The sequence below is a fragment of the Desulfonatronospira sp. MSAO_Bac3 genome, from assembly GCF_003838035.1.
Lineage (GTDB): Bacteria > Desulfobacterota > Desulfovibrionia > Desulfovibrionales > Desulfonatronovibrionaceae > Desulfonatronospira > Desulfonatronospira thiodismutans.
The window spans coordinates 1-51,117 of record NZ_QYZY01000234.1 but is presented as its reverse complement, the minus strand read 5'-3'; the positions used below and the strand labels follow the sequence as shown (position 1 = coordinate 51,117).

The 51,117-nt window shown below is 51.6% G+C and carries 50 protein-coding genes and 1 tRNA gene; 24 read left to right on the top strand and 27 right to left on the bottom strand.

Going from position 1 to position 51,117, the window contains the following annotated elements; all coding sequences use genetic code 11:
- A partial coding sequence (locus tag D5S03_RS08165) for a hypothetical protein (protein WP_287043400.1) occupies positions 1-208 on the top strand: 208 nt, incomplete at its 5' end.
- A 45-nt stretch (positions 209-253) separates the two neighbouring features.
- On the opposite strand, the gene D5S03_RS08160 is transcribed toward D5S03_RS08165, so the two are convergent.
- From D5S03_RS08160 to D5S03_RS08125, 8 genes are all read right to left on the bottom strand, one after another.
- Positions 254-1,687 carry a cobyrinic acid a,c-diamide synthase CobB gene (locus tag D5S03_RS08160; protein ID WP_287043399.1) on the bottom strand — a complete coding sequence of 478 codons (1,434 nt, stop codon included), beginning with the start codon at positions 1,685-1,687 and terminating at the stop codon, positions 254-256.
- A 42-nt stretch (positions 1,688-1,729) separates the two neighbouring features.
- Positions 1,730-1,960 (bottom strand): dissimilatory sulfite reductase D family protein, encoded by a 231-nt coding sequence (locus D5S03_RS08155; RefSeq protein WP_008871011.1) that lies wholly within the window; start codon positions 1,958-1,960, stop codon positions 1,730-1,732.
- A 66-nt stretch (positions 1,961-2,026) separates the two neighbouring features.
- On the bottom strand, positions 2,027-3,190 hold the full coding sequence (gene dsrB, locus D5S03_RS08150) for a dissimilatory-type sulfite reductase subunit beta (RefSeq protein WP_008871012.1): 1,164 nt from the start codon (positions 3,188-3,190) through the stop codon (positions 2,027-2,029).
- An 11-nt stretch (positions 3,191-3,201) separates the two neighbouring features.
- Entirely contained in the window at positions 3,202-4,515 is a 1,314-nt protein-coding gene (gene dsrA, locus D5S03_RS08145; RefSeq protein WP_287043398.1) for a dissimilatory-type sulfite reductase subunit alpha, read from the bottom strand.
- A gap of 252 nt (positions 4,516-4,767) precedes the next feature.
- Positions 4,768-5,385, bottom strand: a complete 618-nt coding sequence (locus D5S03_RS08140) for a tetratricopeptide repeat protein (protein WP_008871014.1) — start codon at positions 5,383-5,385, stop codon at positions 4,768-4,770.
- Positions 5,386-5,415: 30 nt separating this feature from the next.
- Complete coding sequence (locus tag D5S03_RS08135) at positions 5,416-5,775, bottom strand: hypothetical protein (protein ID WP_008871015.1); 360 nt, start codon at positions 5,773-5,775, stop codon at positions 5,416-5,418.
- A gap of 3 nt (positions 5,776-5,778) precedes the next feature.
- On the bottom strand, positions 5,779-6,504 hold the full coding sequence (locus D5S03_RS08130) for a YkgJ family cysteine cluster protein (protein WP_008871016.1): 726 nt from the start codon (positions 6,502-6,504) through the stop codon (positions 5,779-5,781).
- 197 nt (positions 6,505-6,701) lie between these two features.
- Positions 6,702-6,890: a ferredoxin gene (locus D5S03_RS08125; RefSeq protein ID WP_008871017.1), complete on the bottom strand. Its 189-nt coding sequence runs from the start codon at positions 6,888-6,890 to the stop codon at positions 6,702-6,704.
- A gap of 133 nt (positions 6,891-7,023) precedes the next feature.
- Between D5S03_RS08125 and D5S03_RS08120 the strand changes: the two genes are divergently transcribed.
- The gene (locus tag D5S03_RS08120) at positions 7,024-7,608 is read left to right on the top strand and encodes a VOC family protein (protein ID WP_287043397.1); all 585 of its coding nucleotides are present in this window, start codon (positions 7,024-7,026) and stop codon (positions 7,606-7,608) included.
- Between the two features lie 218 nt (positions 7,609-7,826).
- On the opposite strand, the gene dsrP is transcribed toward D5S03_RS08120, so the two are convergent.
- The 7 genes from dsrP to D5S03_RS08085 form a co-directional block, all read right to left on the bottom strand.
- Positions 7,827-8,987 (bottom strand): sulfate reduction electron transfer complex DsrMKJOP subunit DsrP, encoded by a 1,161-nt coding sequence (gene dsrP / locus D5S03_RS08115; RefSeq protein WP_008871019.1) that lies wholly within the window; start codon positions 8,985-8,987, stop codon positions 7,827-7,829.
- 10 nt (positions 8,988-8,997) lie between these two features.
- The gene (gene dsrO / locus D5S03_RS08110; protein WP_008871020.1) at positions 8,998-9,753 is read right to left on the bottom strand and encodes a sulfate reduction electron transfer complex DsrMKJOP subunit DsrO; all 756 of its coding nucleotides are present in this window, start codon (positions 9,751-9,753) and stop codon (positions 8,998-9,000) included.
- A 12-nt stretch (positions 9,754-9,765) separates the two neighbouring features.
- A complete protein-coding gene (gene dsrJ / locus D5S03_RS08105; RefSeq protein WP_008871021.1) occupies positions 9,766-10,137 on the bottom strand; it encodes a sulfate reduction electron transfer complex DsrMKJOP subunit DsrJ in 372 nt (123 codons plus the stop codon).
- On the bottom strand, positions 10,137-11,753 hold the full coding sequence (dsrK, locus tag D5S03_RS08100; protein ID WP_008871022.1) for a sulfate reduction electron transfer complex DsrMKJOP subunit DsrK: 1,617 nt from the start codon (positions 11,751-11,753) through the stop codon (positions 10,137-10,139). The genes dsrJ and dsrK overlap by 1 nt, the downstream gene beginning before the upstream one ends.
- Positions 11,754-11,759: 6 nt before the next feature.
- Positions 11,760-12,833, bottom strand: a complete 1,074-nt coding sequence (dsrM, locus tag D5S03_RS08095; protein ID WP_287043396.1) for a sulfate reduction electron transfer complex DsrMKJOP subunit DsrM — start codon at positions 12,831-12,833, stop codon at positions 11,760-11,762.
- A 47-nt stretch (positions 12,834-12,880) separates the two neighbouring features.
- Entirely contained in the window at positions 12,881-13,390 is a 510-nt protein-coding gene (locus tag D5S03_RS08090) for an RsbRD N-terminal domain-containing protein (protein WP_008871024.1), read from the bottom strand.
- Positions 13,391-13,853: 463 nt separating this feature from the next.
- Entirely contained in the window at positions 13,854-14,300 is a 447-nt protein-coding gene (locus tag D5S03_RS08085; protein ID WP_008871025.1) for an Hsp20/alpha crystallin family protein, read from the bottom strand.
- Positions 14,301-14,673: 373 nt separating this feature from the next.
- Between D5S03_RS08085 and D5S03_RS08080 the strand changes: the two genes are divergently transcribed.
- From D5S03_RS08080 to D5S03_RS08060, 5 genes are all read left to right on the top strand, one after another.
- A complete protein-coding gene (locus D5S03_RS08080) occupies positions 14,674-15,987 on the top strand; it encodes an ATP-dependent 6-phosphofructokinase (RefSeq protein WP_008871026.1) in 1,314 nt (437 codons plus the stop codon).
- A 23-nt stretch (positions 15,988-16,010) separates the two neighbouring features.
- Entirely contained in the window at positions 16,011-17,456 is a 1,446-nt protein-coding gene (locus D5S03_RS08075) for a UTP--glucose-1-phosphate uridylyltransferase (protein WP_287043395.1), read from the top strand.
- A gap of 100 nt (positions 17,457-17,556) precedes the next feature.
- Positions 17,557-17,787, top strand: a complete 231-nt coding sequence (locus D5S03_RS08070) for a hypothetical protein (RefSeq protein WP_008871028.1) — start codon at positions 17,557-17,559, stop codon at positions 17,785-17,787.
- Positions 17,788-17,940: 153 nt separating this feature from the next.
- Positions 17,941-18,822 carry a universal stress protein gene (locus tag D5S03_RS08065; RefSeq protein ID WP_287043394.1) on the top strand — a complete coding sequence of 294 codons (882 nt, stop codon included), beginning with the start codon at positions 17,941-17,943 and terminating at the stop codon, positions 18,820-18,822.
- Positions 18,823-18,990: 168 nt separating this feature from the next.
- A tRNA-Met gene (locus tag D5S03_RS08060) sits at positions 18,991-19,067 on the top strand.
- A 164-nt stretch (positions 19,068-19,231) separates the two neighbouring features.
- On the opposite strand, the gene D5S03_RS08055 is transcribed toward D5S03_RS08060, so the two are convergent.
- The 5 genes from D5S03_RS08055 to D5S03_RS08040 all read right to left on the bottom strand — a co-directional run bounded on the left by D5S03_RS08055 (position 19,232) and on the right by D5S03_RS08040 (position 21,836).
- Positions 19,232-19,699, bottom strand: coding sequence for a DUF2442 domain-containing protein (locus D5S03_RS08055; RefSeq protein ID WP_287043393.1), 468 nt, complete (start codon positions 19,697-19,699; stop codon positions 19,232-19,234).
- Positions 19,678-19,824, bottom strand: coding sequence for a hypothetical protein (locus D5S03_RS13785; protein WP_353745151.1), 147 nt, complete (start codon positions 19,822-19,824; stop codon positions 19,678-19,680). Before D5S03_RS13785 ends, D5S03_RS08055 begins: the two co-directional genes overlap by 22 nt.
- Positions 19,825-20,535: 711 nt before the next feature.
- A complete protein-coding gene (locus tag D5S03_RS08050) occupies positions 20,536-20,799 on the bottom strand; it encodes a helix-turn-helix domain-containing protein (RefSeq protein ID WP_287043392.1) in 264 nt (87 codons plus the stop codon).
- A 427-nt stretch (positions 20,800-21,226) separates the two neighbouring features.
- Positions 21,227-21,601 carry a PIN domain-containing protein gene (locus tag D5S03_RS08045; RefSeq protein WP_287043391.1) on the bottom strand — a complete coding sequence of 125 codons (375 nt, stop codon included), beginning with the start codon at positions 21,599-21,601 and terminating at the stop codon, positions 21,227-21,229.
- Positions 21,594-21,836 carry a ribbon-helix-helix domain-containing protein gene (locus D5S03_RS08040; RefSeq protein ID WP_287043390.1) on the bottom strand — a complete coding sequence of 81 codons (243 nt, stop codon included), beginning with the start codon at positions 21,834-21,836 and terminating at the stop codon, positions 21,594-21,596. The genes D5S03_RS08045 and D5S03_RS08040 overlap by 8 nt, the downstream gene beginning before the upstream one ends.
- Before the next feature lie 132 nt (positions 21,837-21,968).
- Here D5S03_RS08040 and D5S03_RS08035 point away from each other — a divergent pair, with 132 nt between their 5' ends.
- The 14 genes from D5S03_RS08035 (at position 21,969) to D5S03_RS07965 (ending at position 39,177) form a co-directional block, all read left to right on the top strand.
- The gene (locus D5S03_RS08035; protein WP_287043389.1) at positions 21,969-23,420 is read left to right on the top strand and encodes a dihydrolipoyl dehydrogenase family protein; all 1,452 of its coding nucleotides are present in this window, start codon (positions 21,969-21,971) and stop codon (positions 23,418-23,420) included.
- Positions 23,421-23,454: 34 nt separating this feature from the next.
- Positions 23,455-23,943 (top strand): response regulator, encoded by a 489-nt coding sequence (locus tag D5S03_RS08030; protein WP_353745150.1) that lies wholly within the window; start codon positions 23,455-23,457, stop codon positions 23,941-23,943.
- A 351-nt stretch (positions 23,944-24,294) separates the two neighbouring features.
- Positions 24,295-25,137, top strand: a complete 843-nt coding sequence (locus tag D5S03_RS08025; RefSeq protein ID WP_008871032.1) for a 4Fe-4S binding protein — start codon at positions 24,295-24,297, stop codon at positions 25,135-25,137.
- 12 nt (positions 25,138-25,149) lie between these two features.
- Positions 25,150-25,821, top strand: coding sequence for a formate dehydrogenase subunit gamma (locus tag D5S03_RS08020; RefSeq protein WP_008871033.1), 672 nt, complete (start codon positions 25,150-25,152; stop codon positions 25,819-25,821).
- Positions 25,822-25,913: 92 nt separating this feature from the next.
- A complete protein-coding gene (locus D5S03_RS08015) occupies positions 25,914-28,376 on the top strand; it encodes a multiheme c-type cytochrome (protein WP_287043388.1) in 2,463 nt (820 codons plus the stop codon).
- Between the two features lie 619 nt (positions 28,377-28,995).
- Positions 28,996-29,226, top strand: a complete 231-nt coding sequence (locus D5S03_RS08010; protein ID WP_083804010.1) for a tyrosine-type recombinase/integrase — start codon at positions 28,996-28,998, stop codon at positions 29,224-29,226.
- Positions 29,227-29,996: 770 nt separating this feature from the next.
- Positions 29,997-32,564: a molybdopterin-dependent oxidoreductase gene (locus D5S03_RS08005; RefSeq protein ID WP_008871035.1), complete on the top strand. Its 2,568-nt coding sequence runs from the start codon at positions 29,997-29,999 to the stop codon at positions 32,562-32,564.
- A gap of 14 nt (positions 32,565-32,578) precedes the next feature.
- Positions 32,579-33,304: a 4Fe-4S dicluster domain-containing protein gene (locus tag D5S03_RS08000; protein ID WP_008871036.1), complete on the top strand. Its 726-nt coding sequence runs from the start codon at positions 32,579-32,581 to the stop codon at positions 33,302-33,304.
- Between the two features lie 113 nt (positions 33,305-33,417).
- Positions 33,418-34,536, top strand: coding sequence for an NrfD/PsrC family molybdoenzyme membrane anchor subunit (gene nrfD / locus D5S03_RS07995; protein ID WP_008871037.1), 1,119 nt, complete (start codon positions 33,418-33,420; stop codon positions 34,534-34,536).
- Between the two features lie 72 nt (positions 34,537-34,608).
- Positions 34,609-35,226 carry a TorD/DmsD family molecular chaperone gene (locus D5S03_RS07990; RefSeq protein WP_161598685.1) on the top strand — a complete coding sequence of 206 codons (618 nt, stop codon included), beginning with the start codon at positions 34,609-34,611 and terminating at the stop codon, positions 35,224-35,226.
- 88 nt (positions 35,227-35,314) lie between these two features.
- Complete coding sequence (locus D5S03_RS07985) at positions 35,315-36,487, top strand: thioredoxin fold domain-containing protein (protein ID WP_008871039.1); 1,173 nt, start codon at positions 35,315-35,317, stop codon at positions 36,485-36,487.
- 184 nt (positions 36,488-36,671) lie between these two features.
- Positions 36,672-37,337, top strand: coding sequence for a hypothetical protein (locus D5S03_RS07980; protein WP_008871040.1), 666 nt, complete (start codon positions 36,672-36,674; stop codon positions 37,335-37,337).
- A gap of 71 nt (positions 37,338-37,408) precedes the next feature.
- Positions 37,409-38,734 carry a (Fe-S)-binding protein gene (locus D5S03_RS13780; protein ID WP_008871041.1) on the top strand — a complete coding sequence of 442 codons (1,326 nt, stop codon included), beginning with the start codon at positions 37,409-37,411 and terminating at the stop codon, positions 38,732-38,734.
- Positions 38,735-38,736: 2 nt separating this feature from the next.
- Positions 38,737-39,177 carry a cytochrome c3 family protein gene (locus D5S03_RS07965; RefSeq protein WP_008871042.1) on the top strand — a complete coding sequence of 147 codons (441 nt, stop codon included), beginning with the start codon at positions 38,737-38,739 and terminating at the stop codon, positions 39,175-39,177.
- 261 nt (positions 39,178-39,438) lie between these two features.
- Here D5S03_RS07965 and D5S03_RS07960 read toward each other — a convergent pair whose 3' ends face one another.
- The 7 genes from D5S03_RS07960 to D5S03_RS07930 all read right to left on the bottom strand — a co-directional run bounded on the left by D5S03_RS07960 (position 39,439) and on the right by D5S03_RS07930 (position 48,176).
- Complete coding sequence (locus D5S03_RS07960) at positions 39,439-41,631, bottom strand: sigma 54-interacting transcriptional regulator (protein ID WP_287043385.1); 2,193 nt, start codon at positions 41,629-41,631, stop codon at positions 39,439-39,441.
- The gene (locus D5S03_RS07955; protein WP_008871044.1) at positions 41,615-42,571 is read right to left on the bottom strand and encodes a substrate-binding domain-containing protein; all 957 of its coding nucleotides are present in this window, start codon (positions 42,569-42,571) and stop codon (positions 41,615-41,617) included. Before D5S03_RS07955 ends, D5S03_RS07960 begins: the two co-directional genes overlap by 17 nt.
- 296 nt (positions 42,572-42,867) lie before the next feature.
- Complete coding sequence (locus D5S03_RS07950) at positions 42,868-43,359, bottom strand: hypothetical protein (RefSeq protein ID WP_008871045.1); 492 nt, start codon at positions 43,357-43,359, stop codon at positions 42,868-42,870.
- Between the two features lie 95 nt (positions 43,360-43,454).
- Positions 43,455-44,315, bottom strand: coding sequence for a phosphate ABC transporter substrate-binding protein (locus D5S03_RS07945; RefSeq protein ID WP_008871046.1), 861 nt, complete (start codon positions 44,313-44,315; stop codon positions 43,455-43,457).
- Between the two features lie 383 nt (positions 44,316-44,698).
- A complete protein-coding gene (locus D5S03_RS07940; protein ID WP_287043384.1) occupies positions 44,699-45,067 on the bottom strand; it encodes a response regulator in 369 nt (122 codons plus the stop codon).
- A gap of 545 nt (positions 45,068-45,612) precedes the next feature.
- On the bottom strand, positions 45,613-46,440 hold the full coding sequence (locus D5S03_RS07935; protein ID WP_287043382.1) for a CoB--CoM heterodisulfide reductase iron-sulfur subunit B family protein: 828 nt from the start codon (positions 46,438-46,440) through the stop codon (positions 45,613-45,615).
- Complete coding sequence (locus tag D5S03_RS07930) at positions 46,440-48,176, bottom strand: 4Fe-4S dicluster domain-containing protein (protein WP_287043381.1); 1,737 nt, start codon at positions 48,174-48,176, stop codon at positions 46,440-46,442. Before D5S03_RS07930 ends, D5S03_RS07935 begins: the two co-directional genes overlap by 1 nt.
- Before the next feature lie 396 nt (positions 48,177-48,572).
- On the opposite strand from D5S03_RS07930, the gene D5S03_RS07925 reads away from it, so the two are divergent.
- From D5S03_RS07925 to D5S03_RS07915, 3 genes are read left to right on the top strand one after another with little or no spacing between them, the layout of a single operon-like run.
- On the top strand, positions 48,573-49,406 hold the full coding sequence (locus D5S03_RS07925; RefSeq protein WP_008871048.1) for a universal stress protein: 834 nt from the start codon (positions 48,573-48,575) through the stop codon (positions 49,404-49,406).
- 12 nt (positions 49,407-49,418) lie between these two features.
- The gene (locus tag D5S03_RS07920) at positions 49,419-49,556 is read left to right on the top strand and encodes a hypothetical protein (RefSeq protein WP_287043380.1); all 138 of its coding nucleotides are present in this window, start codon (positions 49,419-49,421) and stop codon (positions 49,554-49,556) included.
- Between the two features lie 35 nt (positions 49,557-49,591).
- On the top strand, positions 49,592-50,902 hold the full coding sequence (locus tag D5S03_RS07915) for a BCCT family transporter (protein WP_287043379.1): 1,311 nt from the start codon (positions 49,592-49,594) through the stop codon (positions 50,900-50,902).
- The last annotated feature ends 215 nt before the right edge of the window (positions 50,903-51,117 follow it).

The window sequence follows — 51,117 nt, the reverse complement described above, 5'->3', positions numbered from 1 at the left end:
CATGTCACAAAAAACAAGAAACTTAGACAGGATTAACAGGATTGACAGGATAACCTTTTGGCCTGGCTTCCGGCCAGGACAAAATGATTTTTCTCTTAATCCATCTCTTAATCCTGTCAATCCTGTCAAAAAACTCTTTTATTTATTGGGTTGCGGGCAATGCCCGCCTTATGAGTTTGTTCTTCAACAATTAACAATTAACTATTAACTGATACCAATTTCTTGTTTTTTATGACATGGTTTCAGGAGTAAGTCACTTGCAGACAATATCCGGACAGGGACCGGTGCTCTTGTCGACATGCTCCCTGAATATCCCGGCCGCACGGACGAAGTTGACCGCCCAGTTCTCAACACTGAAGGCATGCACGTGGGCATATCCTGCCAGGACATTTCTGTACAGAAGGCCGTCCTTGTAGCCGGCCATGCCGGTGCCGCGCTCCATGCGCATGCAGAACCTGGCCTCAGGAGACAGAGAGAGGCACCTGGAATAATGAAACTCGTGGCCTACAATGGTATCGCCGGTGGTATAGAAAGGATTGGGCTCAATGATGCCTGCGCGGATATACCCGTGCCCCTGGGGTTTTTTATACACCCTGGTCTGGACATTGAACACCCCGGCCATGTCGAAATCCTCCCCTTCATAGTGAAGACTTTCGGCCAGGTACATGAAGCCGCCGCATTCGGCATAGATGGGCAGGCCCTGGTCAGCCAGATCCTTTACTTTTTGCCTGGCAACTACATTGACTGAAAGCTCCCGGGCGGATGTCTCGGGAAAACCTCCTCCCAGATAAAGCCCGTGTATCCGGGGCCAGTCTTCAGGGGTGAGCAGGCTCAGTTCCACCAGTTTCGCCCCCTGCTGCCTGAGGGCATCCAGGTTTTCCTGATAGTAGAACCACAGCGCCCTGTCCCGGACCACTCCGATGACGGCTTCTTCCTTGAGTGGATCTGATGAAATCTCCTGGACATGATTCTGTGTCTTGGTGCAGGCTGGTGCAGAACCGGCGATGTTCAGGACCAGTTCAACATCGATATTGTCCTGGACCACTTTGCCCAGGGCCCTGAATATCTCGTCCTGTCCCTGGTACTCCTGGCTGGAGATAAGCCCCATATGTCTTTCCGGAATGGGAGTGTCTTTAAGCTTGGGCAGTGCGCCCAGAACAGGTACATCAGTATACTTTTCTATACTTCGCCGGGTAATGTCTCTGTGCCTGGCCCCTGCAGTCTGGTTAAGGATTACTCCTGCCAGATCCAGGTTCTCCTCGAACATGGCGCAGCCCTGGACAATGGCCGCAGTGGTCCTGGTGACCTTGGTGCAGTCCAGAACCAGAAGCACCGGTGACTCAAGAATCCTGGCCAGCTCGGAAGTAGAGCACGACCCCCGGGTGTCCATGCCGTCAAAGAGGCCGCGGTTGCCCTCAATAACAGCCAGGTCATGGGTGCCGGCAAAGGAGGAAAAAAAGAATTTTATGCGCGAGGTGGAAAAGAGAAAAGGGTCCAGATTGGACGCATGCTGACCTGAGGCCAGTGAAAGCCACTTAGCGTCTATATAATCCGGGCCCTTCTTGAAAGCTTTAACTTTAAAGCCCTGCTGTGTAAACAACCAGGTCAGGGCCAAGCTGATTATGGTTTTTCCGGAGCCTCCCCTGAGGCCGGATATGGTTATTCTGGGAAAACTCTGCTGGTGCAAAAGGCCATTAATCACTGTAAGACATGAACAAAAAACTCTGAATTAGCCTTCTGCGGTCTTGCCGGCTCCCTTCATGCCGTACATGGTGGTACTGCCGCTGGACCAGTAAACCAGCTTTTCTTCCTGAACCAGTTCGCTCAGGAGCTTCTTTACTTCTCTGGCCTTCATATCCGGAAAAATCTTGGTAAAGTCATTGAAATAGAACTTGGTCTTTGATCCTGACTTGGACTCCAGAAAATTGATAATTTCCTGTTTTGCAGCTTCTTTGTCCATTTCGCCTCCTATTGGTTTAAGACGCCGCCCTTAATCGGGCGGCGTCTGGCATTGCTGTAATTCAAGTTAGAACTTGAAGTTGGTGGTCTGTCTCCAGGTGTAGTAAGCCGGATCACGGAAATCATCAATGAGATGATGGGTGAATTCCAGACCGGTAACTTCAAAGAAGCGCTCCCAGCCGATGCGCTCGGCCCAGTCGCCGAACCTCTCGTACTTTTTGGCACCCTTGACGTAGGCGTCCACCAGTTGGCGCATGCACTTGGCCAATGAAGGCCAGCGCGGGGTCTCGTTGGGAATGAAGGCCACAACCACCTTGGAGAACTTGGGCTCACTGATACGGTTGGATACCTTTCCACCGGCCATGATCACCAGTCCGTCGCCTTCGGCGTCGGTCAGGGGCAGAGCCGGGCACATGGTGTAGCAGTTGCCGCAGAACATGCAGCGCTCGTTCTTGATGGCCACGGTCTTGACTGTCTTTTCCTCACCGGTGCGGTCATCGGTGATGGTGGTCTTGGCGGGGCGGATAGCCGCTGTAGGACATGCAGCTACTGCCAGGGGAATCTCGCAGAGGTTTTCCACCTCTTTGTGGTCGATGATGGGCGGCTTGCGGTGATAGCCCAGGATAGCGATATCCGAGCAGTGCACAGCACCGCACATGTTCAGGCAGCAGGCCATGGAGATGCGCAGCTGAGCCGGGAACCTCATCTGCTGAAATTCCTCGAACAGCTCGTCCATGACTACCTTGACTGTGCCGGAGGCGTCCGAGGCCGGAGTGTGACAGTGAATCCATCCCTGAGTATGAACGATATTGGTCAAGCCGGCACCAGTTCCGCCCACGGGGAACTTGTAGCTGCCGCCTTCATGCTTGCGGCTTTGCAGGTCGTCCTTGAGGGGCTGGACCTTGTCCTTGCTGTCCACCATGAACTCGATATTGTTGCGGGTAGTGAAGCGCAGGTAGCCGTCACAGTGCTTGTCTGCGATCTCCAGGGCCTCGCGCAGGGTTTCTGTACCCATAAGGCGGGGAGAGCCGCAGCGCACGGTGTAAACCTCGTCACCACTTTCAGCCTTGTGCATGAGTACGCCTGGCTCCAGGATCTCATGCCACAGCCATTTGCCTTTGTTGTTTTTGATTACCGGAGGCAAAAACTCTGAATAATGCCTGGGGCCGATGTCGGTAATGCGATCTTCCATCGGCTTGTCTGGATTGTATCCGGATGAAATAAAAGCCATTTCTTACCTCCTTATTTCGGATGACGTGATCTGTAATCGTTGATGTCGCGCTCAAAACCGCCGGGCACTTCTTCTTCTTTCCAGAAGATGTAGGGATTGTGCCTGGGCTCGGAGACATGCCTGGGATCGGGATCAATGCCGGTGACTTCAAGCAGCTTCTGGAAGCCTTGGCGCTTCATGGTCTCGCCCAGCCTTTCGCGGTTCTTGCCTTCTTCCATCCACCAATCCCAGATATTCTCGATTACTTCCTTGACTCCGTCATAGGATTCATCAACCTTCATGAAGGGCACCAGCAGAGAGCCGAGCTGTGCTCCATCCAGGATGGGGGCTTTGGCGCCGCAGAGGATGCTCAGGCCGCGGTCATTGCCGATGCGCAGTGCCCGGGGCATGACGTTGATGCAGTGCATGCAGCGGGTGCATTCCCGGTCGTTGATGTTCAGCTTGCCGCCTTCCATCCACATGCACTTTGTGGGGCAAAGATCAATGACTTCCTTCTGGATGTCGAAGGGACCCCAGTCCTTGCCGGCGTGAGCGCCGCCGTTGGGCTTGATCTCGCCGCCCACGTAAGCAGCCACGGCCTCCTGATCGATGCGGATATCATCCCGCCAGGTGCCGATAAAAGACATATCAGCGCGGGCTATGGAGGCCACGCAGCCATTGGGGCATCCGTCGAACTTGAATTTGAACTTGTAGGGAAAGGCGGGCCTGTGCAGCTCGTCCTGGTACTCCATGGTCATCTGGTAGCACAGCTCCTGGGTGTCGTAACAGGCCCATTCGCAGCGGGACTCGCCCAGACAGGCGGCCGGGGTGCGCAGGTTGGAGCCGGAACCGCCCAGATCCTGATCCATCTTGTGGGTGAGCTCGTAAAAGATCTCTTCAAGCTGCGGAGTGGTGGTTCCCAGAAGAACAATGTCCCCGGTGGAGCCGTGCATGTTGGTCAGGCCGCTGCCGCGGAAATCCCACAGATCGCAGAGCTGGCGGAGATAATCGGTTTTGTAGTACTTGCCTGCAGGCTGGTTGACGCGCATGGTATGAAAATGCGCAACACCGGGAAATTTTTCCGGCTGATCGCAGTAGCGCCCGATGACTCCGCCGCCGTACCCGAAGACACCGACAATGCCGCCGTGCTTCCAGTGCACTTCCTTTTCCACATAGGAAAGCTCCAAAAGCCCCAGGAGATCGTCCACCACATCCACCGGGATCTGGAATTCAATCTCGTTTTGCTTTTGTTGCCTGGCCCCTGCCTGCCTTTTCAGATCAGCCACGAAACTCGGCCATGCGCCGCTTTCGAGTTGATCCAGCAAAGGAGTTTCATGTTTAGGCATTGCAAATCCTCCTTAAGATTATGTTTACTACCCTGTTTATAAAAACCGCCCCACCTCGTTAGCCGGTACGGTGACGGCTTAACCACTGGACTGACGTTGCGTGCAGCCGAATTTCGTGATTTTTCCCACAATGAAGGTCTGATGTCAATAGTAATTTCCAAACTGAGCCATGGATTCGGCATTTCAGCAATTTCTTCCATTTAGCCGGTTATACCCCCCATCCCTGACCCCCATGAGGGCTCTCCTGGAGAATCAGCCCGTCTGTTCCAGCTCCTGCCAGATTTCGGGAGCTACTTCATAGCCGGTTTCCTGGGCCTTCTTGAAGTACTTACTGGCCGCTTCAAAATCCTGCCTGTCCATGCAGGCAAGGCCCATGGTATTGTAGGCCGGGCCGAAATTGGGCTCGAGATCAACAGCCTTCTGGCACTGCTGCAGGCAACCTTCCAGATCCCCCTGCATATAATAGGCATTGCCCAGGGTTGCATGGGCCTGCACAAACTGGGGATCAAAGGAAATGGCCCGCTTCAGGGAGGCAATGGCCTTGTCCACGTCGCCGCGCTGCAGGTGGACAAACCCCATGTTGCCGTGCGGCACAGCAAAGCGGTGCCTGATTTTGCTGGCCATTTCATTGTAACTGAAACAACCATCCAGGTCACCTTCGTTCATGGCTATACCGCCAAGCTGTACATAAGCCTCGGCCAGGTCGGGAGATTTGCGGATGGCCTCCTGCAGATACTGCCTGGCGGTCTCAAAGTCACGCAGGGCCATGTAATGCACTCCTAAATTGTAGTTGGTCACCCCGCACTCGGGATTCTTGGCCAGTCTGGCTTTTAGTTCCTGGATCTTTTCTTCAATGCTGCTTTGAGTCATATATGCTCCTGGTAAAATATTTTTGCAGGACTACCTTTCCTTGTATTCCTTGTTTTCCCTCTTGAGAAGCTCGCTGTACCACAGGGAAAACTCGTACATGGCCCGGATCCTGTCCTCGTCATTAATGATGCCCATGCACATTTCCAGAACACCCTGACCATAGGAATTGCTGTACTCCCTGGGCGGGCGTTCATGCAGAAACATGCGCATAAGTTCCTTGCTGGTCCTCTGGGTCCCGTCACGCCTGATCTCGATGGGATTTTTGGGTTCCTGAAAAGGATCCCAGCGATCATAGCCTATCCTGTCGATGAATTTTTTCCTGCGCGGGGCCAGTGAATCGTATATGGCTTTTTTGTGCCTGTCCTGTTCCTGTCTGTTTTCCTCGCTCATGAACTACTCTCCGGATCCCAGCACCCATTCCCGGGTGGGTCCTTTCTGATCTTTGGAAGTTGTTTCGCATGAATTCTGTGCAGCCTCAACCCCCAGGTATTCCCGGTCATACTCGGTAAGCAGGGCCATGGAAACAGGCACCAGGACAGTATGCAGTTCAACATACTTAGTCCCTATGCCTTTGGCCAGTTCCTGGCTCAAGTGCAATAACTGCTCATGCAGCTTGTGCATATCCACTGTAGGATACTGTACTCCCGGCTCAAACCTGGACATGGAGCAGGAGACAGTATTTTCTCCTATTTTCATGGGCAGCCCGTAAAGACGACAGGTCAGCGGCCTGGATTCGTAAAGAATGCACTTGCCTTCCATCAGAAGAGGGCACTGAACTCTTTCTTTACCCGCCTTTTTCAGAATCTCTTCCTCAGAGGCCCCGCCTTCATGTTCCTTGAAGAGCTGCTTTTTTATCTTGTGGGTCCTGCGGTCAGCCTTGTCTGCTTCCACCAGGACCATGTTCCTCAAGCTGGTGTCCAGCTCCTGAAACCTGTGGTTCAGATACAGGGCCTCCACCAGGGACAGGTCAAAAAGGGCATAACAGCAATCCGTGCAGCCGTCATCGCAGCGCACCTCGCCCGGGAAATCCCCCTTCATCTTGTGAAATATACTGTCAACGCCCTGCATCAATTGCTCATATCTTGAAAAATAAGGGCTTAAATCTATGCCTGAATTCATGGTTCCTCCTGATACCAGTTCTCTACAGATACAGGACCTTTATAGTATCTTTTTTTTCTGTTCACAACTGTCAATCTTAATCAAATTTTAATCACCTCACGGGTGTAAAAAAAACTTCAGCACCCTGCCGGACACAGGACAAAAAAGAAGGGGAGGGCCAAGGCCCTCCCCTTCTTATCATCTGCGCAAAAGCAAGATTACTGCTCTGTTACGGTAATAGCGCCCTCTTCACAGACTTCCACACAGGACTCACAGCCCAGGCACTCTTCCATGTTCACGGGATCAGCCTTGCCGTCCTTGAGCTCGAATACTTCAACGGGACATACGTCAACACATTCACCGTCGCCGTTGCATTTTTCCACATCTACAGTTACCAGGTAAGACATAATAAACCTCCGATTTAATTAGTTTAACAATAGTGACTAAATTGAACCTTGAAACAAAGTAAAATGGGAGTTAGTCAAAATAACAAAGCGATGTCAAGCTGGATTTTCAATATATTTTTTTCAAGGATTGCCAATGAGATACAAGGGAATCAACCATATCGCCCTGGCCACCGGGGACTTGAATGCCACCATCAGATTCTGGCGCGATCTAGTGGGGCTGCGCCTCATTGCCGGACTGGGCAGGCCCGGTTACCGCCAGTATTTTTTTGAAATCGGCCCCAGGGACATGCTGCTTTTTTTTGAGTGGAACCATGTCCAGCCTATTCCTGAAAAAGACCACGGGGTACCGGTTCAAGGTCCTTTCGGCTTCGATCACCTGGCCCTGGAGGTAGAAACTCTGGAAGATATGTGGCAGATCTACGACCGCCTCAAGGCCGCCGATATCTGGGTCTCGGAAATCCTGGACCATGGTTTTATTTATTCCCTGTATTCATTTGACCCCAACAATATTCCCATCGAATTCTCCTGGGCCAACCCGGAATTTGACCTGCGGCGAAACCCCAGGATGCAGGACAGCGATCCTGATGTGGAAGCCCTTAAAGGCCCTGATCCTATGCCGGATGTCTGGCCTGAAGTAAGCGAGCCTACCTTGCCCCAGGAGCAGAAAATCTATCCTGGAGAAGGCAGTGAACTGCGAAGCAAAAAAAACAGGTGGTAGAACACCAGGCCCCTGCCCTCACCGGCAGAAACAGCTCCAGGGACGAATATCAACTGTCAAAGATCAGCCTATAAGCAACCTGCCTGTTCTTCTCTGCCACGCTACCGGCCTGGCAGAAATACTTTTTGCAGGCGTGCCTTGTCGTTTTTGCAAGACAAATGAGCCGGCACTGGTGCCGGCTCATTTGTCTATCTAATCAGTCTGAAGTCCGGGTCAAGTCAGGTGGCCTCAATTTCCTTGCGCACCCCTATACCCACTTTCCAGAGGACAGTGATAATCAAAAAGCCTATGCCATAGATGCCCAGAGTAATAAGTATCTCCGGACCTGTGGGTGCATAGGTAAGGACTTCCTTCATGGGGGTGGGGACAAAGCCAGCTGTAATAAGCCCCATACCCTTTTCGATCCAGGTACTGATGAGCACCAGGACACAGGCAAAGGCCAGAATGTTTTCAGCCTGCCGGTTTTTGGGAAAGAGCAGAATCAGCAGGGCTGAAACCCCGGCTGCTGTGGACACCCACATGAAGACAGACAGCATGGTATGTCCTTCAAGACCGAAATAGAGATATTCCCAGTGGGCCAGCTTGTCCGGGACCATGCTGTATGCCGCTGTGAATATCTTACATCCGATGAGAAACAGATAGGCGGCCAGGGCATAGGTAACAATCTTGGCCAGGGACTGGATGGCTTCCCGCCCCGGATCCCATTTGGCAAAGATTTTCACGGCAAAGGCCAGCAGAATTAAGAGGGCCGGTCCAGCGGCAAAAGCCGAGGCCAGAAAGGACGGAGCCATGGAGGCTGTCAGCCAGAAGTCGCGGCCGGGCAGACCGGCATACAGAAAGGCCGTTACCGTATGTATGCTTATGGCCCAGGGTATGGACAGATAGATAAAAGGCTTGATCCACCTGGGAGGTCCGACACGCTTGCGCTCGGCCTGCAGAGTCACCCAGCCGATAAGAATGTTTAAGAACAGATATCCGTTGAGCACTACCATATCCCAGAAAAGTACCGAACTGGGAGTGGGATAAAGGACAACGTTCCACAACCTCTGGGGCTGGCCCAGGTCCACCACTACAAAAAGCAGGCACATGATAATGGTGGCCACGGCCATGAACTCACCCAGAATGAGCATCCGTGCGAAAGCCTTGTGATTATGCAGATACATGGGGATGACCATCATGACCGCCGAGGCGGCGACTCCAACCAGGAAGGTCAACTGGGCAATGTACAGTCCCCAGGAGATGTCCCGGTTCAGGGCGGTCACCGAGAGGCCCTGATCCAGCTGTTGCAGGTAGGCCCCGAAACCCACTCCAATGACCGCCAGCAATACCAGCAGCCATATCCAGTATAAAGCGCTTCCTTTTATTGCTTTCTCGAGCATTTTACACCCCTTAAATTAGATAATAGACTTGTGGGTCAGTGCCCAGTTTGGGTTTGCGTAGCAGAGAATATCTTTCCTGCAAAACCTTGCGCACGTCTGAATTGGGGTCGTTCAAATCCCCGAAAAGAATGGCCCCCTCGGATGCCTCAACACAGGCTGGCATCTCCCCTTGATCCACAAGATGGGCACAAAATTCACACTTTTCCACGACTCCCATTTCCCTGGTTGGATAGTCATGGTCCAGTTCGTCATCATCCAGAAATTTTCTGGGGTCGTAATAATTAAAGCTCCTGGAACCGTAAGGGCAGCCCGCCATGCAGAAACGGCAGCCTATGCAGCGGTGAAAGTCCATGAGGACAATCCCGTCATCCCGGGAGAAAGTGGCCTGTGTGGGACATACCCGCACACACGGTGGATTGTCGCAATGGTTGCAGAGGGTAAGAAAAGGCAGGCTTTTCTTATCTTTGAGATAACCATGGGACTGATCACTGAACAGATTGTAGAAAGGTTCCTTCCAGATCCACTTTATATTTTGATCATTTGGAATCTCAGGCACATTGTGCAGCTTGTGGCAGGCCTCTATGCACTTGTCCATGATTTCATCATTAAGCTTTTCTGAGTCTATTACCATAGCCCAGCGATCCGCCCTGAGCCTGTTTTCACTCTGCCTGGGCCCGGACCTGGCTCCGGCCAGGGAGGGGCAGATGCTCCAACCCAGTGCAGCCATACCCGCAATCTTGATGAATTTTCTTCTGCTGTTTTTCATTATGTTTCCCCCCTAAGGCTCGATGTGGCAGTCCCAGCAATAAGGATCCACCGCTGTGGCATCATGGCAGCGGTCGCAAAACTTCTCCTTGTCGCTGTGACAATCCATGCAGGTTTTGGTCAGGCTCATGGGATAGCTTTCCTGCTTGAGCTCACTCCAGTATTCCTGGTACCCGTCGCGTACGTAGAGGTCGCGCCATTCATCGAGCATGTTCATGTGCTCGGCACGCATGAACTCCGTGCTCTCTATGCACTTTTCATAATCTTCCGGGAGTTCCAGTTCCGGAGTGGAATAGGCGTCAGCCCCGAGATTGTACCAGAAGGGAAAGGTCATAAACAGGGCGAATATGATCAGCCCCGGAATGATCTTATTGGCATCGTACATTATTCATCCTCCTTACCAGGCAAAGGTTCACCCCGCAGGTCGGTCTGACGATCCTCCCCGGGCAGAATCAAGGCGTTGGCCAGCAGCTCATGCACCCCGCAAACTGTTACATCCGGCACCCAGTAATCCATGGAGGCGCTGAGCGTAGCCCTGTCAATGGCGCATACATTGGCCAGGGTATTGACTCCCTTCCTGTCGCGCACAAACTTGACAGCGTTGGCCCTGGGCAGGCCACCCATCATCCTGAGTTCTTCGTTTTCCCCGGGGTTGAGCCCTGATCCGGCACCGCAACAGAAGGTCTGCTCCTTGATGGTGCCCTCGGGCATCTCGTAGAAGTTGTTACAGATATTGTTGAGGACATATCTTGGTTCTTCCAGAAAACCCATGCCGCGCGAAGGGTTGCAGGAATCGTGGAAGGTGACCTTGAGATGATCGTTGCGGGTCTTATCTATGGGAAGCTTCTTGTGCTTGATAAGGTCCGCCACGAATTCCACGATGTGGATCATCTTGGTGGAAGCGGCGTGATCGAACCTGGTCCCGGTGATGGGTGAAACAGGCACATCCAGAAATTCCGGAGGACCGTTCATGGTGTCCATATATTGATGCAGTACACGCCACATATGTCCGCACTCGCCGCCCAGGATCCATTTCACGCCCAGGCGCTCCGCCTCGTGATACATCTTGGCGTTTAGCTTTTTCATCATCTCATGGGAGGTGAAAAAGCCGAAGTTGCCGCCTTCCGAGGCATAGGTGCTCCAGGTGATGTCCAGGCCGTATTCTTCCTGCAGGTAGTGAAAAAGCACCAGGTAACCCATGCAGGTAAAAATACCGGGTTCTGCGAACACGTCCCCGGAAGGAGTGATGAAGAGTATGTCCGCGCCTTTCTTATTGAAAGTGGGCTCAGGCTTGATCCCGGTTGCCTCCTCGATATCATCGCACAGAAAGTCGATGTTATCCTTGAAGGTGTGCGGCGGCAGTCCCAGATGGTTGCCCAGGCGGTTGCAGTTGGCCACAGGCTTGCCGATCCAGTCCAGCTGGAGTCCCAGCAGATTCAAGAGCTCCCGGCCGATAATGGTGATCTCGGCCTGGTCAATGCCGTATGGGCAGTAAACAGAACAGCGCCTGCACTCGGTACACTGGTAATAATAATACCAGATTTCCTTTAAGACCTTTTCATTGAGTTCGCGTCCTCCGGCCATGCGTCCCAGGATCTGGCCGGCTTTGGTCATCTCGCCGCGGTATACCGAACGCAGGAGCTCAGCCCTAAGCACAGGCATATTCTTGGGATCTCCGGAGCCGATGAAGAAATGGCACTTGTCGGCGCAGGCTCCGCAGCGCACGCATATATCCATGAACACTTTGAAAGACCGAAACCTCTCCAGCCTGTCCTTCATACCCTCCAGAAAAGTTTCCTTCCAGTTCTCAGGCAGCTTCCAGTCTTCGTCAGTAGGATTCCAGCTCCTGGCATTGGGCATGCCCACCGCTTCCAGCGCGGAAGGATCAGCTGCGTAACAGTACCTGCCCGGCTTTATTTCCAGAGGTACATCCATCCAGTCCAGCTCAGGCGGATGGTGACTGATATTTCTGTACAGTACATCCGGTTTTGGTGTAGCCATTATTGTTTACTCCTTCTTTTCAGCATTATCATCTGAGGTTTCATCCCCGGAAGCTTCCTCGGTCTTTTCTTCCAGAGGCTTTTCCACCGGCAGCCCGGCCTCGACCATTACTTCCCTGTTTTCGTCTTCATAAGCCTGATAAGTATGGAACTTCACCGGATAATTCCAGGGATTTTCATGATGCTTTTCGCGGCTGTCATTGGGAAGGTTCCTGGTGGGACTCAGGAAAACTCCGCCCAGATGCATGAGCTTGCTGAAAGGAAAATAGACGAGCAGCACAGAGACCAGGAAAAGATGTACAAAGAATGTGGCTCCAATACCATCGGGCACGGTGGGACTGAACTGAACCAGGCCCATGGTCAACTCTTTGACGGCCATGAGATCTGTTTTGAAGGGCCCTATATAGCGCATGAGCATACCCGATATCACGATCCCCAGGATGAGAAAGAGAGGAAAGTAATCCGCCGGCTGGGAAATATAGCGCACAGAAGGTACCAGCAGTCTTCTAAGCAGCAGATAGCCCAGGGCCACCAGGATGAGCGCGCTGGAAAGATATAGAGCGGGGCTTAAAATCTGGAACATGCTGTCCATGTGATCCATGGTCACGAACAACTCAGGAACAGGCTCTGTGAAAAAGCGCATGTGCCGTAGAAAGATCACCAGGAATGTGTAATGAAATATCAGGGCGAAGATCCACAGCCACTTGCTGGAAGAGTAGGCAATGTGCGGACCCTGATGCAGTTCCACCCTGGTATTTCGAAAAAGTGAACGGAAAAGAAAAACCTCGAAGAACATGCGGCCCACGACCCCCAGCTTGGTGCCGGGATTGTCCAGTCTGTTCCACTTGTCCTTGAACATGGGCAATGACTTCCTGGCCTGCCCACAGGTTGTAGGTATGCGAAACGGCACCGGAGTCTTTCCCCATTGGACCACCCTGACCACAAAACCCACGATGAAAACCAGCACCGCAAGATAGGGTATGATCACTCCAAAAAGAGCACCCATACCAAGGGCTCCGGCGCCCACCATGGCAATCAGGATCAGGGCTACAACCAGAATCAGTGAGTAAATCGCTTTCATGTGCTGCAACCTCTTTTAAAGATTAGACATTATACAAAAAACCAAAACTATTCCGCAGCGTTTTTTGCTATGGCTCTTTCCAGAAGCTTGTGGGTCCTGTTGTGGAACATCTCGGAGCGCTGTTTCCAGAGCTGTTCTCTGCAGGACATGTAGATGTCGAATGCCAGATATGTAAGCCGGTCAAGTCTTGTGAGCAGATCAACCCAGTCTCCGTACTGGTTGTTGCTCTCGATCTCCCGGCCGCAGACTTCCCAGATGGTTTCCCGAAGCATGGGCAGAAAACAGAGGGCCTCGGTGGGGGAAAAACCCTGTACTGCCCGGATGCGGGTTATGCCGTCCAGGTACTGGCGCATTTTTTCCTGGTCGTTGTCCTGGAAAAATTCGTCTAAAATCTTTTCCATATTCACGCGGAAGGTGTAGCCCACGGGATTGTTGAACTGTCCGGGGCTGTTCTTGAAGAAGCGGGCGGATTCATCCGGGTATGTATCGGTGAATTTTTTGAGCCAGAGGTTGAGAATTTGGGATTTGTGCTGCTTAATGCTCGCATCCAGACTCATTATAATACCCTTGATCCTTATTGTAGTGATTGTTGGAAAAATCAAACACACCGGAGAGGCAGCGAAGCCAAAAACCTGTACCTGCCCGGAGCAAAACAGGCCTGTTGCCGGTTCACGGCAGGTAAAAAGCTCAGCCGGCCGGGTAGAAGCCTGCATTGGTATAATTGAGCACTTTCTAAACCAGCCGGCCTCAATCGTCAAGAAAGATTTGAGAAAAATTTAACAAGTGTAAACTTAAACAGTTTATTAATTCAGGTAGGATTGATACATTGCGGAATTCTGGGATTGAGAAATCGACCACGCGTCCTGCCACGCGCTTCGCGTGGTTCGCGTGGTTCGCGTGGTTCGCGGGACTCAACTCTTTATTTTTACTTACCTCTGAGTTCTTGTGACTGCAAAAAGACTTTTTGCAGTCACATCAGTAAGGGGCCTCGGGGTATGAAATGCCTTTCTTATAAAAAAACTATTCCACCTTGATGCTCACTGATTTTGAAGGCGTGTCTTTCTTGGGGATGGAGACGGTGAGCACACCGTTTTTAAATACAGCCTTTATGCCTGCGGAATCTACATTTCTGGGGAGCTGAAACTTTCTGCTGAAGGGTCCGTAAGACCTCTCCACCAGCTGGTAAGCACTTCCAGTAGCCTCCTTTTCTATTCTCTTTTCCCCGTGCACCAGAAGATGGCCGCCCTTGGACTCCAGGCTGATTTTTTCCTGATCCACACCTGGAAGCTCCAGCTCGATAATGTACTGATCCACTGTCTCGTACAGGTCGGCCACAGGACGCCACAAAGCAAACCTGTCCCTGTCCGATGCCCGTCCCATACTCCAGTCCCGGGCATCATCCATTATCCTGTCGATTTCCTCGCGCATGCTCTGGATCTCCATCCAGGGATTGTGGTGCTTGCTCATACTCATCTCCTGATCATATATCTATCGCTATCGCTATTTGGGAAGTGGCTCTCCCCGTACTTATTTTTAATACCTGTCATTTTTTCAAAAAAATATGTGCGGATGTGCCTTTACCCTGCTTTCCTTAAAAGTGCTTAACAGATACCGCTATGGTTTTGTGGTTTAAGCATTCAACCGGAAGTGTCAACCACTTTTTCCAGGCCCGCTCCCCTTTACCCCCAACATTCAGAGTTGACAAAGTTTGTGCTTATAATATCCTTACCTACGTAAAAATGACGTCATCACCTGAATACTGAAAACTCTTCAGGGATTAAGCTAAGCAATTGCAAAGCGTTAAAAACATTTCAAACATAAAACCTCAGGAACGATATTGATGAGCTCCAGCTACGATACCAGAATCGAAACCATAGGCCCGTCCAAAGTCACCTCGCCCCTGCCTCTGTGGCGTTACATTGAAGACCGCGAAACAGTACCCATGAACCTGGACCCGGAGATGATCGGCGAGGAGCCCAACGGCCCCATCCCTCTGGAAATCGAGGTGGCCGGACCCAGGTCGAACCTTTTTTTCGACCCCTCCAAGACCAAGTGCGCCATTGTTACCTGCGGCGGCCTCTGCCCCGGGATCAACGACGTCATAAGGGCCATTGTCATGGAGGCCCATCACAACTACAAGGTCCCATCGGTTCTGGGCATACGCTTCGGGCTTCAGGGCTTCATCCCCAGTTACGGACATCCCGTAGAAGAGCTCACACCGGATTCAGTAAGCCATATCCACGAATTCGGCGGCACCATCCTGTCCTCTTCCCGGGGGCCTCAACCGCCGGAGGATATTGTGGACGCCATGGAACGTATGAACATAAGCATCCTGTTCATGATCGGAGGCGACGGCACCATGAAGGCGGCCCAGGCCATCCAGCAGGAGGTAGCCCGGAGGGGCAACAAGATGTCTATCATCGGTGTGCCCAAGACCATAGATAATGATGTTCACTTCGTTTCCAAAACCTTCGGCTTCGATACAGCAGTGGAAAAGGCCACCGAAGCCATCGGATGCGCCCATGCCGAGGCTCTGGGCGCACCCAACGGCATCGGCATGGTCAAACTCATGGGCCGCGAATCAGGCTTTATCGCCGCCCAGGCCACCATAGCCCTGAAAGAAGTCAATTTTGTCCTCATACCCGAATCCAGGTTCGACCTGCACGGCTCCAACGGCTTTTTGAGACACCTGGAAAAAAGGCTGGACAAAAGGGGACACGCCGTCATTGTGGTTGCCGAGGGTGCCGGACAGGAACTTTTTGACCGCAAGGGTGCCGACCCCTCGGGAAACATTATTCTGGGCGATATCTGTTCCCTGTTGCGCAAGGAAATCCTGGACCACTTCCATAAAAAAGCACAGGAAATAACATTAAAATTCATTGACCCCAGCTACATTATCCGTTCTGTACCGGCCAACTCCAATGACCGGGTGTACTGTGGATTTCTCGGCCAGCACGCCGTGCATGCAGGCATGGCCGGCAAAACAAGCATGGTGGTCAGCATGATCCAGGACCGCTACATATATCTGCCCCTTTCCCTGGTAACCCAGAAGCGCAAGACCCTGAACATAAACTCCAACTATTGGGGTTCAGTCCTGGCCAGCACTGGCCAGCCTTCTTCCATGGAAAACCCGGAAAAAAATGATAACTGCTGAGATTAATCAATAACGGAGGAGATATGGATAGTAAGAATCTGGAGTGCATTTCAAACACCGATCCGGACCTGATGCAGATGTTCAAGGCCTATGCCCTGAAGATGGAGGAACAGTCCCTGCCGCCCATAGTGGTCAATCTTTTCAAGTGCTATTTTTCCCAGCTTCTTTACGGCAGCCAGGGCAAACTCACACAGCAGGAAATCATTCCGGTAGAACAGAATGAACTGGAAAGCCTGGACAGCATATCCAAGTACAGGGAAAAAGTCCCTGAGGCCATTTCCGAACTGGCTGTCATCAAGCTCAACGGCGGCCTGGGCACCAGCATGGGTCTGGAAAAAGCCAAGTCCCTTATTAAGGTCCGCGAAGAAAAGTCATTTCTGAATCTAATAGCAGAACAGATCAAGGTTCTGCGGGAAAAGTATCAGACCAGGGTGCCCCTTCTGTTCATGAACAGCTTCAGAACCCATATGGATACCATGATGCATGTCCAGGAGATAGACAACCCCTATCACCTGCCCCAGGCTTTTCTGCAGCATAAGTACCCCAAAATACTGGCCGACGACCTGAGCCCTGCCAAGTGGCCTGAAAATCCAGAACTGGAGTGGAACCCGCCTGGACACGGAGATATCTATACCGCCCTGGTCACTTCCGGAGTACTCAAAAACCTGCTGGAAAAAGGGTACAAGTACGCCTTTATTTCCAATTCGGACAATCTCGGGGCCACGGTGGACGAAAATATCCTGGGCTACCTCAAGGCCAAGGAGTTTACTTTTCTTATGGAAGTCACTCCCCGGACCATTACCGACCGCAAGGGCGGTCATCTGTGCAGGCTGCTGAAAAACGACCGCCTGGCCGTCAGAGAGATAGCCCAGTGCCCGGAAAATGAACTGGAAGACTTCATGGATATCCAGAAATATTCATTTTTCAACACCAACTCCATCTGGCTGAATTTGGAAGAGCTGGAAAAAGTATTCGTCAGGCACAGGATGGTCCCCCTTGACCTCATAATCAATACCAAAAACCTTGACCCAAGAAACCCGGACTCCCCCAAGGTCTACCAGTTGGAAACAGCCATGGGTTCGGCCATTTCCGCGTTCGACCATGCAGGTGCCCTGAACGTCCCCAGGGACCGCTTTGCACCGGTCAAGACCACCAGCGACCTGCTGGCTGTAAAATCCGACCTGTACGAAATGACCGACATGATGACCATCGTGCCCAACCCCCGGCGCAAGGATCCCATGCCGGATATTCACCTGGATTCAGGATTCTTCAAGAACATCGACCAGTTTGAAGACCGGTTCGCCGCCGGGATTCCTTCCCTGCTGGAATGCCAGGAACTCAGGGTGGAAGGCAACGTGTACTTCGGCCGGGACGTAAAAATAAAAGGCAATACCTTTATCCGCAATACTTCTGCAAAACCGGTCACCATCCAGGACGGGTCAGAACTCGAGGGTCAGGTGAATTTATAAAAAAATCAGCCTCTGACCCTAAAGTCTTCTTTTAATCAGCCGATAAAGGGGGCGAAAGGCGTTTTTCGGTCCCCTGAAAAAAATTAAAAGGAGGCTAATTATGGATATTCAAGGATTCAGCGTAGGAGGAGGCCTTACGGCACTAAACAACTCCCTGCAGAATCATGAGCTGGGACAGGAACTTATTCAGAAAACCCTCAACGAAACCGAGGCCGCTGCAGATGCCCAGACTGCGCCTCAGGCCGCACCCCAGCCCGCACAGCCTGCCCAGGCCGAGGCCGGGGCTGCTAATGCAGAAGGACAGGGTACTATGGTGGACAAAATGGTATGACCAACTGAACAAAACATTGGATCAGAGGGGACCGGAAACAGCCTTTACTATCCCCGGCCCCTCTGCATTTTTTTTGCAGCTCAAGCACAATCCCGTGCCTGATATGCCTACGCCGGCCTGAACAGGACCGTAGTGCAACCCGGAAAAAACAAAATGCAAAAACTGAATAAACACTTTCTCCTTGCTGTAAGCGATGATGCTTCCCTCCAGTACGGGGCCCGATTCCTTGGCTACTTTTTCCACAACAAGGGCGAGATTCGCGTGGACATGCTTAATATCGCCTACAATCCCCAGAAGACCATGGCCGAACCCGGGGATCCCACCCCGCATCAGACCACTCAGATGCAGCACGCCAGCCTGGAAAAAGGCAAGCTGGCCCTGCAGTCTGCCCGGGAAAAACTCGAAGGTTACGGCTTTACCGGAGACAGTCTGAAAACCGATCTCAAGATGCAGACCTTCTCCACGGTGCATGATCTGGTCTCTTATGGCCGCAAAGGTCTTTACGACTCCCTGGTCCTTGGTCACAGGGGAATCGGCATGCTGGAAAGCCTGGTCCAGGACAGCATCAGCAGCAAACTTCTGCACCAGGAATGCGAAATGCCCCTGTGGATCTGCCGGGAACCGGTCAGAGCAAAGAAAGATATCCTTATCTGCACCGATGGGTCTGAAGCAAGCCTGGGTGCAGCAGATCACGCGGGCTTCATCCTGGCCGGGGAGCCGGAGCATGACATCACGGTGCTGCACGTTGCCGGTTCCGGGAGCCAGGCAGACCGGGAAAAAATCATAAACAGCACTGTAGACCGACTCCTGGACAACAACATTGACCAGAAGAGGATAACCGCCAAAAGCCTGGACAGAACAGATACTGCCCGCACAATTCTTGACTATGCCCGGGAGAACAGTTTTGCAGTAATCGCCATGGGCCGTACCGAGCGGCATAAAAGCCCCGGCAGACTGGGCCGGTTTTTTATGGGTTCAGTGAGCGAAAAAGTCTTCAAGAATTTCCGGCAGGCCAGCCTCTGGATACACCATTGAGGCCGGATCCGCGGGCTTTATCTGCAATGGTTTTTAATTGCATGGCTGGCACTGCAGCGAAAAATTTACTACGACACGCATAATCCCTTATTTACGACGACCACCCGCAAAATCCCCAAACAAAACTCTTGATTTTTTCATCAAAAGAGTTATTGTATCTGTTTTCGAGGCGAGGTAGCTCAGGAGGTCAGAGCATGCGGCTCATATCCGCAGTGTCGGGGGTTCAAGTCCCTCCCTCGCTACCACAAAAATACAAGGGGTTCAGGTACTTATCCTGAACCCCTTTTTGTTTTATGACAGTTTGTCCTACTCCTGTCCGATACCTGCCCCCTGCATGGTTACCATATGCCTATGGCAAAACCCCTGGGAAGAAGCAGCAGCCTTCTAATTCATTATCAGGTCTTCAATTTCAGGAATGATGACAGGAGCGTTCAGCCTCCCACCCCTTGCAAGCCAAGGCGATGTATTTAGGTACTGGTCGACTGCTTGTGCTATAAGCGCTGATGGTACGTGGTGTCAGCCCCAATGCCGCAGCAGCCTCTTTCAAAGAAAGGCTGTTTCTGGCGCGCCATTGTGCAAAAATCCGGGTGTTTTCATCAGGTGCGTTTTGGGCCTGGGCATCCAATAAAAGCGTGTCGGCCCCAATCTGGATATCAAGTTCCGGCCAAACCACTGCCCATCCTTCTCCTTCAATAATGGTTGCCTCAGCAAAATTCTCCCTCTTTTTCAGCCTGGAAAGACCTGGAGATTCGTTGAAAATTGGTTCAAAACTGACCGTATGAATCGAACCATCGATGAAAGTTAAGCGCAGTTTGAAATTTGGCAAAACCTCAACTTTTTTCAGTCGTGGGCGTTTCATTTGTGCCATCGGTTCCATTCCTCCAAGAGTGATGCCTTATTCTTTTCAATCCAAGACAACACCTCATTTTTAAGTCCTTTAGGCCAAACTCCTTCAGTCTGCAAAGTTTCAATGACAATCAAGACATCGTAATCACCTCCCACAAGATGTGCATGAGGCGGATTATGGTCTCGCTCTCTGATTTCCAGACGATACTTGTTATAGAAACGATGCTTGGTTGTCACAAGTTCAATATATGGAAAATTTTTCTATATGTCAAGGTGAGAAAAAAACGACCTCCCTCCCTGCTGGACCTTGCTGTTTAATTCCTCGTCTTCAGGTTCCAGGGGTTCTCCCCCTTTGATGTAGGCAGCGGCAGCCATTTCCTGTTGCTTGCCCAGAACCAAAATCGTTGCAAGCCCTTCAATAATTGTCTGCTGTTTGCGTTAGTTTATTGCAATCAAGACCCTGAGAATTCTCTAATATTGGGTTGCCTTTGTCGCCTTTTGTGACTTCATTCAATTCTGCCATGCTAACCTCCATATCAGGTTTGTGTGGTGAGGCCCCGGCTTGTGGCCCATCCACAGGCCGGGGTTATAACGTCATATAGGTGTTGGAATATGTCCAGTGACAAACTTGAAAAACTTACTCCTGTTATTGCAGTAGGATAATCAAGTCGGCTTGTCACAATTATGATAGCACACTCGGCGGGTGCAGCTTCGGCGGGGGTGTTGATAAAAAATGGCATCCTAATATCCGGCCCATGCCGGCTATTGCTCAGGCTGCACCTCTGGCTTTTCAGAGGTCAGATCATCAAGTAATGTTGCCATAAAAAGATTCCTCTCTTGCTGCAAGTTTCTCTTGAGTTACCTTCACTACATCCTTGGCAGCATACGGACGGACAATTCATGCCCTGTTGCCGCTGCGTATTTCTGCAGCGTTTTCATGCTCGGATTATGCCTGCCGGACTCCAGGTGGGCTATTCCTGCCTGCTTCATGCCCATGCGCCTGGCAAATTCGGTCTGAGTGAGCCCGGCCTTTGTCCTGGCCTCAATAAGCATGGAAGCAAAGCCAAACTCATCCTGCAGGCGGTCATATTCCCTTTTGACATCAGGATCTTTTAGAATTTCTTCCTTCAATTCCCCTAAGGGTTTCAGTTGAATGCCCTGCGGGCTGGCTCATTGAGCTATTCAATCACGCCATAGGCGTGACAGGCGGGCGGCTCTGCCGCGTACGGCTGGAGAGTAGGCCTGGTTTTCTCTCGGTGATGATTACCGGCACCCTGAATAATTACATAAAATTTACCTTAAAGAGGAGACAAAGATCATCAAGATCATCTTTACATATCGGGTCAAGCGCGAAGTGTAAAAATGATACCTTTGTTTCACCCTTGTCTTTTCTTTGAACATGATTGATGAATTCCGGCAGGGAGAAGCTCTTCGTGTCCAGCATGGGCAGCCTAAGCATTTGTTGCTGATATTGGGAATAGTTTACACATCGCGTCAAACGCCAAATGTAAACATCATCTTTACATATTGCGTCAAGCGCGAGGTGTAAAGATGGAGTTCAGATCCGGTAGGGAATTTTTACAAAAGAATGACGGCCTGGATCAAAATCTTTGGTGTTGCGGGTAATGAGTGTGAGATTGTTTTCAATGGACAGGGCGGCCTGAAGCGCATCCGGCAATTTCCAGCCGTATTCCCGCCGCAGTGCAGCTGCTCTGTCAGCGGTTCTTTTATCGATTTCCAGGGTCTTGAACTGATCCAACAGGGCTTTGGGAACATCAAGTTCGTCTTCAGCAAATCCAACCAGAATTTCTGCCCTGGTAATCACGGAAATCACCGAGTTGTCTGGATTCAGCTTCAGAATAAACTCTGTGGCCTGCTCCAGGCCATTGAAATGATCAATGAGAATAACCGAATCAATGAGCATTTCAGGCATTGTTTTCCCATTCCGCTCTCATTCTTTGCTGATACTCCAAGCCGTCTCCCTGTTTCCAGGTTCCCCGGGTTTGCTCAACCAAAGCCCGGTAGACGTCTTTCTCCCGATCTTCCCTGAGCATTCTGAGTGCCCTGCGAACTCCTTCGGCCATGGATATTCCGTATGTCCTGCTATAGCTTTCAAGCCAGGCCCTGTCTTCATCCGGCAAGGTGATAATTGTTCTTTGACCGGCCATGCTCCTTCTCCTTTTTGACATCATCATATCTATCGTTATCATGTATCAAAGAGTATCTGTGACCGCAAGTCATAAGACCCGGTAATTCAAGTTGATCAGATAAACTGCACCCTTAAACATTGAGTAACAATCATGGCCCATAAATTCGATTATGACCTGGGAATTATCGGCGGCGGCGCAGCGGGTCTTACAGCGGCCTCAGGTGCGGCCAGGCTGGGTGCCAGGACCCTTCTTGCTGAAAAAGAAGAAAAACTGGGTGGAGACTGTCTGCATTACGGCTGCGTTCCCAGCAAGACACTGATTCATACGGCAAAAGCCATGCACACCATAAAGAATTCGCAGCAGTATGGCCTGCCCATGGTGGACCCCGGCCCGGTGGATTATTCACTGGTCAGGCAGAGGATTCTGGATGTTATTTCCACTGTCCAGAAGCATGATTCAGAAGAGCGGTTCTGCCAGCTGGGAGCTAAGGTCGAGTTTGGAACGGTCAGTTTTGTGGACGAGCACAGTGTCCTCCTGGATAATCAAAGGGTAACCGCGGAAAAATGGCTCATCGCCACGGGATCTTCTCCGGGCATTCCCGATATACCAGGCCTGGACAAGACATCGTGTATCACCAATAAAGAAATATTCTATCTAGACCATCTCCCACAGTCCATGATCATCCTGGGAGGAGGCCCGATTGCCGTTGAAATGGCCCAAGCCATGAACAGGCTGGGCACAAAAGTATCCATGCTTCAAAGAAGCGACCAGATCCTCAGCAAGGAAGACAGGGATCTGGCTGATGAACTCCTGGACATTCTTAGAACGGAAGGGGTTGATATCCATCTTGGCAGCAGTGTTCTTGAGGTGAAGGACCATGGCCAGCAAAAACAGGTCATAATCAAGGACTTTAGCGGAAATGAAAAGAAATTGTCTGCTGAAACCATACTGGTGGCCCTGGGCAGAACTCCCAATACAGCAGGACTTGATCTGGAAAATGCCGGAGTTGAATTCGGTTCCAGGGGAATCTACGTGGATGAAAGGCTCAGGACTTCTCAAAAACATATATTCGCCGCAGGAGACATAACCGGTGACTATCAGTTCACCCACGCGGCCGGATATGAAGGCGGCATCGTCCTGGCCAACGCCGTATTCCGACTGCCGAGAAAAGTGGACTACACCTTTTTGCCCTGGTGCACCTATACAGATCCTGAGCTGGCCGGAGTGGGCATGAACGAGAAAAGGGCAGCCCTGGCCGGGATTGATTATAATGTCTGGATCGAGGAATTTTCCGGAAATGACCGAAGCCTGGCCATGGGCAACACTGCCGGAAAGATCAAAATGGTTCTGGATAAAAAGGAAAAAGTGATGGGAGTTCAGATCCTGGGTCCTGACGCCGGGGAACTGATAAATGAATGGGTGGCGGTCTTAAGCGGTAAAGTAAAGCTTTCCACCCTGGCCTCGGCTGTGCACCCGTATCCTACCCTGGGCGAGATCAACAAACGGGTGGCTGGATCATACCTGGCCCCGAAAATATTTTCCGAAAAGATCAAAAAAGGACTGAAATTCTTTTTCAGCCTCAAGGGGCGGGCCTGCGGATAACCTTTTAAAAAATAAGTGCGGGGGTACCTGTCCCCTGCTTTCCCTGCCCCTTGGGCTGCCTGAACATTCCGAGAGTGATCAGTTACAGTCTACCTTTAAAGCAGACACAGGCAAAGGCCGGCTTCGCATTCTCCCGGCCGAGGATGACCCTTCCAATCAGCTGCCCATGAAGCTCCTGCTGGAGAAGTCCGGACATGTTGTGAGCCTGGCCGAAGACGGACAGCAGGCTCTGGATATTCTTGCCGACCAGAACTTCGACTGCATTATCATGGATATACATATGCCGGTCATGGATGGAGTGGAGGCCACGCGACGGATAAGAAGCATGGAGCATAGGGCATGGAGCATGGGGTATGGAGCAGAGGATAAAGGGCAGAGGGCAGAGGACAAACGCCTATACCTGTGGTGCCCAGATAAAAACTCAACACCCTGCCTCATTATCTGTCCCGTGTGTCCAAATTTTGGACACAATCAACAGCCTGATTTTATTCACTTCTACTCTTATCATCAGTTTTATGTCTGAATAGAACACAAAAATTACCCTGCTCTTGTATGTTTTCCACTGCTTCACTTCATTAAATCCAATCCTGTCACGTGAGCTGACCGCTGAGCCATGCCCATTGCCGGAGGTTATCGTACCCGGTGACGCTATGCTTTTCCTGCTGAAATGCACAGCTTTACTCCCTTGACTTTGTTCGAAATTAAGATAGTATGAAATAAAACATACCAAATAAGTAGGTAATTACAGCCAAACTAAATAGTTAATATTATGCGGCAGTTCATGATGTCCGGCCACGTTCAATCTGATTGAGATCTTTTGATCTGCAGCATAAAAATGAACTAGGGAGGAAAGTATGACCAAAGGGAGGGAGCTATGAACAACTTGATCAATCGGCGCATTTTCCTGAAACAAGGTGTTGCAGCCACGGGAGGCCTTCTCCTGGCCAAAGGCGCTGCCGGCACAAGCCAAGCCTCCAGCACTCAGGCCGCGTTTCTTTACGACAGCATCAAATGCATCAATTGCGGGATTTGTGAAAGAACATGTGAGCGGGTAAACGGGCTGCCTGAGGAGCACAACGTCATCAGAATGAGCCAGAAGGCGGCTCCCGGCACTCCCATTCACATCACCAGACGCCATTCCTGCATGCAGTGTATCCGTCCGTCCTGCGCCCGGGCCTGCCCCACAGGTGCCACCTACAAGGACGAATTCGGGCTGGTCAGCTTTGATTCTGAAAAATGCATGGCCTGCGGCTACTGTGTGGACGCCTGCCCTTTCCAGCATCCCGAGCTTTCCAGGTTCACATACTTCAGCCTGCGCAACGTCTGGATAAACCGCTGCACCGCCTGCGGGGCCTGCGCTCAGGCCTGCCCGGAAAACGCCCTTTTCTTCGGTTTCCGCAATGAACTCATGGATATGGCCAAAAAAAGGCTTGATGAAATCAAAAACAACTACCCTTTAACCAAGGCTCAGCTATACGGCGAGGAAGATCTGAATCTCATCTGGATCCTGGCGGATGACCCTTATGTCTATGATCTGCCGGGCCCCACCGCAGCAGCAGTTGTGGATGACAAGTTGATGCTCTGGAAAGATGTCCTCAGGCCAGGGATCTTGTCCCTGTCCGGAGTGGCCATGGCCATTCTGGGCGTGGTGTACTTTTTTGCCCGGCGCAACCATAAAAAAGAAGTAGAGCGCCTCAGACAGGAAGGCAAACTTTAAAGGAGACGGACAATGCAGCAGAACAATAACGAAATAGTCTTGGAACGGTTTAATGCCAGACGAAGGCTGGTACACTGGATTCATGCCGCCGCCTTTTTTGTTCTTCTGGGCACAGGGCTTACTTATGTCACCCCGGGACTGACCTTCCTGGCTGAAGGCGGAATCCCCGGCACCCTGCACAGGATTTTTGCCGTGGTATTTCTGGCGGTGCCTTTGATTTACCTGGTAATCGATCCAAAAGGATTCAGAGAGTTCGTGCGCGATTCCCTGAATTTCGAAAAAAGCGACATCGGATTTCACCTGCGCATGCCCTACTATATACTGGGCAAAACCCAGGGAATACCGCCGCAGGGCAAACTCAACGCCGGACACAAAATGCATCACATATTTATGGGCATTCTCTTTGTTACCCTGGGCGTATCCGGCCTGATCAAGTGGTTTGGAGTCGGTCACATGGGCCCCGCCATGTTGAACCTCATGGGCACCGTGCATATTATCTCCGTATTCGTCATCACTATCATGACTCTGGGCCACGTTTACTTTACCGTGGTCTACTGGGCTATTCCGTCCATGATTCACGGCAAGGTGACCGAGAGCTATGTCAAGCTGGAGCACCGCAAATGGTGGGATGAGGAGCTGGCCCCGAAAGTCAAGGGGTCTTCAGAAAAAAGTCAGAGCGGTTAAGGCAGAAGTCACCCCTTTTTCAACTATGCAGGTTTTCAACCCCGGTTCAACGGGGTCATCAAAAGATTTCAGAACGCCAAGGAGGACAACCCATGGTTAACAAAAAATCCGGCATGCAGGCGATGATCCTGGGACTTCTGCTGCTCAGCCTTGCCCTGTCCGGCTGTGACAGCGGCGAGGCCAGCGCCCAGGCCAGATATGACGATGATGGATACTGGATAGTTCCCCTACTGCCAGAGGGACCGCGAATAGACAAGGATGAGGCCCACCACATAGACACAGCCCCGGCTGTAACTGCTGAAATTACAGAAGTGGATATCAAAAACGGCGGCGAAGTGGAAGTGACCTTTGTAGTTCCGGACTATGAAAAGGACCATGTGCACATTGAGCTGACCATAGCCAAATGGATAGAAGAGGAAAACACCTGGATGAACATGCTGCAGCGCACCAGGGAACGCGGCCCCCAGGATGATCCTATGTACGGCGACGGGGTCAAGGTCATCCGGGGCGGGAATCTGCGCATGCAGGACGATGACGCCCTGACCGGCGGCGAAGAGGTGTACGGCGGCATGCGCTTTACCACTAAGCTAAAGGCCGGTCCCGGGGACTTCGGCAACGTCAGCGGCGAACTCCAGCCCATCGACTTCAGCGATGGAGTGCTGTGGAGACGCAGTGGAGATGATGACCCAACCACCTACGGTGATCCTGATGACACTGAATACCACGAATATGTGCGTGAATTCATAGAAGAGATCAATCAATACGGCGACTGGGAAGAGGGTGTCTACCGCGTGGGCGTGACTGAAAGAAACAGAGGCCAGGACTACTATGTACGCTTCAACGCAGTGGCCGACTTCAAATATGACGGCCAGAACAGCGCGGAACTCCTTTCCCGGGACCAACGCAGGCACACCGCCGGTGAGGCCATGGCCGAAGGCACCTGTTTCACCTGTCACAGCGATGACCTGCGCTTTCCCACCAATGAGGTTCACGGCGAACAGCGTCAGGACCCCACGGTCTGCGCCAACTGTCACAACGATTACACCTGGGATTCCCGCAACGCTTACGCCGAAGTGGACGGCTGGCCCAGCATGGACATGAACGTTATGACCCACAAAATACACGCCGGCATGGAAGGCTATGTTGCCGACGCCTATGCCTATCAGCAGGTCAGGTTTCCTGACTGGACCTTCGGCAGAACCTCCCGGCCAAGCGACGACACCCCCTATCCCAACAGTCCGGGAGTGGCCAACTGTACCTCATGCCATGCCCAGACCGGGGGAGGTGATTACGCCTGGCAGCGCGAAAATCCCGATCCGGACGGCTGCGCCACCTGTCACGGTGAAGGCGGAGTGGTCTTCTGGGAGGCTGAACCGGATGATCCGGATTACGATTACATCCAGAGCACCTATGACTGCGGATACAACTGCTCCAGCTGTCACGGAGAGGACAAGCCCATCGAACATACAGCAGATTACTATCACGGCCTGAGCGAAAGGCTGGAAGAACTGGCAACAGCCCGCAGCTACGAAATGGAAGTAGTCGAGGTAGAGAATGCAGTCGCCGGGGAAAGCCCCAGAGTCACCTGGCGGATACACAAAGACGGCGAATACCAGGACCTGTTTTCCGGCCGGGACGGAACATATCTGTTCCAGGGAGATCCTGCCGACTTTGATGATGATGCTGTACGTATAGGCATTGGCTGGGGCTACAAAAATTCATGGATCAACGACGGCATTCCTCCCCGCGAGGATACCGGAGCCATGGGCGACCCCGCTCAACAGGTGGCCCACGTAGACAACACCGAACCTGGCGGCGATGAAACCACTGCTGTAACCACTTTTGAACAGCCACTGCCTGAACAGGCCCGAAGCGGCAGAGACGGATTCGTGGTTCTGGAAATGGGACCTGCCGAGATGGACCTGAACAGCCGCATGGCATACATAAGTCTTGGTTCCGGAAGCAACACCTTAGACAGAGATCCCGGGGCAAAGGTGGACACAGAAAGCTGCCTGGGCTGTCATAATACCATAGGCCGCCACGGCACATACGGAGACCAGGACATTTCCTCCTGCATCTCATGTCATAATTCAGGTTCCTTGAGCCGTGACGCCAGTGCCAATCAGGGAACCGTGGACTTTATGTACATTATACATGCCATCCATGGTACGGGAGAGAAACGGGCCAAGTTTGACCGCCGCCGGGACCACACAGTGGATGGTCATTACGAGGGCGGCTATTCCTACGTCACCTACCCCAACACTATACTGGACTGCCAGGCCTGTCACACGGATGATACCCACGATTTTACCCAGGGATATCCAGACCGTATGGGTGTAATCGGTGACAAAATGAAAGACAGGTACCTGGAAGGCGCAGGGGTGAACGCACCCATGGCCTCAACCTGCTATTCCTGCCACCAGGATACGGAAGACGACCTGGCCGACTGGGAACTGCGCTTTCACCTCTACCATTCCGGCGGTGATATGTACGGCAACCACGATCATGCATTTTACCAGGAAACCCGGGAAAAGTGTCTGGAATGTCATAAATAGTAACAATGAAGACAGGATAAGAAGCGGCTCTTAAGGCAGGGCCGCTTCTTATCTTCTGTTAACCCGCTTTCCGGATATTTTGACGGCTTCTGGTAACGTTTTTTGCCGATTCTGGCTCTGGGATGCTTTTTTTATTAATTCCTTTCTGTCCTCAAACATGTTTTTCCCGGGCTCCTCTGTCTTTGAGAAAACCTGGTTAACTGCTGAAATGGGAAAGCATATTTTTTAATTACGCACTATGACATAAAGACGCTGCTGGCATATAACCGAGGTCAAACACCGGGACCTCTCTCTTGTTCGACCCTGATCTACTCTGTTTATCACACGTTATCATTTTTCTCATGTTTTTCTCTGGAAATGTCTGGACAAATACTCTACAAATAAAGTATGTCTTATATAAAGGTTAAATAAGCTACTCAAAGTACCTGTCCATTTTCTTCCCCTGTATGCTAAATGGGAAGATGTCGACCTTAAAAAAAACCAGCAGGTTTCCGGTTACCAAGACTGGTAACCAGGGTTGTTCATCTTTCTGATAAGGCAATAGACATAACTTAAGGACCCGAAGCGGAGTGGACCATATGTTTTCACTAATCCAGAAACCGGCAAACCCTTTACATCCATTTACAAAGCCTGGTTTAAAGCCAGGGAGAAAGCCGGGCTGGAAGATGTGAAGCAACATACTTTACGACACAGCTTCGCCAGTTTCCTGGTTAATGCAGATAGAAATCTGTATGAGGCAGGGAAGCTACTGGGGCATACCCAGGTAAAGACAACAATGAGATACGCGCACCTTGCAGATAAAACCCTGGCGGAGGCGGTGAACACAGTGCCTTTGGGAAAAGTAGCTTAAGGAAAGGATGCGGGCCACCCTGGGTGTATGGGCTCAGGGTGGCCACACAAATAAACTGATTATTATTTGGATAACTCCTTCAAATAGCTGGTAAATTCATCTAAAGACGAGCACTTGAATGATAGTTCAAATAGATCATTTACTGCATCGAGCGATTCAAGAGACCTAATTCGATTTTTTTTATATCTCGCTGTACTATCTCAAACATTATGTCAGTGACTTAATAAGATTTTCACGAGTAGCCCTGAGTTCAGCTTGTCTCTCCCATCGTATCTGTCAGCGCTTTGCATGTGGCATGGGACTGGCTCTTCCGTCACGCCTCAGGCGTGATTGTCCCAAAATTGGCTTGTTGATAGTGCTAACTTTGGGACACGAGATGGAGCCTCCCAGAGAAAAATTTTGCAGTCTGGGCTACATCTTCTTAATCCTGTCCAAAAGGTATCCACCCTGCCCTTTCATCTGTCCTGCGTGTCCAAATTTTGGACACAATCAACAGCCTGATTTTATTCACTTCTACTCTTATCATCAGTTTTATGTCTGAATAGAACACAAAAATCACCCTGCTCTTGTATGTTTTCCACTGCTTCACTTCATTAAGTTTAATCCAGTCATATGAGCTGACCGCTGAACCATGCCCTTTGCCGGAAGCCATCGCCCATGGTGGCACGATGCTTGCCCTGTTAAAATGTACAGTTTTATTTCCTTATGGATTTACAGGCAAAGCTTTTTGGGCTGTTTTATAATATTATTAATTACCTTGAGGAGGAGCCATGAAACAAATGAACATCGGCGGCAGTGAAGATCACGGCGGGTCCACCAGGATCTCCCGCAGAACCTTTGTCAAAGGGGCAGCAGTTACAGGCGCCGGCCTGGCCATGGGAGGACCCACCCTCAGGGCGCTCAGCACGGATACGGCCCATGCTGCGCCCGGAGTAATGCAGGGTGAATGGAAAAGCAGCTTCTGTACTGGATGCACCACCTGGTGCTCCCTGCAGGTCTTTGTGGTAAACGGACGGGCAATCAAGATGCGGGGGCACGAGCATTCCCAAACCAACAGCACATACTGCTGCCCGCGCGCGCACCTGGCCCTGCAGCAGCTCTATGATCCGGACCGGGTCAAGACCCCTATGAAGCGGACCAACCCCAATAAGGGAAAAAATGAAGACCCTGGTTTTGTACCTGTATCCTGGGACGAGGCCCTGGACATGCTGGCGGATAAAATTATGGAACTTCGAGACAACCGCGAGACCCATAAGTTTGTTCTATTCCGGGGCAGATATACTGCGGTAAACAGCATGTTTTACAGCAGCGTACCCAGAATAATCGGCTCTCCCAACAACATATCTCACAGTTCCATCTGCGCCGAGGCCGAGAAAATGCGCTATTTCCTGGATGGACAATGGGCCTACATGCAGTACGACATGCCCAGGACCAGATACGTGTTGAGCTGGGGCGCAGACCCCCTGGTGGCTAATCGCCAGGTTTCAACGGCCCTCAGGGACTGGGGTGAGGTCCTGGATAACGCCCGCATCTGCTCCATTGAGCCCAGGCTGTCCGGCACCGGTTCCAAGTGCGATGAATGGCTCCCGGTCAAACCGGGATATGACGGAGCCCTGGCCTGTGCCATGGCCCATGTGATCCTCACCGAGGGCATGTGGTACAAGCCTTTTGTGGGCGACTTCAAAGACGGAGAAAACAGGTTTGTACAGGGTGAGACTGTTGACGAGGATACATTCGAGGAAAATCATACCCATGGCCTGGTCAGATGGTGGAACCTGCACGTCAAGGATACCACCCCTGAATGGGCGGAAAAGCTCTGCGAAGTTCCCGCTGACCAGATCAGAAGGGTTGCCCTGGGATTTGCCGACGCCGCTCCCAGATGCATGGTCTGGGTGGGCGGAGGACCTGGAATGCAGCCCCGAGGATCCTACGCTTCCATGGCAACCTACGCCCTCAACGGTCTCACCGGAGGCATCGACAATGAGGGCGGGGTCCTGGCCTACAATTCCAATAACTATCACGGCCTGCCGTCCCATGACGACTTTATAGACTCCATTGCTGAAGAAGGTAATCAAAAGGAAAAGATCGATCAGCGCGGCCGCCTGGAATGGCCCAACCTTGCCCGGGGGGTGTCAGGAGGCGGAGTGAACACCAACAACGTAGCCGACGCCATGCTGGACGAAGATCCCTACCTGCCCAAAGTGGGCATGGGTTATTTCGCCAACTTCAATTTCTCCTGTCCGGGCACGCAGCGCTGGGCCGAGGCCATGAAAAAGTTTGAATTCTTCGCCCATATGACCACCCATGCTTCGGAGATGTCCTGGTATGCCGACGTGGTTCTGCCGGTGAAAAACTGTATGTACGAACAGTGGGCCACCCTCAGCCATTCAAGCCATAGACATACTTCAGCCGCCATCAGCAGTCCCATGGTGGATTCCATCTGGGACGCCAAGGCCATGGAAACAGAGATACCCTGGATGCTGGCGGAAAAACTGGCTGAACGCGGCTTTGACAACCTGCTCAACTTCTACAAAACATTCAAGGACCCCGAGACCGGCAGAGAACCCACAACCGGCGAGGAACTGGACCTGTATTCCCTGAAAATCAGGACCCAGCGGTACTGGGATCCCAGCAAGCACCAGGGTGGAGACAGGTTTAACAGTTGGGATGAATTCAAGGAAGTCGGCTGCTGGAATTCGGATGAGTACGAGTACCGCCACCGCTGGAGCAACATGGGCACCAAGACAGGCAAGTTCGAATTCTATAGTGAGACATTAAAGGAAGCCCTGGAAAAACACGCAGAAAGGCACAACGTCAGCGTAGACCGCGTCCTGGAGGTCTGCAACTACGAAGCCAGGGGGGAGATGGCCTTCATACCCCACCATGAAAACCCCTACGAATGGGGGGACCCGGAAGAATATCCCTTCAAGTTTGTGGACTACAAGTCCAGGCTCAATCGAGAGGGACGCTCGGCCAACTGTGCCTGGTACAACGAAATGAAAGACGTGGACCCCGGTGACAGGCCCTACGAGGACGTAGCCAAGCTAAATCCCAGGGATGCAGAACGTCTGGGTGTCAAGGACGGGGACAAGATCAGGCTGACCACGCCCATCGGCAACATAGTCACTACGGCGGCACTCTGGGAAGGATGCATGCCCGGCACTGTTGCCAAGTGCTTCGGTCAGGGACACTGGGCCTACGGACGCTATGCCTCCAAAGTTTTCGGTCAGGAGCCTCACGGAGCCAACAACAATGATATCATTCCCGCGGACAACGACCGCCTGAGCGGCTCTACAGCGTTTTATGGCCACATCCGTCTTAAAGTGGAAAAAGTATAGAGGAGGATAGATAAATGCCAAGATATGCCATGGTTATAGATCTGCAGCGCTGCGGGGGTTGCGGAGCCTGCATTACCGGATGCAAGTATGAAAACAACCTGCCGGAAGGGGTACGCTGGTCCAACAAGATGACCGAGACCCTGGGCACATTTCCCAATGTTCGATATTACTACCGGCCCACGCTTTGCAATCACTGCGAGAACGCCCCTTGCGTGCGCGGCTGCCCCACCCGGGCTCTGCACAAGGTCGAGGGCGGCATAACAGCCCACGATCCCAACAAGTGCATCGGCTGCCGCTACTGCCTGGTGAACTGCCCTTACGGGGTGATCAACTATACCTGGAACAAGCCGCACAGGGAATGGGAAAATGATGACGCGGTGATACCCGACTGTACAATGTCCCCCCGGGAACAGGCCCGGGCCCTGAATGTGCCCAACTGGCCCCTGTACAACCCGGACCCGGACTACAATTATCAGGCCATCCGGCCCACCGGGGTTGTGGAGAAATGCCATTTCTGCCGCCACCGCGTGGTCAACGGTGAGCTGCCCTGGTGCGTGGAGGTCTGCCCATGCGATGCCCGTATCTTCGGAGATCTGGACGACCCGGACAGTCTGGTAAACCGGGTGCTCGGACTGTTCCGGGCGGAAAAACTCCGGCCGGAACTGGGTACTGAGCCCAGAGTGTTTTATGTCAGGGAATTCTGCCCCTGCGTGTACGAAGCTGGCAAGGGCATGATCTAAGATCTTCATATTCTGTGTAATACCCTGTTATTGCCGGAAAACACCTTGAACATCACCCGGAAATGCAGTCAAAGTGCATTGCATCCGGGACACATCTACAGGAGGTTTTTTAAATGAGTAAAGCATGGTTCGGCCTGCTGGGGATAGGCCTGCTGATAGGGCTTTTTACGGCCCTGACAGTAGTAGTCAGAGGCCTTGGGGTATACAATCTCAACGACGTGACATTCTGGGCCCTGCCCATGGCCGGATATCTTTTCTTTGCCCTTACAGCGGCCGGGTTGACCCTCTTGTCTTCCCTGCCCTCCATCTTCGGGCTCAAGGAATATTATCCATTTGCCAAACGTGCGGCCCTGCTGGCCTTTGCCACTCTGCTGGTGGGCATCATGTGCAAAGGCCTGGATCTGGGTCCCATGTCCACTCTGCTTAATACCGTCTGGATAGGTCTGTCGCCCAATCCTGCATCCCCAATATGGTGGATGGCGGTCCTTTATGGTTTTTATCTGGCCTTTGTGCTCATCAAATTCTACTTCATCAACAAGGGTGAATGGCATACTACCAGAAGCTGGACAGGAGGCCTGCTGGCCCTGGGCCTGATGATCATGGCTTATACTGCTCTAAGCATCGTGTTCGGCACTGCTGATGCCAGGCCCGCATTCTTCGGACACTTTACCGCCCTGTACTTCGCAGTTACAGCCCTGACCAGCGGCATGGCGGCCATAGTCCTGGCCTCTTTTGTGCATTCCGCAATCCGGGGCAGTATGTCTCAGCAGGAGGAGACGGCCTTTGACAAGGTGGCCAAAATCTTTGCCGTGATGCTGGCCATAGCCCTGTTTGTGTTTATCCTCAGGGCCATAATAGGCTACACCTCTCTGCAGGTTGAATTCCAGGGCTTCAGGTATATCGCCGGGACAGGCATCTACCAGATGGAACTCTGGCTTGGTCTGATAATCCCGCTGATCCTGATGGTCGTCCCTGCCATACGCAAGACCGCGGCAGGCAAGGTGGTGGCTTCTGTACTGGCCCTGGTGGGCATGTTCGCCGGAAGGCTGGTAATGCTTTTGTCGGCCCAGGTAATGCCCATAGGTGCCATGGCTGAAACCAGGCCGGAGATTGTTACCTATACCCCGAGCTTTTTCGAGTGGGGCACAATCATCCTGGCCCTGTCCCTCTGCTTGATGATTTACTCTCTGGGGGTCAAGTATCTGAATCTGGAAGCAACTCCGGAACATTAACAAAATGCCCGGGAGAAGGAAGCACCTTGCATCTCCCGGGCATTTAAAAAATTATAAAGGTTGCATATGAAAATGCAGGTCTACAAATCATTAGCAGATTGCTACTTCCAGCCAGATGAAAAGCTGGTGCAGGCAGTGCAAAGAATAAACCCCGCGATAGAGGAATGGGACCAGGACCTGCTGGAACCGGCCCTGGAAATGCAAAAGGTTGTGGAAAGCCGGGATAAGGAAATGCTTGACCTGAAAAAAGAATATTCCAGACTTTTTGTTGGACCCTTTGAGCTGGCTGTTCCTCCCTACGGCTCAATTTATTTTCAGCACAACATGCAAAACCAGCAGATTATGGACGACTCCGCCGTAGAAGCGCAAAACGCATACCGCAAAGCAGGAGTGAATATGTCTGAAGATTTCAATGACCCCCCGGATCATATCGCTGTTGAGCTTGAATTCATGTACTATCTGCTTTACCACGAAAACCAGGCCCTGGAAAATAAAGACCAGGCAAGCGCCATTGATTTTCGCACCCAGAGGCTGGACTTTTTAAAGAGACACCTGGGTCTGTGGGGTCCTGTTTTTGCGGATACGCTCTTTAAAAACACCAGCTCCGACTTCTACCGCCACCTGGCCAGACTCACAAAATCGGTCATTTTAAAGGACAAGCAGGAACTGGGACTGACACGTCCATCTTGAACACTTTTTTGCCCTTTCCCTGGAGAGGGCAAAATTTGGCTGAAATTAAATCTGCTAATCCGGATAAGCATTAAAGAGGAGAGCAGCCATGCAAAAAAAGGGTTCTCTGCTGAAAGGCCTGCTCCCAGGCCTGGCATTTCTGGCTGTAATCCTTTTTATGCCTTCAGGGGCCTTGGGCTCGGATTATGAAGTAATCACTTCCAGGACAGTTCCTGAACCAGATGCAGTTTTATCTGGAGAACTGGAAAAACCGGCCCTGGTAAACGTAGGCGTAGCAGCCTGTCCACCCTGTCGACGCATGGCCGGCGACCTTCTGGAACTGCAGGCAAACTATGATTCCATCTTTGAAACCCATTACTATGACATGCACAAACATTCCGGGATCACGGAAAAGCTGGATATCCGCATGGTCCCCACTCAGATTTTTTTGGACAAAGAAGGAGAGGAGCTTTACCGCCACGAAGGCTACCTTTCCAGAAAGCATATCCTGGAGACCTGGGCGGACCTTGGCTATGATGTACAGATAGTCGTGCCTTCACGTGGTGTGAGAGACTATTTGTCGCTGGACTATATTTTTTCCCGGCTCAGCCTGGCGGTACAGGGTGCTCCATTGACCGCCATGGCTGCAGCCTTTGTCTGGGGAATACTGAGTGTGATCCTGAGCCCCTGTCACCTGGCCAGTATCCCCCTGATTATCGGCTACATCAACCGCAGAAAGGTTGAAACCGCTGCCAGGGCTACAGTGTTATCCCTGATGTTTGCCCTGGGGATACTGATATGCATTATGGTTGTGGGTATAATCACTGCAATGGCGGGGCGGCTCCTTGGCGACTTAGGTTCATTGCCCTATTACCTGGTGGCGATAGTCCTGCTGCTTTTTGGTCTCAACCTGGCAGGACTGGTGCCGCTGCACTGGTCCCTGGTAGACAGACTTGTTCCAAAAAACAGCAGCAAGAAAGGGGCAGTATTCCTGGGACTTGTCATCGGCGTAGGCCTGGGGCCGTGCACTTTTGTTTTCATGGCTCCCATGCTGGGGCTGACTCTGTCCCTGGCATCGGCAGAGCAGGTTTTCGGTCTACTGCTCCTGGGCATCTTTGCCCTGGCCCACTGCATGCTCCTGGTTGCAGCAGGAGCGTCACCAGGATTTCTCTATTTCTTCCTGCGCTGGAATGAGCTGTCCCCGGGCTCCTCTGTACTCCGGAAAACCTGCGGCGTGCTGCTGATACTGGGAGGCATATACCTGTTTTATTACGCCCTCTGACAACAACAAAGAAAAACAGGTATAAAGGAGGGCATACACTAAGGAGATCTCTCTGGATCGACCCTGACGTGCATTGCGTTTATCAAATTTTTACCTTTTTTTACATGATTTTCTCTGGACATGTCCGGAATAATATTCTACCAAAAAGGTGTGTTTTTATAAGAAGGTTAAACAAGGAGGTCTTATGGATTTTTACGCATTTGTGGAAGGTCCGCTGACGTGGATCGCCATCCTGGTCTTTCTGGTGGGGATAGTGGTCAAGGGTATCATGTATTACAACGCTTCCAAAAAAACGGATAAACTTATCCACAAGTATTTCAGCTGGAAATGGGTTTTTGCCACCTATGCCAAGTGGCTTCTGCCCAACAATGAAACCTTTAAAAAACAACCCCTGTACTGTCTGGCGGTTTATCTTTTTCATGTCTGCATCATACTGCTGCCCATATTTGCCTACCAGCATATCGTTATGTGGGAAATGTCCAGATTCGGTATTTCCTGGGCTTCCCTGCCGGCCGGACTGGCCAAGTGGATGACTCTGGCAGTGGTAATAATAGGGCTGGCATTGATGGTACGCCGCGCCATTCACCCGGATCTTAAACTTTTGAGCAGGCCTGCAGACTACCTGTTGCTTGTGGTAACCATTCTACCCTTTCTCACAGGTTATCTGGCAGCACATGCAACTTTGGGCACTACAGGCTTTCTGGCGGAAAACATGCAGCTTTTCCACATGCTTTCAGGACAGTTGATGCTTATCCTGATTCCCTTTACCAAGCTGTCTCACTCGGTACTGTTTTTCTTCTCCAGGGGTGCCACAGCTGTGGAATTCGGCAGAAGAGGCTACAGTATGTAGGTGCGAGGCCTGCCCGACAGTTTAACAGTTCAAGCGTTCAAGCAAGTCACAATATCTTAAGGAGGAGTAATATGTCTACACAGGTGAGCCGTCAGGAACTGGCGGATTTTCTAAAACCAAGGCTCAATGCCAGGTTTCAGACCTGGCTGCAGATCTGTGCCAATTGCGCATTGTGCGCCGACACATGCCATTTTTACTTAGCCGATAACCGCAACCCGGAAATGATCCCGGCCTACAAGGTGCGCTTTATAAACGAAATCCTGAAAGGCAAGGCCGAGATTAACGATGATTACCTCCAGAAAATGTACAGCACCCTGTTTCATGAGTGCAATATGTGCAGGAGATGCGCTCTTTACTGTCCATTCGGCATTGATGTCGGGATCATGGTGGCTCTGCAGCGAGCCATGCTGCATAATGTGGCCGGCATGAGACCGGCCGGGCTCATGGCGGCCATTGAGAGCTACAAGCAGTTCGGCAACCAGATGTCTTTGACCCAGGAAGACTGGGTGGACACCATTGAATGGACCATCGAGGAGCTGGAGGACGATTACCCGGCCCTGGAAATACCCATTGACAAGCAGAATGCCGAACTGCTCTACACTGTAAATGCCAGGGAGCCCAAATTTTATCCCCAGGACATCCAGGAAGCGGCCATAATATTCAACGCAGTCGGTGAAAGCTGGACCGTACCCAGTGCTGACGGCTGGGACGACACCAATCTGGCCATGTTCTGCGGAGATCTGGGAACAGCCAAGATGCTGGTGCAGAACACTTTTGCCCAGGCGGACAAGCTAAACGCCAAAAAGGTGGCCATATCCGAGTGAGGCCACGCCTATCGCGCGCTTCGGTACGAAGCGCAGGTCTGGATGGGGCATGAACCAAAACAGGAAGTGGTTCACGCTGTAGAACTTTATCATGACTACATTGCTTCAGGCAGGATCAAGCTAAAGGAAAAAGTCAAGGTGCCCACCACATTGCAGGACCCCTGCAATGTCATTCGCAGCGGAGGACTGGCGGAAAAAAATCAAAGGCTGGCGGAGATGCTCTCTGAAGACTTCCGCCCCATGGAGCACCAGGGCAACTACAACTTCTGCTGCGGCGGCGGAGGCGGGGCCATGCCCATGGGCGGTGAAATGCGCCCGCACCGTGTCAAGTGCGGCAAAATCAAGGCCGATCAGATCAGGGCCACAGGTGCTGAACTGGTCTTTGTACCCTGTCACAACTGTATCGACCAGATAAGAGACCTGAACAAGGAATATGATCTGGGCATCAAGGCGGTGCATTTCAAGGAAGTAATCGCCCACAACATGGTCATTCCGGAGCACATGCTGTCTAAGGATGATCAGGGGCAGGAATCCGCAGTCCAGGAAGAACCGGAAACCGAGGAGGTGGGATAATCATGTTCAAAAAAATCAATTATCCCTGGAAAATCTTTGCAGGAGGAGTCCTGGCTGTTGCACTCATGCTGGCACCGCATTTCATCAGCGCCCAGATGCCCGAGTATCTCATTGACAATGAAGACGTATACACCAGCAAGAAAAAGCCCTCGGTCCTGTTCGACCACGACCTGCACATGGCTGTAGCTGACTGCATGGATTGTCATCATCACTACAAGGACGGAGAAAATGTCCTGGAGCACCATGACCTGTATGAGGGGGCCGAAGGGGTCATGTGCAGGGACTGCCATGCTGAACCCGGCACCAGGTTCCAGGAGGACCACGACCCCACGGAAAAGGATCTGGAACAGGCCTATCATGCCCAGTGCATCACCTGTCACCGGGACATGGCCGGTGAAGACGCCACTGGACCCAGGACCTGCATGGGCTGTCACCAGGAATAAATAAAGCTGCCGGTTTTCATCCGGAAATAGAAAGTTTCCGGATGAAAACCGGATCAAGCCCCGATTTTGACCAGTGAAAAGTAAAGCGCAGTAAACCAGGCTTATTCCACGAACCTGAGCGGTAAAGGAAGGGATCTCAACAACCACCCCCGACCTTAAGAGGTATGGAAGTATGGGGGTATGGGTGTCAGCAGGGCGACTTAAACTCTGTTATGCAGGATGTCATTCTGGATTGCTGTCATAATGATTTTAATCACTGCCTTATGAAGTAGAGCTGTCCATTATGCCGTGTTTTTTAAGCTTGGCATACAGGGTGCTGCGGCCTATGCCCAGACGCTCTGCGGCCATTTTCTTGTTCCATCCGCAGGCCTCCAGGGTTTCCAGAAGAAGGTTCTTCTCCTGATCTTCAATGGTTTTACGCCTGGCCGGCCTGGCTCCCTGCAGTTTGTCGGGAAGATCCTCCAGGGCTATGGTTTCGCCCTTGCACAGGACTACGGCCTGCTCCATGACATTTTCCAGCTCGCGCACGTTCCCTGGCCATGAATAGTCCAGAAGAGCCCGCATGGCTGATGAGCTTATCTCATTGATCCTCTTGTCCTGCACTGCTGCAAAGCGTTCCAGGAAATGCCTGGCCAGAAGAGCCGTATCGTTGCCTCTCTCTCGCAGGGGGGGCAGGTTGATGGGCACCACATCCAGGCGATAGTAAAGATCCTCCCGGAAGCGCCCGGCCTTGACCTCTTCCAGAAGATCCTTGTTGGTGGCGGCCAGGATACGCACATCAACCTCAATACTCTTCTCCCCGCCCAGGCGCTCGAACTTCTGTGTCTGCAACACCCGCAAAAGCTTTACCTGGGCCGAAAGATCAACCTCGGCTATTTCGTCCAGAAAAACGGTCCCTCCCCTGGCCTGTTCGAAACGGCCCGGTCGCTGCCTGATGGCTCCGGTAAAGGCCCCTTTTTCATGTCCGAAAAGCTCACTCTCCAGAAGTGTGGCAGGATATGCTGAACAGTTGATGACCACAAAAGGGTTGTCCCTGCGGGAGCTGCGGGCATGAATCGCCTTGGCCACCAGCTCCTTTCCCGTACCTGATTCTCCTTGAATGAGCACTGTAACATCCGTAGGGGCCACGTCCTGGATTAGCCTGTAAATAGTCTGCATCCGGTAATCCCGGCCAATCATTCCTTCAAAGCCTGCAGACTCGGATACCCCCTGCTTGAGCTTTTTGATCTCTTCCTGGTGCAGTATTGCCCTGCGGATGGTGCCTGAAGCATGGGACAAAACCAGGCTTATCAGTTCCATGGAGTCGGAGTCGCATTTGCATTTGCTGGAGCATGAGGCAAGCATAGCTCCGCACAGGATATCTTCATAGTAAAGAGGCACTACAACCTGCTTCTCTCCCAGAACGAAACCCTCAGGCAGGGGCAGCGATTCAAAGACCCGGCCGTCGATTGTCTCCACTCCCTGCAGGTTCTGCAGAGCGGCGTCAATACTCTGGGCGGTCTGCCTGTCGCTTACCGGGTATGTCCCCTTTTCCGTAATCACAAACAAGACATCCCGGTCCGGACCAAAAACCAGAATCAGGTTCGAAGGACAATGAATAATTTTCTTGATGCGGCGCATGAGATATCCGCCTATCTCATCCATATCGCTTAGGGCGGATACATTTCTGGCCACCTCACAGGTGGTCTGCATCCTCCTGTGGGCGTGTTCCAGGGCTTCGGCCTGCTCCTCGAGCCTGGTGGTATACTCCTGAATCCTGGAGGTCATCCGCCTGAAGGCATCAGACAGGGCCTGAATCTCTTTTTGACCCTGTACATTAAACTGCACATCCATTTTTTTTCCCGGCTCCACTTCCCCGGCGGCCTTTACCAGTGCAGCCAGGGGCCTGGTGATCCTGCTTATGAGCACCAGGCCGATAAAAAGGGCCGGTACAAGTATCACCAGGGCCAAAGAAAAAATGCCCTGCCACAGTTGAGCCACCTGCATACTCAGGCGCTCCTCGGAAAAACCCAGCCTGAGAACACCGGCACGGCCCTCAAACATGGGAACAGCCAGATCCAGGTATTTGTCTCCCTCTTTAGACATGATCTTCTTCAGACTGGATGTATGCTTGTCCAGGGGCTGGTTGGCATCGATAAGCTCTCTGGGGACCCCGTTTCCCTGGAACACTGCGGCCAGAATCTTGTCCTGGCGCTGTACAAAGAGATAGCTCACCTGTGGAGTGGTCTGCTTGTAGCGCTCCAGTCTTCTCTGCAGACTGACCAGATCGTTGGTCAAAACAAAATCGGTGCTCTCTTCTCCTAAAGTGTGCCCCAGATTCACCGCCTGGGCTTCCAGGAGCTCTTCCTGGCTCCTGGCGTAGTGGTGCGAGGCCAGCAGGGCCACTGCCAGAATGCTGAGCATAACCAGGCCGGCTATAGTCAGGATAAGGGTGCCCTTAAGGCTTAGCTGCATCTTGGTCTTCACAGGTCTTCAAGGTCTTGTAGATATCCCGGATAGAATCGTACCAATGATCTTCAGCGGCGACAAACTTCTCGATCATGAGCGACGAGAGTATTTCTTTACCTTTGTCGTCCTGGTGCATACTGAGCAACACTTCTTTAAGCCTCTGGGCCTTGTCTTGAGATATGCCCGGAGAGGCCACTATGGGAGGTATCCCGAAGGGACGGGATTTTTTGATAATTCTGGTATTCTCGGTGATCTCGCTGCCGCTTTTATGAAAGTAGTCCCAGATAAGATGATCCACTGCAGCTCCGTCCACCAGGTTTTTGGAAACGGCCAGGATGGAATTGTCATGGCTGTAGGTATAAATAATATCCTCAAAATATTCTTCGGGTTCAAAACCCATTTCATGCAGCCAGTAAAGGGGAACCATGCGCCCGGTATTGGAGTCTGGATCGGTAAAGGCAAAAGTTTTACCCTGCAGATCTTCCAGGCTTTCATACGGGCTGTTTTCATGAACTATGAGATAGGAATAATAGTGCCGGCTGCCGTCCACCACCGGAGCAGCCAGGAGATTGAACCCATGCTTCTCCCTGCCGCGCACGAAAGGTCCGGAACAGATAAAGGCCAGATCAATTTCGTTTTTGCCCAGAAGCTCATTGACCTCTTCATAGGTCTTGCGCTGCACGAACTCCAGGTCCATGTCCATTTCCCGGCTCAAGTAGACCAGAATCTCCCTGTAGGACTCAAAAGTCTCCCGCGGTGAAATCATGGCCCCCACCGCCGCCTTGAGCCTGGGCCTGTCCGAATAGCCGGGCTGCTCCTCATCCACTTCCACGGTATCTGAAAAATCAACCGTTACGTACTCGTCATCATTACTGCCGCAGCCCCAGAGTGTCATCAAGGACAGCAAAGCAACACAAAAAAACACCCTGCGAATTGTATATCCCATACGTTAAACTCTTAGGAAATAAGGAATAATAACCTATACGTTGTCTTATTGTTCCCACGCTCTGCGTGGGAACAATCTTCGGACGCTCCGCGTCCAAAATGACCGCAGGAGCGGTCGAACCCCACTCTATTGTGAAATATGCCCTGGAAAAAACTCCGGCTGAATAACAACATGTTTTTACATTCCGGTCAAGGCGGATCAATGGCAATGCTGACCATTTGTTTCGATTTGCTGTTCAGCATTTGGACATGAATAATCCTGCTGACACGCTCCCAAGGCTGCAGCCCACAGCCCGTCTACAGGTCCTGAAAACATGGCAGACATCCCTCGCCGGTGACAGTAGCCACAATGCCGCGCAGCTTATTGTCAATAAAAGCATGACTTTCTTCCATTTCCATAAGTCTGGCCCGTCCGGGTTCCAGTCGATTTTCCAAAAACAGGGTTATAATGGACACCAGGCTGGCATAAAAGTCCTGATAAGCCTCTTCCAGGCCTTCAGCTTCCGGAAATGTATCTGTGAGGCTGTCTATAAGATCAAAAACTTCTAAAGACTGATTGGAGGCCTGGATCAAAAAATCCTCATCCTGTGCAAGTATACCGTTTTGAACTGACTGCCTGACCGCCTTGACCTTGCGCTCCAGGTCCAGAAACATGCCCATTTGGGCTTCGGTTAGCTCAAGGGTCTCCTCCTCTTTTTCCCAGTTGAAAATATCGGTGTACTGCAGCGCCAGCACCGCCAGGCCAGCTCCCAGCAATATGAGAACCGGGGCCATGATTTTCATCTTCATAATGCAACTCCTTGACAGCTTTCATCCGACATTCTTGCTTGCCGGATGCTGAACCTATAAATTACTTTTGAAATGATACCCTCTTGTTTCCTTTCTTACTGCGATTCCTTTACTGGAATATACCCGAGATCACGCACAGCTTCCTGACCTGTGCGCCCCAGACAAAAATCCAGAAAACCCTGCACCAGATCTTTGTTTTCTTCTTTATAAACCAGGTTAAGCTCCCTGCTGATGGGATAATCTCCAGCGACTATGCTGTCACGGTCCATGGAATAACCTTCAAGCTCCAGAATTTTGACAGGCATACCTTTATCCCGCAGATACTCGGAGGCGCCCAGGGACATATATCCCACCCCTCCGGGCATTCCAGCCACCAGGGTCACCCCGTCAAGATTGGAAGCGATTTCGTAGGCGGATTCATCCACCCGCCCATTCTCACCGTCTTCAGGATTGTCTGGATGATGTATCCCTGTATATTTTTCGAACAGATCAAGAGTAGAGCGGCCCATTTCCTTTGTAACCAGCACCACGCTGCGCTCCCAGTTCGTCAGTTCATTCCAGTTTTTTGTCTCCCCGCGAAAAAGCCTGACAGCAGTATCGCGGTCTATACTCTCAACAGGATTGCGTTTATTCACAATGAAAACCAGGGCGTCTTTGCCTATGGTCACGTATTCCAGCTCTTTTTTTTCTTCCGGCGTCAAAGCCCTGGATACAGCCCCAAGAGGTCCATGCCCCTGAAGAACATGTTCAATTCCTCTGCTGCTGCCGCCTCCCTGGATCTGAACTGTCTGCCCGCTTTTGTGCTGATAATCGTCAGCCAGAACTTCAAGCACCGGCTGAATGGTGGTCGCCCCGGCAATGTTCAGCACATTCTGCTCAGCACTGTCTGAGGGCGCTGCCGAACAAAACAGAAATCCAAGAGCAAAAAACCCCATTATCATTACCTTAAACTGCATCTTCAACACCTCATTTTTAAGTTGTATTATCATGGCCAGGACAGAAGAAAGCTCTCGTGCAACACTCTGGATTTATAGCTTTTTTCAATCATCAAATGTCTATGTGTGCTCACGCTGTAACCCTTTGAATCCATGAAGCATTCCTCTTCCACTGTTAACACTACAGCGAAACTTATAAAAGAGTATGGTATTTCAATTGGGGACAGGCACCCCCGCACTTATTTTTCTGAAGGATGATTAACAGGTTTTAAAAATAAGTGCGGGGAGAGCCAGTCCCCGGAGGTCAATCATAAGTTTCGCTGTAGTGTTAACAGTGAACCGATAACTCTTAACTCTCCAGCCATGGCGGATAAATGCACAAGCTGACCGGATTCTTGAACATCTCAGCCGTCCTGAAGGTCGAAAAGGCTGTGCAGGCAGTACTGCAATTCTCTGCTATGAGCAGGCTTGCCCAGTACAGCAAATATGTCCGAGCGCATGGACTCCTTTAGTTCAGGATGATATCTTTTGGAGGAAAGTCCTATAATCCAGGCCTGACCGGTCATTTTACGCAACCAGTAAATGGAATTGTTGCTCACGCAGGGCAGATCCAGATCAAGAAGGACAATTGAGTACTCTCCCTTGGTTTCAGGCTCCTTTAGCTCTTGCATGCTGCTGATTTTTGTCACCTGAACCCCGTAATCCACCAGCATGTTCTGTACTTGCTCATCATGATCCTCTGTGGATATAAACAGGACATGGTTTGTGGTCATACTTTACAACTCCTGAAGATTATGCCTGTAACAACCTGCCGCCGGCATAAGATTATCCCCGGGCAGAGATTTCACTGCACTCAGCGGTCAGGCCTCCTTGATCTACTGCCTGTGAACCTCTCTGGATAATAAGCCTTTGCTGCAGAGCTTTTTATGCACCTTGCAACGACCTTTTCCACACCTGTACCAAGGCAATTTCTGTTCCAGTACAGGCACCCATTCAATACGTAAGTCTATACCTGGTAACAACTTGAAATATATGTTTTTATTGCAGGCAACCCTGAAGTTCTCTCCTGCTGCAAAAACTTAAATGCAGATATTGTGTACAGAAACAATACACCATGTCTGGCCAAAACCGAACAGTAAAACTCCCGGCGGATGATAAACGGGGTGAAAGGGATGCTGTGGGGATAAGTTTCAAGATCCGTTGCCAGGGCTTGATGCCCCGGCGACGGATCTTTTTATCAGACCTGGAAAAAAGCGGGTAAATACGGCAATGCGGGGCACTGCTCTAAAGGGCAGACCCCTGATGAGAACTGACAACTTCACACTGTGGTTTTCAATCCAGCCAGTTCCACAGGATAGCCCAGGCAGTGAGCCAGCAGCTGGGGATAGGCTATCACCGGCAGGAAGTTGTCTTCCTCTTTCCATCTTCCAATGTTCAGTTGACAGAAGGGACAGGCCACACAGATTGCGTCTGCGCCAAAATCCACAGCCCGGGTGATTTTGGACCGGCTCATTTTCTCCGAAAGCTCAGGGTCTGTAGCCATGGCCTGGGCCCCGCAACAGTCCAGCTTTTTGTCCCAGTCGACACTGACCGCTCCCAGAGCCTGCACCAGCCTGTCCAGCAGGGATGGATTCACCGGGTTGTCCACGGCCAGAACCTGGCTGGGCCTTAGAATCCTGCAGCCGTAGTGCAGGGCCAGGTTGAGATGGCTCAGCTGATGCTGCAGCCTGCCGTTTATTGCTTCCACCCCGAAATCCTGGTCCAGCACCTCAAAAAGATGTCTGACCTTTGCCACACCGCTGTAGTGCAGTCCTTCCTTCTCCAGTGTTTTGTTGATGCGGGCGTGAAGCTCCTGGTTCTGCGATAGAATCCAGGCACAATGCTTCAATGTACCCAGGCAGCAGTTGCAGACGGTCACAATGGCTGCTCCCCGGCTTTCAGCCAGGGCCAGATTCCGGGCAGAGGCCAGAAGCCATGCGTTCTGGTCAATGTTTCTCAAGGGATATCCACAGCACCCGAATTCAGGCACATGCAGCATTTCCAGGCCAAGTCCCTGCAGGACCATGTCCGTGGCCTGTTCGTACTGGGGCATGTGCGGGGCAGAGGTGCAGCAACGAAAAAGCGTGTAGCGCATGGATGTATTCATTATTTTCCTCCTGCCTTCAGGCCGCTCAGAGCAGCCTGTTTATGAGCATAAAGCACATCGGTTACACGTATTTCCTGCGGGCAGTGTTCCTGGCACTGATAGCAGCCCACGCAGGCCCAGAGCATCCTGGAGGATGAAACCAGATCGTTTTGCCCCAGAATAGTGGCATGCACGATCTGATGCGGAAACAGACCCAGCTCACGCCCGGCATCCTCAAAATACTCCGGCACAGGACATGCCAGAGTGCAGGTCTTGCATTTGACGCAGTAGTTGTAGGCCAGTTCCAGCGACCTGACCAGTTCCTTATCCAGCATACCGGGCACCTCCAGGACTTCATCCCGCTCGGGGCTTCTAAATATCTCCCCGGCGGTTTTTCTGTCCTGCAGCCAGGGTAGAGTGTCCGCCCCGGCCTCGGCCCTTGCCCTGAGAATGCTGTTGAGGCTCAGCTGAGACAGGGCATACGGCTGCACCACACCCTGCCTGTACATGTCATCCAGGCACGCTTCCCAGATATCCTGCAGATTAATGCCCACAGGGCATACTCCGGTGCACTTGCGGCAATTGGTGCAGACCACCAGGGCTTCAGCCAGGTCCTGCTGCTCTGCAGTGCAGGGTTTGTCCCCACCAGCCGAAAGACGCAGTCTGCGCAGCTTTTCCGAGGGCAGAATCAGGCTGTTGGGAATGGATTCAACAGCAGTACCCACAGAGCATCGCTCACTGCAGGCCCCGCAGCTTGTGCAGGCGTCCAGCTCCATCATCCTGCGCACCGCAGATGACCCGGCATTCCTGGTTTCCCTGGACACGGAAGAAACAACAAGGCTCAAGGGGCTGGTGAAAATATGAAACATCTTGCCGAAGGGAATCCAAGCCAGGCCGGCAAAGCAGGCCAGGACATGCAGGTACCAGAAAAAGGATACCAGGTGCTCTCCGTCAGAAGTAGATGTTATGGGGTAGGTAAGCTTGGAAGAACCATAACTTACAGCCGCCCACTGGCTCTGGCTGTGACAGGTGACGCAGAACATGTCATTTAACTCAGCCCCCTCTTCCAGCACGCTTTCCTCAAAAGGCGGGCTGATCTCCGGGGAAATGAGCCCGTAATTCTGCACCCAGTAGCTTTTAAGGGCCTCCACCTCTTCATCATAATAGTAGATGTGCGAATAGTCCTCCACCATGCGCATGAATTCCGACTCAGAGGCGATTTTGGAACCCTTGAGCAGAATTCCGGATAAAATAATGACTATCACTATGCCGATGGCAGCATAGTCCATGGAACGGGTTCTCAGGCGGGGTCTGGGCATCTTCAGTCTGCGGTATACGGCCATGAGTATCCCGGCTATGACCATAAGCCCGAAAAAATCCCTCAAAAACAGATACGGATTCAGGGTGGACATGTAGTCAGGCAGGTAAGGTTCGCTGATGAAGCTTTCAAAAGCATGCATGAATAAAAGGAGGATAAAACCCCAAAAAATGAGCATATGCATGACCCAGCGGTACAGATCCTCCTTAAAGGATCTTCTAAGCAAAAGGACATCCAGGAATAAGGTTTTTAAAACTCTTGGCAGGTTGAGACCGGAAAAAATCCCGGCCACGGAACCAAGCACCCCCTTTATCCTGGCCCCTGCCTTGATATTTCTGTCCTGCTCCGTGACCCCCAGCCTGAACCATCTGGCGACCTTGTAAACAGTTCCAAGGATGCAGATGGCTAATGAGACATACAATCCCACGGTGAAAAACATTATCTACCTCCAACCCCCAAAGGGTTCCTGACTAAAGGTTGCTGCCTGAATTGTTAACGTCACGTTTTTCACAATCCACCCCTCAATCATGCTCCTAACCAATTTTGTAACCAGCAATCCAATCAATTGCAACCAAAATTTCAGCCCAAAAAAGTATTCTTCTTCAGGCGCACACAAATTTTGAAGCAAAACCCCGGAGTACGCCACGCCAAACCCGAGGGCTTTAAATTTCCAGACATCAACAACCCGGCAGGCAGCCATAAAGTTCGGCTAAATTATTATCTTGAATTTCAATGCGTTATTAATTATTGAAAAGGAACAAACCAGATATAATCATTTTTTCTGGTGAATTGAAAAAACCAAAACCCCGCGTGGTCATGATTCAAGGAGAACAGAGTGCTGCAAAGGGCCGCAGTCAAAATAAGTCTTAAGGAACCCCGAAAGAGACTTATGCACATGTTCGAGTTTCTGGGAAACTTCGGGACCAAGGATGTTCACCTTATCCACGCGGCTCCCAAAATCACTTCCCAGCAGCGCAGCGACATTGAAGAACAGTTGGAAAAAACCGCCAAAGACGCCACCAACTTCGGTTTCAACGTTTACACGCATATCCGCCGCGGACATGTTCCCACCACTATAATCGAGACGGCTCAGGAGAAAAAAGCCGACTTCATCGCCATTTACTGGACACCCAAGTCCCTTTTCCGCAACGCCCTGCTGGGCAATATCGACTCGGACATACTCCGCCTGAGCAATCTCCCTGTGTTTATCTACAATCACGGTCTATTCAAGTCTTCGGTCAACCTGGAGCAGGTCCTGTACGCCACTGACTGCAAACATACAGACGCTGCAGTTCTGCCTTACCTGGTGGACCGCAGATTCACGGCAAGCAGGCTCTTCATCCTTCATGTGGGGGAAAGGGCCCCTGACCCGGTCACTGAAGAAAAACGCAGAAAGAATGTGCTGGACAGCCTCAATGCCCTGGCCATCGAGTGCTCACATGCCTATAATGAGGTTCAGCCTCTAGAGACACTCGGCCAGGTAAGCAAGCAGATAGTCAAGCAGGCGGCAACGCTGGATGTTGATCTCATTGTCGCAGGCAAGTCGGACAAATCAGGCACAGTAAGCCAGATGCTGGGTTCCACTGCGGAAATACTTCCCCACAAGGCCGGGCGTAGCATTTTCATAATACCCGATGCCTGCAGACTGCCTGCATGCAAAAACTACTAAGGACCCAGAGCCATGACTCTCAAAAACAATATAGTGTTTGTAATATCTCTGCTGGCCATTCTCGTGGTGATCCTGGCAGGTATTTTTTCAGCCGATGCTCTGGACAGATGGTCTGCCTGGCTGCATGGTGAAATGGCTGGTTTTATTTAATTGCCACCTTTGTGTTTCTGGTTTTCAGCCTGTACATGGCCCTTAGCAAATACGGCCATATCAAACTGGGCATGGACCATGAAAAACCCAGGTTTTCCTATTTCGGATGGGCAAGCATGCTCTTTGCCGCAGGCATGGGCATCGGGCTGATATTCTGGAGCGTGGCCGAGCCCATGAGCCACTACATGAGCCCGCCTGGATTTATTGAGCCAAACACTCCCGAGGCGGCCAGGTTCGCCATGCTGCACAGCTTTTTCCACTGGGGCGTGCATCCCTGGGCTGTATACATTGTCATGAGCCTGTGTATAGCCTATTTTTCCTTCAGGCGGGGGATGCCCCCGCTCATCTCCAGCTGCTTTTACCCTCTCATCGGCGACAGGATAAACGGTTTTGCAGGATACTTAATCGATATCCTTGCAGTATTTGCCACGGTTTTCGGCATTGTGACCTCCCTGGGCCTGGGAGCCATGCAGATCAACAGCGGCCTGGCCTCGATACTTCCCTTTGAGGCCGATATCTTCAGCACCCTGATCATCATCGGCATTATTACGGTCATCTTCATGGGTTCCAGCATGGCCGGGCTGGACAAAGGCATGCAGATAATGAGCAAGGGCAATGTCATGCTGGCTGTGCTGCTGCTTGCAATCATGCTCGTGCTGGGTCCCACCAACATGATCCTGAATATCTTTATCAGCACGACTTCCGACTACATCACCGCCCTTTTCAATATAAGCCTTACCGCCAACCCTTTCATAGGCCTGGAATGGACTCAGGACTGGACTCTTTTCTACTGGGCCTGGTGGATATCCTGGTCTCCATTCGTGGGCCTGTTTATAGCCAGCATATCCCGGGGACGGACCATCCGCGAGTTTATAACCGGAGCCCTTCTTATACCCACCGGGCTTACCTTTGTCTGGTTCAGCGTGTTCGGCGGGACCGCCTTCAGCCTGGAACTGGGCAATAATGCAGGTATAGCCGCTGCTGTAGCCCATGACGTTTCCACCGGGCTTTTTCAGTTATATGCGTTTTACCCCCTGAGCGAAATCCTCACCCTCATCACCATACTGCTCCTGGTGATATTCTTCGTGACCTCGGCGGATGCAGCCACCTTTGTGCTCAGCCTCATGACTTCCAGGGGCATGGCCGATCCCCCTACAGGCAAGAAAATCATCTGGGGGTTGACCGTTTCGGTAACTGCAGCCATACTGCTCCTGGCCGGAGGCCTGGAAGGACTGCAGCGCATGGCCATTGCAGCGGCCCTGCCCTTTTCCGCCATCATGCTTCTCATGTGCGCCTGCCTGCTCAAAGGTCTGCGCTATGAATTCCGGTATGAGAGAAAGGTTTAATAATCCAACAGACCCGGTCATTGTTAACCTGCAGTAACTACTCACCATCTGATAAAATTGATCAGTCTAAACGTACCGCTGATATCCAGGGTCCGGGGGCTTTGCAAACTGGGTCCCGCACTTACTTTTTCTACGTCTGCCCAGTTTTCAAATCAATATTTGCCAAAAAGTAAGTGCGGGATCTGAACGACGTAGGAAGCGTTAATCAAAACCGT

Bases quoted from the DNA above. Each gene is read 5' to 3' on its own strand.
- dsrO (WP_008871020.1), bottom strand. From the start codon at position 9,753: ATGAAAAACAGCAGAAGAAAATTCATCAAGATTGCGGGTATGGCTGCA.
- D5S03_RS08000 (WP_008871036.1), top strand. From the start codon at position 32,579: ATGCCAAGATATGCCATGGTTATAGATCTGCAGCGCTGCGGGGGTTGC.
- dsrA (WP_287043398.1), bottom strand. From the start codon at position 4,515: ATGCCTAAACATGAAACTCCTTTGCTGGATCAACTCGAAAGCGGCGCA.
- D5S03_RS07940 (WP_287043384.1), bottom strand. From the start codon at position 45,067: ATGACCACAAACCATGTCCTGTTTATATCCACAGAGGATCATGATGAG.
- dsrB (WP_008871012.1), bottom strand. From the start codon at position 3,190: ATGGCTTTTATTTCATCCGGATACAATCCAGACAAGCCGATGGAAGAT.
- D5S03_RS08090 (WP_008871024.1), bottom strand. From the start codon at position 13,390: ATGAGTCTGGATGCGAGCATTAAGCAGCACAAATCCCAAATTCTCAAC.
- D5S03_RS08015 (WP_287043388.1), top strand. From the start codon at position 25,914: ATGGTTAACAAAAAATCCGGCATGCAGGCGATGATCCTGGGACTTCTG.
- D5S03_RS07935 (WP_287043382.1), bottom strand. From the start codon at position 46,440: ATGAATACATCCATGCGCTACACGCTTTTTCGTTGCTGCACCTCTGCC.
- D5S03_RS08035 (WP_287043389.1), top strand. From the start codon at position 21,969: ATGGCCCATAAATTCGATTATGACCTGGGAATTATCGGCGGCGGCGCA.
- D5S03_RS07920 (WP_287043380.1), top strand. From the start codon at position 49,419: ATGACTCTCAAAAACAATATAGTGTTTGTAATATCTCTGCTGGCCATT.
- D5S03_RS08155 (WP_008871011.1), bottom strand. From the start codon at position 1,960: ATGGACAAAGAAGCTGCAAAACAGGAAATTATCAATTTTCTGGAGTCC.
- D5S03_RS08045 (WP_287043391.1), bottom strand. From the start codon at position 21,601: ATGCCTGAAATGCTCATTGATTCGGTTATTCTCATTGATCATTTCAAT.
- D5S03_RS07955 (WP_008871044.1), bottom strand. From the start codon at position 42,571: ATGGGATATACAATTCGCAGGGTGTTTTTTTGTGTTGCTTTGCTGTCC.
- D5S03_RS08125 (WP_008871017.1), bottom strand. From the start codon at position 6,890: ATGTCTTACCTGGTAACTGTAGATGTGGAAAAATGCAACGGCGACGGT.
- D5S03_RS07990 (WP_161598685.1), top strand. From the start codon at position 34,609: ATGCAGGTCTACAAATCATTAGCAGATTGCTACTTCCAGCCAGATGAA.
- D5S03_RS08055 (WP_287043393.1), bottom strand. From the start codon at position 19,699: ATGGAACCGATGGCACAAATGAAACGCCCACGACTGAAAAAAGTTGAG.
- dsrP (WP_008871019.1), bottom strand. From the start codon at position 8,987: ATGCTCGAGAAAGCAATAAAAGGAAGCGCTTTATACTGGATATGGCTG.
- D5S03_RS08085 (WP_008871025.1), bottom strand. From the start codon at position 14,300: ATGAGCAAGCACCACAATCCCTGGATGGAGATCCAGAGCATGCGCGAG.
- D5S03_RS08020 (WP_008871033.1), top strand. From the start codon at position 25,150: ATGCAGCAGAACAATAACGAAATAGTCTTGGAACGGTTTAATGCCAGA.
- D5S03_RS08070 (WP_008871028.1), top strand. From the start codon at position 17,557: ATGGATATTCAAGGATTCAGCGTAGGAGGAGGCCTTACGGCACTAAAC.
- D5S03_RS07965 (WP_008871042.1), top strand. From the start codon at position 38,737: ATGTTCAAAAAAATCAATTATCCCTGGAAAATCTTTGCAGGAGGAGTC.
- D5S03_RS08025 (WP_008871032.1), top strand. From the start codon at position 24,295: ATGAACAACTTGATCAATCGGCGCATTTTCCTGAAACAAGGTGTTGCA.
- nrfD (WP_008871037.1), top strand. From the start codon at position 33,418: ATGAGTAAAGCATGGTTCGGCCTGCTGGGGATAGGCCTGCTGATAGGG.
- D5S03_RS07950 (WP_008871045.1), bottom strand. From the start codon at position 43,359: ATGAAGATGAAAATCATGGCCCCGGTTCTCATATTGCTGGGAGCTGGC.
- D5S03_RS07960 (WP_287043385.1), bottom strand. From the start codon at position 41,631: ATGCAGCTAAGCCTTAAGGGCACCCTTATCCTGACTATAGCCGGCCTG.
- D5S03_RS07985 (WP_008871039.1), top strand. From the start codon at position 35,315: ATGCAAAAAAAGGGTTCTCTGCTGAAAGGCCTGCTCCCAGGCCTGGCA.
- D5S03_RS07980 (WP_008871040.1), top strand. From the start codon at position 36,672: ATGGATTTTTACGCATTTGTGGAAGGTCCGCTGACGTGGATCGCCATC.
- D5S03_RS07915 (WP_287043379.1), top strand. From the start codon at position 49,592: ATGGCCCTTAGCAAATACGGCCATATCAAACTGGGCATGGACCATGAA.
- D5S03_RS08040 (WP_287043390.1), bottom strand. From the start codon at position 21,836: ATGGCCGGTCAAAGAACAATTATCACCTTGCCGGATGAAGACAGGGCC.
- D5S03_RS08130 (WP_008871016.1), bottom strand. From the start codon at position 6,504: ATGAATTCAGGCATAGATTTAAGCCCTTATTTTTCAAGATATGAGCAA.
- D5S03_RS08140 (WP_008871014.1), bottom strand. From the start codon at position 5,385: ATGACTCAAAGCAGCATTGAAGAAAAGATCCAGGAACTAAAAGCCAGA.
- D5S03_RS07930 (WP_287043381.1), bottom strand. From the start codon at position 48,176: ATGTTTTTCACCGTGGGATTGTATGTCTCATTAGCCATCTGCATCCTT.
- dsrM (WP_287043396.1), bottom strand. From the start codon at position 12,833: ATGAAAGCGATTTACTCACTGATTCTGGTTGTAGCCCTGATCCTGATT.
- D5S03_RS08080 (WP_008871026.1), top strand. From the start codon at position 14,674: ATGAGCTCCAGCTACGATACCAGAATCGAAACCATAGGCCCGTCCAAA.
- D5S03_RS08005 (WP_008871035.1), top strand. From the start codon at position 29,997: ATGAAACAAATGAACATCGGCGGCAGTGAAGATCACGGCGGGTCCACC.
- D5S03_RS07945 (WP_008871046.1), bottom strand. From the start codon at position 44,315: ATGCAGTTTAAGGTAATGATAATGGGGTTTTTTGCTCTTGGATTTCTG.
- D5S03_RS08120 (WP_287043397.1), top strand. From the start codon at position 7,024: ATGAGATACAAGGGAATCAACCATATCGCCCTGGCCACCGGGGACTTG.
- dsrJ (WP_008871021.1), bottom strand. From the start codon at position 10,137: ATGTACGATGCCAATAAGATCATTCCGGGGCTGATCATATTCGCCCTG.
- D5S03_RS08075 (WP_287043395.1), top strand. From the start codon at position 16,011: ATGGATAGTAAGAATCTGGAGTGCATTTCAAACACCGATCCGGACCTG.
- D5S03_RS08065 (WP_287043394.1), top strand. From the start codon at position 17,941: ATGCAAAAACTGAATAAACACTTTCTCCTTGCTGTAAGCGATGATGCT.
- dsrK (WP_008871022.1), bottom strand. From the start codon at position 11,753: ATGGCTACACCAAAACCGGATGTACTGTACAGAAATATCAGTCACCAT.
- D5S03_RS08135 (WP_008871015.1), bottom strand. From the start codon at position 5,775: ATGAGCGAGGAAAACAGACAGGAACAGGACAGGCACAAAAAAGCCATA.